54 protein-coding genes and 1 tRNA gene (1 of these 55 cut by a window edge) are annotated in these 56,683 nt (G+C 69.6%); 31 read left to right on the top strand and 24 right to left on the bottom strand.

What is annotated here, in order from left to right:
* Positions 1-210: the end of a transglycosylase domain-containing protein gene (locus VKV26_24795; protein HLZ73135.1), read on the top strand. Its footprint begins 2,331 nt before the window's first position; only the last 210 of its 2,541 coding nucleotides appear in the window; its start codon lies off the left edge, out of view; it ends in the stop codon at positions 208-210.
* 130 nt (positions 211-340) lie between these two features.
* On the opposite strand, the gene VKV26_24790 is transcribed toward VKV26_24795, so the two are convergent.
* The gene (locus VKV26_24790; protein HLZ73134.1) at positions 341-1,618 is read right to left on the bottom strand and encodes a hypothetical protein; all 1,278 of its coding nucleotides are present in this window, start codon (positions 1,616-1,618) and stop codon (positions 341-343) included.
* On the opposite strand from VKV26_24790, the gene VKV26_24785 reads away from it, so the two are divergent.
* The 5 genes from VKV26_24785 (at position 1,617) to VKV26_24765 (ending at position 9,596) form a co-directional block, all read left to right on the top strand.
* Positions 1,617-3,380 carry a hypothetical protein gene (locus VKV26_24785; protein ID HLZ73133.1) on the top strand — a complete coding sequence of 588 codons (1,764 nt, stop codon included), beginning with the start codon at positions 1,617-1,619 and terminating at the stop codon, positions 3,378-3,380. The two genes, VKV26_24790 and VKV26_24785, sit on opposite strands and share 2 nt — an antisense overlap.
* Before the next feature lie 70 nt (positions 3,381-3,450).
* Positions 3,451-4,065 carry an RDD family protein gene (locus VKV26_24780; GenBank protein HLZ73132.1) on the top strand — a complete coding sequence of 205 codons (615 nt, stop codon included), beginning with the start codon at positions 3,451-3,453 and terminating at the stop codon, positions 4,063-4,065.
* Between the two features lie 5 nt (positions 4,066-4,070).
* Entirely contained in the window at positions 4,071-5,021 is a 951-nt protein-coding gene (locus tag VKV26_24775) for a hypothetical protein (GenBank protein ID HLZ73131.1), read from the top strand.
* A gap of 152 nt (positions 5,022-5,173) precedes the next feature.
* A complete protein-coding gene (locus VKV26_24770; GenBank protein HLZ73130.1) occupies positions 5,174-6,352 on the top strand; it encodes an LLM class flavin-dependent oxidoreductase in 1,179 nt (392 codons plus the stop codon).
* Between the two features lie 349 nt (positions 6,353-6,701).
* A complete protein-coding gene (locus tag VKV26_24765) occupies positions 6,702-9,596 on the top strand; it encodes a protease pro-enzyme activation domain-containing protein (protein ID HLZ73129.1) in 2,895 nt (964 codons plus the stop codon).
* Between the two features lie 15 nt (positions 9,597-9,611).
* Here VKV26_24765 and speA read toward each other — a convergent pair whose 3' ends face one another.
* Positions 9,612-11,564 carry a biosynthetic arginine decarboxylase gene (gene speA, locus VKV26_24760; GenBank protein HLZ73128.1) on the bottom strand — a complete coding sequence of 651 codons (1,953 nt, stop codon included), beginning with the start codon at positions 11,562-11,564 and terminating at the stop codon, positions 9,612-9,614.
* Between the two features lie 240 nt (positions 11,565-11,804).
* A complete protein-coding gene (locus VKV26_24755) occupies positions 11,805-12,209 on the bottom strand; it encodes a MarR family transcriptional regulator (protein HLZ73127.1) in 405 nt (134 codons plus the stop codon).
* A 437-nt stretch (positions 12,210-12,646) separates the two neighbouring features.
* Between VKV26_24755 and VKV26_24750 the strand changes: the two genes are divergently transcribed.
* The gene (locus tag VKV26_24750; protein HLZ73126.1) at positions 12,647-13,162 is read left to right on the top strand and encodes a 6-carboxytetrahydropterin synthase; all 516 of its coding nucleotides are present in this window, start codon (positions 12,647-12,649) and stop codon (positions 13,160-13,162) included.
* Positions 13,163-13,224: 62 nt separating this feature from the next.
* A complete protein-coding gene (locus VKV26_24745; protein HLZ73125.1) occupies positions 13,225-14,016 on the top strand; it encodes an enoyl-CoA hydratase-related protein in 792 nt (263 codons plus the stop codon).
* Here VKV26_24745 and VKV26_24740 read toward each other — a convergent pair.
* Both VKV26_24740 and VKV26_24735 read right to left on the bottom strand, forming a co-directional pair.
* Positions 14,013-14,243, bottom strand: coding sequence for a hypothetical protein (locus VKV26_24740; protein HLZ73124.1), 231 nt, complete (start codon positions 14,241-14,243; stop codon positions 14,013-14,015). The two genes, VKV26_24745 and VKV26_24740, sit on opposite strands and share 4 nt — an antisense overlap.
* Before the next feature lie 259 nt (positions 14,244-14,502).
* Positions 14,503-15,447, bottom strand: coding sequence for an NAD-dependent epimerase/dehydratase family protein (locus tag VKV26_24735; protein ID HLZ73123.1), 945 nt, complete (start codon positions 15,445-15,447; stop codon positions 14,503-14,505).
* 296 nt (positions 15,448-15,743) lie between these two features.
* On the opposite strand from VKV26_24735, the gene VKV26_24730 reads away from it, so the two are divergent.
* From VKV26_24730 to trxB, 4 genes are all read left to right on the top strand, one after another.
* A tRNA-Leu gene (locus VKV26_24730) sits at positions 15,744-15,825 on the top strand.
* A gap of 106 nt (positions 15,826-15,931) precedes the next feature.
* Complete coding sequence (locus tag VKV26_24725) at positions 15,932-17,011, top strand: ABC transporter ATP-binding protein (GenBank protein ID HLZ73122.1); 1,080 nt, start codon at positions 15,932-15,934, stop codon at positions 17,009-17,011.
* Positions 17,012-17,014: 3 nt separating this feature from the next.
* Positions 17,015-18,031 (top strand): dipeptide ABC transporter ATP-binding protein, encoded by a 1,017-nt coding sequence (locus VKV26_24720; protein HLZ73121.1) that lies wholly within the window; start codon positions 17,015-17,017, stop codon positions 18,029-18,031.
* 150 nt (positions 18,032-18,181) lie between these two features.
* Positions 18,182-19,150, top strand: a complete 969-nt coding sequence (trxB, locus tag VKV26_24715) for a thioredoxin-disulfide reductase (protein HLZ73120.1) — start codon at positions 18,182-18,184, stop codon at positions 19,148-19,150.
* A 209-nt stretch (positions 19,151-19,359) separates the two neighbouring features.
* On the opposite strand, the gene VKV26_24710 is transcribed toward trxB, so the two are convergent.
* Positions 19,360-19,953 carry a pyridoxamine 5'-phosphate oxidase family protein gene (locus tag VKV26_24710; GenBank protein HLZ73119.1) on the bottom strand — a complete coding sequence of 198 codons (594 nt, stop codon included), beginning with the start codon at positions 19,951-19,953 and terminating at the stop codon, positions 19,360-19,362.
* Positions 19,954-20,061: 108 nt separating this feature from the next.
* Between VKV26_24710 and lepA the strand changes: the two genes are divergently transcribed.
* The gene (gene lepA, locus VKV26_24705; GenBank protein ID HLZ73118.1) at positions 20,062-21,894 is read left to right on the top strand and encodes a translation elongation factor 4; all 1,833 of its coding nucleotides are present in this window, start codon (positions 20,062-20,064) and stop codon (positions 21,892-21,894) included.
* A gap of 139 nt (positions 21,895-22,033) precedes the next feature.
* Positions 22,034-22,366: an antibiotic biosynthesis monooxygenase family protein gene (locus tag VKV26_24700; GenBank protein HLZ73117.1), complete on the top strand. Its 333-nt coding sequence runs from the start codon at positions 22,034-22,036 to the stop codon at positions 22,364-22,366.
* On the opposite strand, the gene VKV26_24695 is transcribed toward VKV26_24700, so the two are convergent.
* From VKV26_24695 to cmk, 5 genes are all read right to left on the bottom strand, one after another.
* Complete coding sequence (locus VKV26_24695; protein HLZ73116.1) at positions 22,338-23,681, bottom strand: hypothetical protein; 1,344 nt, start codon at positions 23,679-23,681, stop codon at positions 22,338-22,340. The genes VKV26_24700 and VKV26_24695 overlap by 29 nt on opposite strands.
* Positions 23,682-23,800: 119 nt before the next feature.
* A complete protein-coding gene (gene glmS, locus VKV26_24690; GenBank protein HLZ73115.1) occupies positions 23,801-25,654 on the bottom strand; it encodes a glutamine--fructose-6-phosphate transaminase (isomerizing) in 1,854 nt (617 codons plus the stop codon).
* A 149-nt stretch (positions 25,655-25,803) separates the two neighbouring features.
* Entirely contained in the window at positions 25,804-27,270 is a 1,467-nt protein-coding gene (locus tag VKV26_24685; GenBank protein HLZ73114.1) for a DUF512 domain-containing protein, read from the bottom strand.
* A gap of 8 nt (positions 27,271-27,278) precedes the next feature.
* Entirely contained in the window at positions 27,279-28,037 is a 759-nt protein-coding gene (locus VKV26_24680) for a lysophospholipid acyltransferase family protein (GenBank protein ID HLZ73113.1), read from the bottom strand.
* Positions 28,034-28,774: a (d)CMP kinase gene (gene cmk, locus VKV26_24675; GenBank protein ID HLZ73112.1), complete on the bottom strand. Its 741-nt coding sequence runs from the start codon at positions 28,772-28,774 to the stop codon at positions 28,034-28,036. Before cmk ends, VKV26_24680 begins: the two co-directional genes overlap by 4 nt.
* A gap of 155 nt (positions 28,775-28,929) precedes the next feature.
* On the opposite strand from cmk, the gene VKV26_24670 reads away from it, so the two are divergent.
* Positions 28,930-31,821, top strand: a complete 2,892-nt coding sequence (locus VKV26_24670) for a copper resistance protein CopC (protein ID HLZ73111.1) — start codon at positions 28,930-28,932, stop codon at positions 31,819-31,821.
* A gap of 36 nt (positions 31,822-31,857) precedes the next feature.
* Here the strand turns inward: VKV26_24670 and VKV26_24665 are convergent, their stop codons facing one another.
* The 6 genes from VKV26_24665 to VKV26_24640 form a co-directional block, all read right to left on the bottom strand.
* Positions 31,858-32,235 (bottom strand): hypothetical protein, encoded by a 378-nt coding sequence (locus VKV26_24665; GenBank protein ID HLZ73110.1) that lies wholly within the window; start codon positions 32,233-32,235, stop codon positions 31,858-31,860.
* Positions 32,236-32,242: 7 nt separating this feature from the next.
* Entirely contained in the window at positions 32,243-32,695 is a 453-nt protein-coding gene (locus tag VKV26_24660; protein HLZ73109.1) for a VOC family protein, read from the bottom strand.
* A gap of 100 nt (positions 32,696-32,795) precedes the next feature.
* Positions 32,796-33,995: a CoA transferase gene (locus VKV26_24655; protein HLZ73108.1), complete on the bottom strand. Its 1,200-nt coding sequence runs from the start codon at positions 33,993-33,995 to the stop codon at positions 32,796-32,798.
* Positions 33,996-34,099: 104 nt separating this feature from the next.
* On the bottom strand, positions 34,100-35,926 hold the full coding sequence (locus VKV26_24650) for a CapA family protein (GenBank protein ID HLZ73107.1): 1,827 nt from the start codon (positions 35,924-35,926) through the stop codon (positions 34,100-34,102).
* 309 nt (positions 35,927-36,235) lie between these two features.
* Positions 36,236-38,785, bottom strand: coding sequence for an endopeptidase La (lon, locus tag VKV26_24645; GenBank protein HLZ73106.1), 2,550 nt, complete (start codon positions 38,783-38,785; stop codon positions 36,236-36,238).
* A gap of 41 nt (positions 38,786-38,826) precedes the next feature.
* Positions 38,827-39,282 (bottom strand): Hsp20/alpha crystallin family protein, encoded by a 456-nt coding sequence (locus tag VKV26_24640; protein HLZ73105.1) that lies wholly within the window; start codon positions 39,280-39,282, stop codon positions 38,827-38,829.
* A 275-nt stretch (positions 39,283-39,557) separates the two neighbouring features.
* Here VKV26_24640 and VKV26_24635 point away from each other — a divergent pair, with 275 nt between their 5' ends.
* Positions 39,558-39,851 carry a hypothetical protein gene (locus VKV26_24635; protein HLZ73104.1) on the top strand — a complete coding sequence of 98 codons (294 nt, stop codon included), beginning with the start codon at positions 39,558-39,560 and terminating at the stop codon, positions 39,849-39,851.
* Positions 39,852-39,935: 84 nt separating this feature from the next.
* Here VKV26_24635 and VKV26_24630 read toward each other — a convergent pair whose 3' ends face one another.
* Positions 39,936-40,067 carry a hypothetical protein gene (locus VKV26_24630; GenBank protein ID HLZ73103.1) on the bottom strand — a complete coding sequence of 44 codons (132 nt, stop codon included), beginning with the start codon at positions 40,065-40,067 and terminating at the stop codon, positions 39,936-39,938.
* A gap of 361 nt (positions 40,068-40,428) precedes the next feature.
* Here VKV26_24630 and VKV26_24625 point away from each other — a divergent pair, with 361 nt between their 5' ends.
* Complete coding sequence (locus tag VKV26_24625; protein HLZ73102.1) at positions 40,429-41,487, top strand: zinc-binding dehydrogenase; 1,059 nt, start codon at positions 40,429-40,431, stop codon at positions 41,485-41,487.
* 21 nt (positions 41,488-41,508) lie between these two features.
* Here the strand turns inward: VKV26_24625 and VKV26_24620 are convergent, their stop codons facing one another.
* Positions 41,509-41,847: a hypothetical protein gene (locus tag VKV26_24620; protein HLZ73101.1), complete on the bottom strand. Its 339-nt coding sequence runs from the start codon at positions 41,845-41,847 to the stop codon at positions 41,509-41,511.
* Positions 41,848-41,912: 65 nt separating this feature from the next.
* Positions 41,913-42,371 (bottom strand): redoxin domain-containing protein, encoded by a 459-nt coding sequence (locus tag VKV26_24615; GenBank protein ID HLZ73100.1) that lies wholly within the window; start codon positions 42,369-42,371, stop codon positions 41,913-41,915.
* A gap of 113 nt (positions 42,372-42,484) precedes the next feature.
* On the opposite strand from VKV26_24615, the gene VKV26_24610 reads away from it, so the two are divergent.
* Positions 42,485-43,354, top strand: a complete 870-nt coding sequence (locus tag VKV26_24610; GenBank protein HLZ73099.1) for a transglutaminase-like domain-containing protein — start codon at positions 42,485-42,487, stop codon at positions 43,352-43,354.
* Between the two features lie 82 nt (positions 43,355-43,436).
* Complete coding sequence (locus tag VKV26_24605) at positions 43,437-44,156, top strand: glycerophosphodiester phosphodiesterase (protein ID HLZ73098.1); 720 nt, start codon at positions 43,437-43,439, stop codon at positions 44,154-44,156.
* Here the strand turns inward: VKV26_24605 and VKV26_24600 are convergent.
* Positions 44,085-44,510 carry a LysR family transcriptional regulator gene (locus VKV26_24600; protein ID HLZ73097.1) on the bottom strand — a complete coding sequence of 142 codons (426 nt, stop codon included), beginning with the start codon at positions 44,508-44,510 and terminating at the stop codon, positions 44,085-44,087. The genes VKV26_24605 and VKV26_24600 overlap by 72 nt on opposite strands.
* A 90-nt stretch (positions 44,511-44,600) precedes the next feature.
* Complete coding sequence (locus VKV26_24595) at positions 44,601-45,065, bottom strand: MarR family transcriptional regulator (protein HLZ73096.1); 465 nt, start codon at positions 45,063-45,065, stop codon at positions 44,601-44,603.
* 140 nt (positions 45,066-45,205) lie between these two features.
* On the opposite strand from VKV26_24595, the gene VKV26_24590 reads away from it, so the two are divergent.
* The 4 genes from VKV26_24590 to VKV26_24575 are packed head-to-tail and all read left to right on the top strand — an operon-like array spanning position 45,206 to position 47,880.
* The gene (locus VKV26_24590) at positions 45,206-46,402 is read left to right on the top strand and encodes an SAM-dependent methyltransferase (protein HLZ73095.1); all 1,197 of its coding nucleotides are present in this window, start codon (positions 45,206-45,208) and stop codon (positions 46,400-46,402) included.
* Complete coding sequence (locus tag VKV26_24585) at positions 46,390-46,851, top strand: redoxin domain-containing protein (GenBank protein HLZ73094.1); 462 nt, start codon at positions 46,390-46,392, stop codon at positions 46,849-46,851. Before VKV26_24590 ends, VKV26_24585 begins: the two co-directional genes overlap by 13 nt.
* A gap of 13 nt (positions 46,852-46,864) precedes the next feature.
* Positions 46,865-47,248 (top strand): iron-sulfur cluster assembly scaffold protein, encoded by a 384-nt coding sequence (locus VKV26_24580; GenBank protein HLZ73093.1) that lies wholly within the window; start codon positions 46,865-46,867, stop codon positions 47,246-47,248.
* Entirely contained in the window at positions 47,245-47,880 is a 636-nt protein-coding gene (locus VKV26_24575; GenBank protein HLZ73092.1) for a nucleotidyltransferase family protein, read from the top strand. Before VKV26_24580 ends, VKV26_24575 begins: the two co-directional genes overlap by 4 nt.
* On the opposite strand, the gene VKV26_24570 is transcribed toward VKV26_24575, so the two are convergent.
* A complete protein-coding gene (locus VKV26_24570; protein ID HLZ73091.1) occupies positions 47,847-48,374 on the bottom strand; it encodes a MarR family transcriptional regulator in 528 nt (175 codons plus the stop codon). The two genes, VKV26_24575 and VKV26_24570, sit on opposite strands and share 34 nt — an antisense overlap.
* A 246-nt stretch (positions 48,375-48,620) precedes the next feature.
* On the opposite strand from VKV26_24570, the gene lpdA reads away from it, so the two are divergent.
* The 8 genes from lpdA (at position 48,621) to VKV26_24530 (ending at position 56,548) form a co-directional block, all read left to right on the top strand.
* Complete coding sequence (gene lpdA, locus VKV26_24565; GenBank protein ID HLZ73090.1) at positions 48,621-50,024, top strand: dihydrolipoyl dehydrogenase; 1,404 nt, start codon at positions 48,621-48,623, stop codon at positions 50,022-50,024.
* A 37-nt stretch (positions 50,025-50,061) separates the two neighbouring features.
* Positions 50,062-51,120 carry a thiamine pyrophosphate-dependent dehydrogenase E1 component subunit alpha gene (locus VKV26_24560; protein HLZ73089.1) on the top strand — a complete coding sequence of 353 codons (1,059 nt, stop codon included), beginning with the start codon at positions 50,062-50,064 and terminating at the stop codon, positions 51,118-51,120.
* On the top strand, positions 51,120-52,103 hold the full coding sequence (locus VKV26_24555) for an alpha-ketoacid dehydrogenase subunit beta (GenBank protein HLZ73088.1): 984 nt from the start codon (positions 51,120-51,122) through the stop codon (positions 52,101-52,103). The genes VKV26_24560 and VKV26_24555 overlap by 1 nt, the downstream gene beginning before the upstream one ends.
* An 88-nt stretch (positions 52,104-52,191) precedes the next feature.
* A complete protein-coding gene (locus VKV26_24550; protein HLZ73087.1) occupies positions 52,192-53,772 on the top strand; it encodes a dihydrolipoamide acetyltransferase family protein in 1,581 nt (526 codons plus the stop codon).
* 214 nt (positions 53,773-53,986) lie between these two features.
* Complete coding sequence (locus VKV26_24545; GenBank protein ID HLZ73086.1) at positions 53,987-54,496, top strand: hypothetical protein; 510 nt, start codon at positions 53,987-53,989, stop codon at positions 54,494-54,496.
* Entirely contained in the window at positions 54,496-55,647 is a 1,152-nt protein-coding gene (locus VKV26_24540) for an acyl-CoA dehydrogenase family protein (protein ID HLZ73085.1), read from the top strand. The genes VKV26_24545 and VKV26_24540 overlap by 1 nt, the downstream gene beginning before the upstream one ends.
* Positions 55,648-55,816: 169 nt before the next feature.
* Positions 55,817-56,149, top strand: a complete 333-nt coding sequence (locus VKV26_24535) for a hypothetical protein (protein HLZ73084.1) — start codon at positions 55,817-55,819, stop codon at positions 56,147-56,149.
* Positions 56,150-56,152: 3 nt separating this feature from the next.
* Complete coding sequence (locus VKV26_24530; protein ID HLZ73083.1) at positions 56,153-56,548, top strand: DUF5615 family PIN-like protein; 396 nt, start codon at positions 56,153-56,155, stop codon at positions 56,546-56,548.
* A gap of 15 nt (positions 56,549-56,563) precedes the next feature.
* Here VKV26_24530 and VKV26_24525 read toward each other — a convergent pair.
* On the bottom strand, positions 56,564-56,683 hold a 120-nt coding region (locus VKV26_24525), incomplete at its 5' end, for an IS5/IS1182 family transposase (GenBank protein ID HLZ73082.1).

The following is a 56,683-nucleotide window of genomic DNA, read 5'->3' as shown; positions in this document are numbered from 1 at the left end:
CAGCCGCAGCCGCCCTCGGGGAATCCGTCACCCGTCGAGCAACCGCAGCAACCGCCGCCGCCTGCGCAGCCGCCCCAACCGGCGCAGCCGCCGGCACCGCCGCCATCACAGCCCGCGCCGGCTCCTGCCCCGCCGCAGCAGTTGCGCTGCCCGCCGGGCCTGGTCGTGCCCACGGCGGTGCGCAACCAGGTCTGCGGGCCGGGCGGGTAGGCGGCGCGGACGCCCTCACGTGCGCTTCAGCTCAACGGCCCCGCTCCCTTTCTCCAGAATTGGCGGGGGGAACGGGGCTTCCAGGTAGGGAGTATGAAGGAGGAAGCAGGAAAACGTGGTTGAACGGCGGTCAGCGGGCCGCTCGCAGCAGCCGCTCCAGATCGGCGCGGCTGGCCACGTTTTGTACCCGGTGCACGAACGCGGCGAGGCTGGGGTTCGCCTTGCGCAAGGTCTCAATCTCGCCGCCAAGCGGGCTCGACGCCTGCGGGCTGTCGCCGTAGGAACCGTAGAAGGCGAAGTAGGCCTGGTTGATGCGGCGAATCGCGTAGCCGTTCGCGGCGAGCAGTTGCTGCGTCTCGTTCATCCGCTGTTCGGCCTCGTCGATCTTCCCCTGCGCCAGCAGAGCATCGACTTGCAGCCGCAGGTCGTGCATCGTCTGGGTGAAATCGACCGCCTTCGGGGAGGTGGTCGAGGCGTCCGGCGCCGGCGGCGGCAGACCAAGGCCGGCGTAGGCCGCACTGCCCAGCTCGCGGCCGACGAGGTTGGCCACGGTCTCGTTGATCAGCGTCAGGTCGCCGCTTCGTCCGTAGCGGGCGCCCAGCGGGTGGAAGACGAGATAGGCGTGCATCCACTCGTGCGCCATCGTCTGCAGCACGCCGAGCGGCGAGTCGTTCTGATCGACGATGCTTGGCCAGGCGCTGAGGCCGCCGATCTGGTCCACCAGGGCGCTGTCGTTGCCGTCCTGCTCGGCCATGCGCTCAATCTGCGCGGCCCGGGCGTCGCTCAGGGTGCTGCGCAGCAACTGCGTGCTCTCCAGCGCGATGTGATCGCGCGGTGAGATCACGAGAATGTGCGGCGGCGTGGTCAGGCCGGCGGCGGGCGGCGGCCAGACAAAGGAGATGCCGCCGAAGATCGGCAGGCGCTCCACCAGGCCGGCGTCGCGCGCCGCGCCCGCCACCGCGTCCTCGAAGCGGGTCTCGACTCGCGGCCGCAGGCGCTCGGCCTGCGCCTGCCTGTCGGCGGCTCGGCCCGTTGCCGAGGCATCGCCGGCAAGCGCGGCTCGCCGCGCGAGGCGCGCCTGGCGCAGCAGATCAAAGTAGCGCAGCACCTCGGCATTCGTGGCCGAGCGTCCTGCCACGCTCGCCGAGAGCCGGTTCAACGCGAAGCCCGCGAGCCGCGTCACCTCCCAGTGCACGAGGTTGAACTCGTCGTCCGCGCCGGCGAGTCCGGCCACGGCGCCCAGCGTCAGCAAAGGCGCAACCCAGAGGGCGAGCAGCAGCAGCGCCAGCGCCAGCACGGTCTGGCGGCGCGATCGAGGGGGCGAGCCCGGCCCGCTCCCTTCGGGCGAGGGCAGGTGGGCGCCGCTGTGGTACCATCCCCGAAGTCGCCGGTGGTCGGAGCCCTGCATGTCAGCGCTGGTACGTCCTTCGGCGCCGCGAGTGGTGGTGCCCGTCCTGCCCGACGCCGACTCGGCAGGCGTGTTGCCGCTGGCGTGCGACCTGGCCGGCACGGCCGGCTCCGTCGTGCTGCTGGCGGTGGTACCCGTGCCGCGCGGCCACGACCTGGCGGGTCCCACCACCGCGGCACGTTCTGCCCGCCGCCAACTGCGGGCGCTGGCCCGCGAACAGCTCGGCGCCGTTGCCAATGAAACCGTCGTGCGCGCGGCCGACTCGTTGCTGGCGGGCATTCACGAGGCAGCCGGCGGCGACAACGACGTGCTGATCATAGCCCTCCCACCGCACGCCGACGAAATCCGTGCCGTACTGGCGGAAGAACCGTATCGCGGTCTGGTCGCAGCGCCACTCTGCGACACGATCTTTGCGCGGCCTGGCACTGCCGGCGAGCCTCGCCACGTGCTCGTCTCGGCGCGTGGCGGGCCGCATGCCGAGGCGGCGCTCGACGTGGCCCTGCGGGTCGCGCGAACGCATGGCGCTGCCGTCACCGTGATGCACGTCGACGTGCCGGGCGGCGAGCCGGCGCTGCGCCAGCAGGAACAGCGCCTGTTCCAATCGCTCGTGGCACGCTCGGCCGATGCCCCGCGGCTGCGCACATTCAGCGTCGCTGCCGCTTCCGCCGAGGAGGCGGTGCTGTCCGAGGCCGCGCGGCACGATCTGCTGGTGCTGGGGGCGCGCGTCGGCAGCTCGAGGCGCGAGTCCGATCTCGGCGCGCTGCCGCTGGCCGCCCTGGCCCGCAGCGACGCCACGGTGCTGGTGGTGAAGTCGCGCCGGCCGGTGCATCCGGCGCTGTTCCGCCCTCGCCGCTTTCCCGTGGAAGAGGTGGTCAACGCCTGGTTCGTGGAGAACACCAGCCACTGCCGCGAGTACGCCAACCTGGCCGAGCTGGTGGCGCAGAAGCAGGCGCGCGGCCTCACGCTCGGCGTGGCGCTCCTGGCGGGAGAAAGCTCCGACACGCTGCCCGCGCACGCGCGCGTGCTGCACGACGAGCTTTCCACCGTGAAGCTCGTCGACGAGGCCGCCTTCTTTGCGGGCGAGTCGCCGGAGTTGCTGGAGGCGGCGCAGGCCACCGGGTTGCAGGCTGTCGGCGTGCGTGGCGCCGCGCCCGGACAGCGCGGCCGGCTGATCCACGCCAGCCTCGAATGCATGAAGTCGGACATTATCGTCTGGATCGACGCCGACATCCGCAACCCGCACGCCAAGCTCGTCTACGGGCCGGCCGGGCCGCTGCTCGCCAACGAGCGCCTCAATTACGTCAAGGGCTTCTTTGGCACCCCGGCCGACGGCGCCGAAACCGATCTGGAGGCGCTCGTCGGCGAACTGGCCGTGCGGCCGCTGCTGAACCTGTTCTTCGCCGAGCTTTCGGGCGTGATCGATCCGCTCGGCGTCGAGCAGGCGGTGCGCCGCAGCGCCGCCCGGCAGCTACCCGTCTTCAGCGGCGACGCCGCGCCGTTGGGCCTGCTGATCGACATGCTCGATCGCTACGGGCTGAAGGCGATCGCTCAGGTGGCGCTGGAAGAGCGGATCGCGCGGCCGCTTGGCCTGGCGGAGGCGAATCGCCGTTCGTTCTCCGCGGCGCAGGTGCTCACCAGCCGGCTGGGCCTCAGCGGCGAGGCCGCCGTGCACGAGCGCGCCACGCCGACGATCAAGATCATCCACCAGACCGACGAGCGCTTCGAAGTCACGTCACTGGATGCGCGCGAAAGCGAGCTGTGAGCGCCTCGGCCACGCGCGGGCCGGATGCTATACTTGCCGCGGCCCCGGCGATCCGGGCAATGGAGGAGCGGTGCAGCGCCAGGCAGAGGCAGGTTCGGGCGTGCCGGCGCCGGCCGCGGCGCGCCTTGCCGCCTACCTGATCGATCTGCTGATGGCAGCCGGCGTGGCGCTGGGCTGCCTGCTGGCCGCCTGGCTGTGGCTGCTGGCGACGAGCGACGGCGGCACGCGGCAGCCTTCCGACGGCGCGATCTACGTGGCGCTGGCCCTGTTCGCCGCCTGGCTGCCCCTCTGGGGCGCCATTATGCTGCTCTGCTGGAGCCGGCGCGGCCAGTCGCCGGGGCTGGCGGCAATGACGCTGCGCCTGGTCGGCAGGGGCGATACGCCGCCGTCACCGCTGCGCGCCCTGCTGCGACTGATCGTCGTTGGCGCGGCCACCGGCATCGGCCTGATCACCGTCCTCCTGCTGCTTGGCGCGTTCGCCGCGGCCGCACAGCAGACGTTGCCCACGGTGCTCGCCCTTGCCTTGCTGCTGCCGCTGGCGCTCGCCGTGGCCGATCCGCTCGTCTGGCTCCTGACGCCGGAACGGCGAGCGCTGCACGATCTGCTTGCTGGCACGCGCGTGGTGCGCGCCGCCGGCGCCGCGCGCGATCTCGCGCGCCCCGGCGCTCCCGGCGTTCTTCGATGAGTCGCATGAGCCAGAGGAGCGGACCGATCGACTCGCCGCGCGTCTACCAGCCGGAGTTCGACGGCCTCGATCGGCGGGAGATCGCGCGTCGCTACGGGCGTGCAGCAGCCTACCGCGAAGATGCGGAGTCGAACGTCGCCTTCTGGCTGCGCCTGTTCGCGCTGCTGCTGGTGCTTTCCCTCGTCGCGATGCTGGCGGCGTACACGCTCTCGCGCGTCACCGCCCGCGACTCGGCGCGGCGCATCCTGGGGCGCGCCATTCCCGAGATCACCGACTTCGACAGCACGCTCAGCGCCCACTATGACGAGCTGCAGAGCGCCGCCGCCTCGCCGGCCGGCGCCAACGGCTTCACGCTCACCGGCTTCCCGATCAAGGCCGTACTCTACCCGAAAGACGTGCTCAACCGCTCGCCCAGCGAGGTCCGCCAGACGCTGCTGACCCGCGCCGCGGACGCGGTCTACGAGCGTGGCACCGGCGCCTTCACCGCCAACGGCCGGCCCGTGAAGCTCGGCAGCTTCTCCCAGCTCTCCGCGCCCTGGGCCTTCAACACCGCGCTCAACGTGCTCGATCCCGGCTTTCACGCGCACGCGCTCTCCATCGCCAAGGCGGCGCTGATCGCGGTCGCGGTGCTCGGCATTCTGCTGCTGCCGCTCAGCCGCGGCTACAACCAGTTGGTGATGTATGGGGCAGCCCTGCTGATCGCCGCGCTGCCCCTGCTCGTGCTCAGCGGCATCGCCTGGCTGATCGTGCAACTGGCGTACGGCACCTCGCTCGACCCGTTGGTCGCCGGCACCTCCGACCTCGCCCGCGACGTCTGCTGGTTCCTCCTCCTCAGCTATCTCATCTACGTGTTGCTGGCGCTGGCGATCGTGCTTCTCGGCCTGCTCTTCGAACGGCTCAGCGACCTCTTCGCCACGCCCGCGGACCCGGCCAGGGCACGCGGCTACCGCGGCTAGACCGTCTCCCGTTCCGCCGCGAACGCCGGCGCAGGTGTGTACCGGCTTGCCCGCGGCCGCCGGCACATGCTACGAATCGTGCGAGCAGCGATCGCCCGCGCCGCGTCTGCGGAGCCTTGGGCGGGCGCGGCGCATGGGGGAGAGCTGGGACGATGGCAGGTCAGCGGATGAAGTTCGGCATATTCATGGCCCCGTTCCACCGCGTGGGAGACAATCCGACACTGGCGATGCAACGCGACCTCGAGCTGATCGAGTGGCTCGACTACCTGGACTTCGATGAGGCCTGGATCGGCGAGCATCACAGCGCCGGCTGGGAGATCATCGCCTCGCCGGAGCTGATGATCGCCGCCGCGGCCGAGCGCACGAAGCACATTATGCTCGGCACCGGCGTCACCAGCCTGCCGTACCACCATCCGCTGATGGTGGCCGACCGCATGGTGCAGCTCGACCACATGACGCGCGGCCGCTCGATGCTCGGCGTCGGCCCGGGCGCCCTCACGTCGGACGCCTGGATGATGGGCATTGACCCCGCGACCCAGCGGCCGCGCATGGAAGAGTCGCTCGACGCGATCGTCGCCCTGCTCCACGGCGAAACCGTGGACATGAAGACCGACTGGTTCGAGCTGCGCGACGCCAGCCTGCAACTGCTGCCCTACACGCGGCCCTGCTTCCCCATCGCCGTCGCCAGCGTGCTCTCGCCCGCGGGCATGCTGGCCGCAGGCAAGCACGGCCTGGGCGTGCTTTCGATCGGCGCGAGCGTCACCGGCGAGGTGGACGGCATCCGCAAGCACTGGTCGTTGGCCGAGGAGGCGGCGGCGCAGCACGGTAAGACGATGGACCGCGCCGAGTGGCGCCTGGTGAAGAGCGTGCACCTGGCGGAAACGCGCGAACAGGCCTATCGCGATGTCGAAGTTGGTGAGCGGCGCGAAACCGTCAGCTACTTCCAGCAAACTCTGGGACAGCCGGAGGGTCCGAACAACCTGGAAGAGCTGGTGCGGCTGGGCGTCAACATCGTCGGCACGCCGGAGGATGCGATCGAGGCGCTGGAGAAGCTGCAAACCGACAGCGGCGGCTTCGGCGGCCTGCTGATTCGCGCCACGGAATGGGCGAACCGCGAGGCGACGATGCGCAGCTTCGAGCTGCTCGCCCGCTACGTGATGCCGCACTTCCAGGATTCCGTCCGCACGACGATCGGCTCGCGCGAGTACGTCTCCTCGCACCGCCGCACGATCTTCGCCCCAAGCCAGCAGGCGCTGGCGAAGGCGTTCACCGACGCCGGCAAAGAGGTGCCCGAGGTGCTGAAGCAGCGCGTAGCCCAACTGCGGCCGTAGCCTCTCCGAACAGCCGCGATCCCGTCCGCGCCGCGGCGTCGCCGCGTCCCCTGGCGCCGGTCTCCCTCGCGGCGCTAGAGGCTGCCCCGTGCCGTGCGCTCACCGGCCGAACAACGCGCCGCTGCGTCCTGAGAGCACGGGCCAATACATCCCCTTCGTCTGATTCGCTGCATCACGGTGTCTCACGATCTCGATCTGACAAAATCATGGCGATACGGTAGACTGGATGGGCGCTGGCGGTCGGGGCCGAATCCCCCGACGGGCAGCGCCGCGTAGGCTCAGACCGGCGGCGGGCCGATGCACACGCGACCTTCAGGCCCACCGCAAGCTCCGAAGGACGCCCCCTGCAATGCTCCGATCCCTGCGCAGCCTCGGTGCGGCTTTCCTGCTCCTCGCGACCGTGATCGGTCTGGCAGGCGCCGGCGGTGGCCGCGGCAGCGCCACGGCCGCGACGCCGTCTCCCAGCCCCAGCGCGACGGCCACGCCCGCCCCAACGCCCTCCCCGGCGCCGGGGCCTGCCCAGGTCGGCCCGCTCGTGCGGCTGCCGGGACACACGTTGCAGGCGCTGGGGCGCGCCCAGGCGCTGGCGCGGCTGCCTCAGGTTGCGGATCAGCCGATCACGGTCACCGTCGTGCTCAACCGCACGGACGAATCGGGCTTCGAGAGCTTCCTTGAGGCCGTCCAGGATCCGCGATCGCCGTCCTACCGCCGGTTCCTGAGCCAGAGCCAGCTCGCCGACCGCTTCGGACCGACCGCGCAGGCGTCCGCGGCCGTGCGGTCGTACATGGAGGCGCAGGGCTTCGCGCTTGTCCAGGACTCGGCCAACCGCCTGACGTTGACGTTCCAGGGCACGCGCGCCCAGGCCGAGCAAGCCTTCGCGGTGCAGATCAACGATTTTCAGCTTAGCTCGCGCAGCTTTTTCGCCAACACCAGCGATCCCGCCGTACCCGCCAACCTCTCGACGATCGTGCGCACGGTAGCCGGCCTCAACAACCTGGCGCGGCCGCATCGCGCCGCCCCGGCGCAGGCGCTCGCACCGGCCCTGGCCGGCGGGCTGCCGACGCCGATGGACATCGCGCAGTTCTACAACTTCCCGGGCATCGGCAGCGCCAACGGCGCGGGCCAGCGCGTCGGCCTGGTCGAGTTCTCAACCTACAACCGCAGCGACGTGAGCGCCTGGCTGAATCTTGTCGGCCTGCCGTCCTCACTGCTCAATAACGTCGGCGACAAGACGGTCAACGGCGGCACGAGCGACACCTCCGGCCAGATCGAGGACGTGCTGGACATCGATGTCATCCTGGGCATGGCGCCGGGCGCCGCGGTGATCGACTACCAGGCGCCGAACAACGCGACGAGTTGGTCACAAATGTTCAACACGATGCTCAACGACGGCGACACGGTGATCAGCAACAGTTGGACGAACTGCGAGGCGGACGACACGCTGGCCAACGTCCAGGGGATCGATTCGATCTTCGCCTCGGCAGCGGCCGGCGGCGTCGCCATCTTTTCCGCCAGCGCCGACAATCTGAGCACGTGCTTCGGCGGTTCAACCGGAACGACCGCCTACCCAAATACGATCAGCGTCCCCAGCGACATACCGCACGGCATCGCGATCGGCGGCACCAGCTTCAGCCTGGGACCGGGAGCCAGCTACGGCAGCGAACAGTTCTGGAATGCGGGTGGGAGTCCGCCTCTTGGCAGCGGCTTCGGCGTCAGCCAGTTCTTCCCGCTGCCGAGCTTCCAGAGCGGCTTGACCACCGCCACGATGCGCTCGATCCCCGATGTGGCGGCCGCCGCCAGCCCTGGCATCCTCGTCTGCCAGGCCGGCTGCCAGTGGCAGGTGCGGGGAACGAGCCTCGCGACGCCGATCTGGGCCGCGGGCGCGGCGCGGCTCAATCAGCAGTTGGGCGGCGGCCTCGGCGGGCCGCAGGTGCTCTACAACGCCGGCGGCTCCGCGTACCACAGCGCCAGCAGTATGGGCAGCGATTTTGCCCACCTCGGCCTGGGCTCGCCCAACATGGGCGGCGTGTATCAGGCCGTGGCGCCCACCCGCACCCCCGGCGCGCCCGGGCTGCAGAGCCCCCGCGAGGGCGCCACCAACGTCACGTTGAACCCGGAGATCACGTGGAGCGCGCCGACGGCCGCCGTCCCCGGGACGACGATCTACACGGCCTACGTCTGGGATCCCGGTGCGCGGGTCATGCGGTTCCAGCAGGCAACGACGAGCACGAGCGTCGTGGTCAGTCCGTCGCTTGCCAACGGCACCTTCTACTACTACACGGTGCAGGCCTGCAACGGCTCGAGCTGCGGTGCATTGGCGCGCTGGGAAGGCTTTACCACGATCGGCACGCCGGGCATGCCGGGCTTGACGGCGCCCGTAGAGGGCTCAAGCGGCGTCAGCGTGAATCCCACCTTCCAGTGGACGGCGCCCGCCAACAGCCTCGACGGCACCACGCTCTACACCCTCTCCGTCTGGGATCCGGGCGCGGGCAGGATGGCGCTTCAGCTCTCGACCTACGCGCTCAGCCAGCAGCTCGCGCCGAACGCGGGCCTGCAGTACGGAACGTTTTACTACTTCACGGTGCAGGCCTGTAACGGCGGCGCCTGCGGGCCGGCCGCTCGCTGGGAGGGGTTCACCACGATCGGCACGCCGGGCGCGCCGCGGTTGAGCAGCCCTGCCGAAGGATCGAGCGGCAACAGCCTCACGCCGACGCTGCAATGGAACGCCCCGGCCGGCTCCGCCGCTGGTACAACGCAGTACACGGCGTTCATCTGGGATCCGTCCGGCGGCGTGATGGCCTTCCAGGCCGCAACCACGGCGCTGGCGATCGCGGTGCCACAGGGCTCGGCTCTGCAACCGGGCCACTTCTACTACTACACGGCGCAGGCCTGCAACGGTCCGCTCTGCGGTCCGATCGCCCGCTGGGAGGGCTTCACCACGATCGGGGCGCCGGGAACGCCGACGCTGCTCAATCCGCTGGAAGGCTCGACCGGCAACGGGGTGACGCCGACCATCCGCTGGTCGGCGCCGGCCGGTTCGCTCTCCGGCACCACGCAGTACACGGTCTACGTCTGGGATCCGGCGGCCGGTGTGATGAAGTTCCAGCAGACCACGACCGCGTTGCAGGACACCGTGACGTCGGTCGGCGGTCTGCAAGCCGGGCACTTTTACTACTACACGGTGCAGGCCTGTAACGGCAGCGCCTGCGGCCCGCTGGCCCGCTGGGAGGGCTTCACGAGCTGATGGCCGGCCGCGGACTCAGCTCACCACGCCGGTGAGATAGGTCGAGGCGCGCAGGCTGCTCTCAAACGTCTGCAAGAGCAGGCGCGACTGCTCCAGCGTGAGCTGGCCGCGCTGTAACGCCTGCTCGGCCTGGCGGCGCACGCCCTCCAGCAACGCCTCGCCGTCGTACTGCACGTAGTTCAGCACCTCGGCCATCGTGTCGCCCTTGATCACCTGCTCCAGCCGGTAGCCTCCCTCGGTCGCGTGGACGTGCACCACGTTCGTATCGCCGAAGAGGTTGTGCAGGTCGCCCAGGATCTCCTGGTAGGCGCCGGCCAGAAAGACGCCGAGGTAGTAGGGCCGGCCGTCCGGCGCATGCAGCTCGAGCACGCGCTTCACGTCCTGCAAATCGATGAACTGGTCGATGCGGCCGTCGCTGTCGCAGGTGAGGTCCGCGAGCGTGGCGCGGCGGTCGGGCTCCTCGTCCAGGCGGTGGATCGGCATGATCGGGAAGAGCTGGTCGATCGCCCAGCTATCGGGGATCGACTGGAAGACGGAGAAGTTGCAGTAGTAGGTGTCCGCGAGGATCTCCTCGAGGTCTTCCAGCTCCTCCGGCACGTGCTCGGCGCCGCGCAGGAAGTGCAAGATGCGCTCGCAGCAGGCCCAGAACAGCCGCTCTGCCCGCGCCCGGCCCTCCAAACCGACGTAGCCGAGCGAGAACAACGTCTGCGTCTGGTCGCGCGCCTCGACCGCGTCGTGATACGCCTCCTGCAGGTTGTCCGCCTCCACCGAGCGATACGTCTCGTAGAGGTCGTGCACCTGCTGGTGGTCTTCGCGGCGCGGCGGTTCCGGCTCGCCGGCAAAGACGCGGTTGACGCCCAGCACGTCAAAGACCAGTACCGACTGGTGCGAGACCATCGCGCGGCCGCTCTCCGTCACGATCGTCGGCATCGGCAGGCCGTGCCGCTCGCAGGCCGTCTGTGCCGCGGCTATCACGTCGTAGGCGTACTCCTGCACGTTGTAGTTCTTGGAGGCGGGGAAGTCGGTCTTGGAGCCGTCATAGTCGATCGCCAGGCCGCCGCCCACGTCGAGATAGCCCATCGGCGCGCCCATCGCCGCCAGCTCGCAATAGAACTGCGTCGCTTCGCGCAGGGCCGACTTGATCACGCCGATCTGCGTGATCTGCGAGCCCATGTGAAAGTGCAGCAGCTTCAGCGTGTGGAGCAGGCCGGCCGCGCGCAGCTGTTCCACGACGCGCACGATCTCGGACGAGGTCAGCCCGAACTTCGAGCCGTCGCCGGTGGAGATGCCCCAGCGGCCGCTGCCGCGCGCCGTCAGCTTGGCTCGCACACCGACCACCGGCTCGATGCCCAGCTTCTCGTGCGCTCGCAGCACAAGGTCCAACTCGGCCAGCCGCTCGATCACGACCACGGGATTTTTGCCCAGCTTGCGCGCCAGCAGCGCCGTTTCGATGTACTCCTGGTCTTTGAAGCCGTTGCAGACGATCAAGGTGTCCGGCGTGTCCAGCAGAGCGACGGCGATCAGCAGCTCCGGCTTCGAGCCGGCTTCCAGGCCCAGGTGATACGGCCGGCCGTGCACGATCACCTCCTCGACCAGGTGGCGCTGCTGATTGACCTTCACCGGGTAGACGCCGCGGTACTTGCCGGCGAATTCGTACTCGCGGATTGCCCGGCCGAAGGACTCGTTCAGGCGGCGGATGCGGTCGCCGAGGATGTCGGAGAAGCGGATGAGATAGGGCAGGCTCAGGTTGCGGCTCTGCAGCTCCCGCACCAGGCGGAAGAGGTCAATCACGGGCGGCGCGGCGCCCGTGGGCGAGACAATGAGATGCCCTTCGGCGTTGATGTCGAAGTACGGCTCGCCCCAGCCGCGCAGACGGTACAGCTCCGCGCTGCGTTCGATCGACCACTCCCCCACGGGCACACTCCCCCGAACGCGGCGCGGGCACAGCGCCCGCCGGCCGGCACCCATGCCGCGCGCGTCCTGCTGTGCCAATGCCGAAGGGCATGGTATCGCCCCCGCGACGCAGACGCCAATCGTGCGACCTGGCGAAGCAGGCGAGGCGCCTCTTCCCCGGAGCCGGCGCAGACGAATGCTGCCCCTTCCCGAAACGAGCGAGGGGGTTGCGGCGCGTTGAAGACGCCGGGCGCGGGGAGCGAAGGCAGGATCGCTGGTTTGGCGGGCGCGGCGGTGTGAGGCGCCCGGGCAGACTCAGGCGATGGCCGCGCCCGCCGCGGCGTGCGGCTCGCGATCGAAGACCGACGGCAGATCCATACCCGGCTGCGCGGCCGCGGCGTCGTAGACCGCTTCAAAGGTACGCGCCATATTCAGCAATTCACCCTCGCCGAAGCGGTTAAAGATCTGGATCACCGCGTGATAGGTGATCGGCAGAATTTCGTCGAGCTTCTTGCGGCCGCTGTCGGTCAGCTCAAGGCGGATTGCGCGGCGATCCGGCAGGTCGCGCACACGCATCAGCCAGGACTTTACCTCCATGCGGTCGATCAGCCCGGTCATGCTCTGGCGCTCCTGGCCCATGTAGCCGGCGAGTTGCGTGGCCGTTACGGGTCCGGTCGCGGTGCCAATCACCTGCAGCGCGATCGCCTGCGGCAGGCTCACGCCGACCCGGATCAGGTCGCGCTCAATCGCTCGTGCAACCGCGGTGTGCGCAACATACAGCCGTCGGTAGGCATCGACGGCGGGATGTGGGGGATTCTGCATAGCTGTTCCTGCCTTCATGTCCGCGGCGACCTGGGCCGAACTGGCCAATCGGCCGCACCAATCTCAACGGCCGTGCGCCGGGCCGGGGCTGCACTACCACACGCCGGTAATCTTATGTAGGCTGATATCTGCGTAAGCCTAGCACCTCCAAGGAGCTGATGCTAAAAATTTATGTTAGAACTTGTCCCTACGCGGTTGAACCACAGTCTCAATGTCCGTGACTTGACCCCGATACCAAACCGTAACGCGATCGATGCCGGTAGTGCAATGGTGTCGAAAAAAAATGCCAGACACCGCCGTGGCACGGCGCGGTGGCGGCGCGCGGGCGGTCTGCGATGACGCCCGATCAGCGGCCCTACCGCGCGGCCAGGGTGCAGGCGCAACGCCTCAAGTTCGCCGCCGCGCACATGGCAACCTTCGGCGGCAGCATCGAGCCGCTGCACGGCCACAATTACGCTGTCACGATCGAGGCCGAGGGCGAGTTGAGCGCGATCGGCTGGGTGGCCGACTTCGGTCTGCTGAAGCACAGTGGCCGCAAGATCTGCGAGCGGCTGGATCACCATTTCCTCTTGCAGGGCGCGAGCCGCGAGATCGAGATCGCGCGCCAGGAGCGCACGATTGCGCTGCGCTTCGGCGAGAAGGGCTACGTGTTCCCCGCCGAGGATGTGCTCGAGCTGCCGATCGCCAACACGACCGCCGAGCTGATCGCCGAGTGGTTCTGGTGGCAGGTGGTGGAGGCGCTGCACGCTGCTGCTGGCGACAATATCCGCCGCATCACGGTCGGCGTCGAGGAGGCGCCCGGCCAGGCGGGCTGGTTCGCCGACGACCTGCCGCCGGCCCTCCCGGCATAGGCAGGCGCCACAGGCCACGACGCCTTATGGGCGCACGCGGCCGCGAAGCGAAGGAGTCCACGATGGCGGTGATCTACGAGAAGAAGGGGCGCAAGGCATACATCACGCTCAACCGCCCGGAGTCGCTCAACGCCTTCAACGGCGAGATGGGGCGTGAGCTGCGCGAAGCCTGGCTCGACTTCCGCCAGGATCCCGACGTCTGGGTTGCAATCGTGACGGGCAACGGCCGCGCCTTCTCGTCCGGCGCCGACGTGAAGGAACTGGCGGCGGGCAACCGTGCCGGCGCCGGCCAGCCGGTCAACTACAGCGGCTTTTGGTCCTCGATGTACGGGCTGGACAGCTTCGAGTCCGGCCTCGAGGTCTGGAAGCCGACGATCGCCGCGATCAACGGCCACTGCCTCGGCATCGGCTGCACCCTGGCGATCACCTGCGACTTCCGCCTGGCCTCGGACCGCGCCATGTTCGGCTTCCCGGAGGTCAAGATCGGCGTGCCCACGATCATGGCCGCGATCCGCCTGCCACGGCTGGTGGGCATGGGGCCCTCACTGGAACTGCTGCTGATGGGCGACTCGATCAACGCCAACGAAGCCCATCGCGTGGGGCTGGTGCACCGGGTGATTCCGCACGACGATCTGCTGGCCGAAGCCGAGCGCTGGGCCGACCGGCTGCTTCAGCGCGGTCCGACGGCCGTGGCCGCTACCAAAGAAGTCTGCGTGCGCTGCTCCACCCTGCCGCTGCCCGACGCCGTGCGCATGGGCGAAGCGATCCGCCGCCTGGCACGAACGGCCGAGGATGCGAAGGAAGGGCCCCGTGCCTTCGCCGAGAAGCGCGACCCCGTCTGGACAGGGCGTTAGGCCGAGCGTCGCACCGGCAGCGTCACAGGTATGGCCGCCAGCGCCGACAGCGGCTGCGGGCGGCGCTGCACGGGCACCAGGCGGCTGAACAGGCTCTGCTGTTCGTCGGGGCGCAGGTGGTAGCCGCACTGGATGCAGGTGACGTCGTCGTCCGCTTCCATGCGGCGGCGGCTGCTTTCCGCCGCCAGGTCGCCCTTGCACTTCGGGCAGCCCTTGAGGATAAACATCGCCGGCGCTCCTCGCCCGGATTGCCTGCGGCGGCGCGGTGTTGCCGCGTCCGGGCGCCGCTGTACTGGTTATCGGGCCTGCTGGTGCGGAACTTTAGGGTTTTGTCACACCGCACGAGCCGTGCGTTACATAGCCTCAGCGTGACAGACCCGAGGCCGCGCGCGTCAGATCCGAAGGCGCTATCCATGCGGTCCTGGCCCTACACATTGCGGCGCCCTCCGGCGCAAGCGTGCCGGCCGGCGGCCGAGCAAGGGCCCCTCAGCCTCCGGCGGAGGCGAGCCGCGTCCGCACCAGGTGTGCGATGCCCTCCGCTACCGGAATCTGCGGCGTCAGCCCCAGCCGCGTGCCCAGGGCATCGATACGGGCGCGCGAGTGGCGCACATCGCCGGCCCGCGCCGGAGCGAAGCGCGGCGCATCGGCGGCGCCGACCGCGGCGGCGATCAGGCGGTAGAGATCGCGGATGCTGACCGATTCGCCGCGGCCGACGTTGATCGGCTCCGGGCCGGGGTCGGGGCCGGCCAACGCCGCCTCGATCGCTCGCGTCACGTCGCCCACGTCGATGAAGTCGCGCGTCTGCTCGCCGTCACCCATGATCGTGGCTACACCGCCGCCGGACATCGCCTCGATAAACAAAGAGATCACGCCCGAGTAGGGGCTGTCGGGGTTCTGCCGGGCGCCGAAGACGTTGAAGAAACGCAGCGACACGGTTTCCAGGCCAAACGCCGCCCGGTAGGAGCGGCAGAGCAGTTCGCCGGCCGCCTTGTGCGCCGCATAGGGCGCAACCGGGCGCAGCGGATCGTCCTCCGCCGAGGGCAGCGCCGGGTCGCCCCCATACACGGCGGCGGAGCTGGCAAAGACGAAGCGTGTGGCGCCGGCCGCGCGCGCCGCTTCCAGCGCGTGCAGCGTGCCGGTCAGGTTCACGGCGTAGCTGTCACGCGGCTGCTCGACGCTGTACAGCACCGAGGCGATCGCCGCGAGATGCAGCACCGCCGCGGGGCGAAAGGCCGTAAGCGCGCCGGCCAGCGCCGCGCCGTCGCGCACATCCAGGCGCTGGAAGCGGGTACGCGGCCCCGCCTGCGCCAGGTTCTCCAGCGAGCCCGAGGAGAGGTCGTCCAGCGCCAGCAGATCGTGACCGGCGCCGGCGAGCCGGTCCACGCTGTGCGAGCCGATGAACCCGGCGCCACCCGTGATCGCGATGCGCATGGGCAGCGTCACTCCCGCGCGATTGAGCGCAATATTGGGGCTACAAAGCCGCGTCGTTGCCGCGAGCCAGCCGGCCATCGATCCGGCGAGAAAACGTTTGCGGGGCCATACGCCCTATGCTATACTCCGGCCACTTCGCTCGCGCCAGAAAAGTGAAATGTGCGGAGCGACGTGCGGATGGTATAACCACCTTGATCGTAATAGCGCGGAGTGGTGCTGTCTCCTGCAGGGGGCAGCACGTTCGCTATCACGCGGCGATGCTCGAACCGGTGCAGGGTAGGGACTCGGGACGTTCGGGGGAAGTGTCGGAACTGGCAGACGAGCATGACTTAGGATCATGTGCCGCAAGGCGTGGGAGTTCGAGTCTCCTCTTCCCCACCGCGGGCGGCCCGGCCCGCGCATTCGGCAATCGCCTGGCCCCGCACGGCCGGGCGATCGGGAGACGGTGGGCTGGTCGCACTCCTGGTGAGGCGAAGGAGGACCAATGGGAGCGTTGCTGAGCGTCAAAGACCTCCAGACGCATTTTTTCACCGAAGAGGGCGTCGTCCGAGCCGTCGATGGCGTGAGCTATGAGATCGAAGAAGGCGAGACGCTCGGCCTGGTGGGCGAATCGGGCTGCGGCAAGAGCGTCAGCGCCCTCTCGATCCTGCGCCTCATCCCCAATCCCCCCGGCAAGATCGTGGGCGGCCAGATCCTGTTCGAAGACCAGGATCTGCTGAAGATGGATGAGGACGAGATCCGCCACATCCGCGGCAACCGCATCGCCATGGTCTTCCAGGAGCCGATGACCTCGCTCAACCCCGTGTTAACCATCGGCCGGCAGCTCACCGAAGCGCTCGAGCTGCACCTGAAGATGGACCGCAATGCGGCCAACCGCCGAGCCATAGAGCTGCTGGAGATGGTCGGCATTCCCGAAGCCGGCGGCCGCTTGAACGACTATCCGCACCAGTTCTCCGGCGGCATGCGCCAGCGCGTGATGATCGCCATGGCGCTCTCCTGCAACCCCAAGCTGCTGCTGGCCGACGAGCCGACGACCGCGCTCGACGTGACGATCCAGGCGCAGATCCTCGAGATCATGGCGCGGCTCTCCAAGGAGCTGGGCACGGCCGTGATCATCATCACGCACAACCTGGGCGTGGTGGCCCGCTACGCCGACCGCGTCAACGTCATGTACGCCGGCCGCGTGGTGGAAACGGCCTCGGCCAAAGAGCTGTACGGCAACCCGCGCCATCCCTACACGCTCGGCCTGCTGCGCTCGGTGCCACGCCTCGACGAGACGCGCAAGGAGAAGCTGGAGCCGATCGAGGGCCTGCCGCCGGACCTGGCGCACATGCCGCCGGGCTGCGCCTTCTACGCCCGCTGCCGCTTCCACGTCGATCGGTGCCTCAACGAGCGCCCCGACCTGATGCTGGTCGGCGAGCGTCACCTGGCGGCCTGCTGGGAGTGGGAGCGGCTCGGGCCGGAGGCGCTGAAGGCGTCGTATGCGGCCGAGCCGGCGGTGGAGCTGCCGGCGGCGGTCGCCAGCGAGGCGCCGGCGGTGGGCGCTATGCAGGAAGGTGTGTAGCCGATGGTTCAGCAGGTAAGCCACGTCACTGCAAGCACGGCCGCCGTCGGCGATGTGCTCGTCAACGTCTCGGATCTGCGCGTCTACTTTCCGGTGACCGCCGGCCTGATCTTCCAGCGCAAGGTCGCCGACGTGAAGGCCGTGGACGGCATCAACTTCGCGATCAAGAAGGGCGAGACGCTAGGCCTGGTGGGCGAGTCCGGCTGCGGCAAGTCCACCACCGGCCGCGCCATCCTGCAGCTCTACCGGCCGACGACCGGCTCGATCAACTTCGACGGCCGCGAGCTGACGAAGATGAAATCCGGTGAGCTGCGCCGCTTCCGCCGCCGCATGCAGATGATCTTCCAGGACCCGTACGCCTCCCTCAACCCGCGTATGTCGGTCGGCAGCATCATCTCGGAGCCGCTGGCGATTCATAACCTGGCGAAGGGCAGGGCCCGCAAGGACCGCGTTCAAGAACTGCTGCGCGTCGTCGGCCTCAACCCCTACTACGCCAACCGCTACCCGCACGAGTTCTCCGGCGGCCAGCGGCAGCGCATCGGCATCGCGCGGGCGCTGGCCGTCGAGCCGCAGTTCATCGTGGCCGACGAGCCGGTCTCGGCGCTGGACGTCTCGATTCAGGCGCAGATCATCAACCTGATGGAAGACCTCCAGAACGAGTACAACCTGACCTACCTGTTCATCGCGCACGACCTGTCAGTCGTCCGCCACATCTCCGACCGCGTGGCCGTGATGTACCTCGGCCGCATCGCCGAGTTGGCCGATCGCAACGAGCTGTACGAGAACCCGCTGCATCCGTACACGAAGGCGCTGCTCTCGGCCGTGCCGGTGCCGGATCCGTCGGTGGAGGCCAAGCGCGAGCGCATCATCCTCACCGGCGACGTGCCCAGCCCGCTGCGCCCGCCGCCGGGCTGCAACTTTCATACGCGCTGCCCGATCGCGATCGAGGAGTGCCGCGAGCGCATCCCCGAGTTCCGCGAGATCGTGCCCAACCACTTTGTCGCCTGCCACCGCGTGTAGCCGGCCGCCCGGCGCAGCAGCGAACTGCCCCCGCTTCGGATTCGAAGCGGGGCGTTGCTGTGCGGCTCAGCGCAGGCCAGGCGCCTCCAGGTGCGGCCATTTCGCCGCATCCTCGCCCGACCGTTAAGATCGGTGCGAAGAGACGATCCGATGAGCGACCCCGAGCCAGCAACACCACCCGCGCCTCTCTACGACGTGGTGATCATCGGCGGCGGACCGGCGGGACTGACCGCCGCGCTCTACGCCGCCCGCGCCCGTCGCCGCACGCTGGTGCTGGAGAAGGGCGTGACCGGCGGCCAGATCGCCCTGACCAGCCTGGTGGAGAACTTCCCCGGTTTCGTTGAAGGCACCAGCGGCTTCGCCCTGGCCGAAGCGATCCAGACGCAGGCCCAGCGCTACGGCGCCGAGTTCCGCTTCGAGGCCGTGGACGCGGTCGCGCGCGACGGCGACCTGTTCCAGATCACGGTCGACGGCGGCGCGCTGCGGGCGCGGGCGCTGCTCATCACGACCGGCGCCGAATACCGCCGGCTCGGCGTGCCCGGCGAGGAGCGCCTGACCGGCCGCGGCGTCTCGTACTGCGCCACCTGCGACGCCGCCTTCTTCCGCGATGTCGAGGTCGCCGTGGTCGGCGGCGGCGATGCGGCGGTGGACGAGGCGCTGTTCATCACGCGCTTCGCTTCGCGCGTACATCTCATTCATCGTCGCGCCGAGCTGCGCGCCAGCCGCATCCTGCAAGAGCGCGCCTTCGCCAATCCGCAGATCACACCGGTCTGGAACACCGTCGTCGAGGAAATCGTCGGTGTAGACGAGGTGGAGGCAGCCTTGCTGCGCAACGTCGAGACCGGCGAGCACAGCCGGCTCAACGTCGCGGCGGTGTTCATCTTCATCGGCCAGACGCCCGCGACCGGCTTCCTGCGCGGCCTCGCCCCGACCGACCCGGGCGGTCATCTGCTCGTAGGTCTGATGATGAACACGCCGGTAGACGGCGTCTTCGCGGCGGGCGACGTGCGCACGCACTCGTCGCGCCAGGCGATCAGCGCCGCCGGCGACGGCGCCACGGCGGCCATCGCCGCCGAGCAGTATCTGTCCGAGCGCTTCGGCCCGCCGGCGCTGGAGTAAGGTATGTGCAAGCAGTTCCTGCGAGCCTACCAGTAGCCGAAGTCGCACCGCCTGAGCCGGCCACGGAGGATCGCCGCTGTCCTCGGCAATGGGAAAGTCCTCGCTGTGCCACGGCTGTAGTCTGGAAACACCACGCGGCCGCGGCTGCGGCATCGGCCCGGCAACAAACTCGGCTTCGTCGAACAGAAACTGCATGATCGGCCGGCGTGTTACTGCCGCGCACGGTCGTTGGCCGGCAGCGCGTTCTTGTAGTCGGGGCTGCGCTTCCAGTCGGGGATCGGCGTCTCGCAGGCTTCACGCGGCACGAACTTCGAGCGCTCCACGAGCTGCAGCTTGTGGATGTAGCGCGGGCAGTTGGGGAAAACCTCGCCCGCCCGCACCCGCACGATGCACAGCGCCTCCGGGTACTCGGCAAGCAGCGGGTCGTTCGCGTCGATGCTGGCGACGCCGTTGAGGCGCATGCGCCGCTGCCGCTCGAAGTCGATGAACAGCATCCCCACCCGCGGGTTCACCAGCACATTGCCGGCGGAGAGGAACATGCCATTCCCGTCGTAGATGGGAAAAGCGATCGTGTGCTCGTCCACCACGCGCACGAAACCGGGGTCGCCGCCCTTGTACGAGCAGTTCGGCTGGCCGTGCTCGTCCGCCGTAGCGAGGAAGAACATGTCGGCCCGCTCGACGAAGGCGCGGTCCGGCTCGCTGATGAAGTCGTGCACCCACTTCTCCGCGCCTAGGTCGGCCAGGCGGCGGGTGTCGAACTGGTCCTGCATGCGGCGGCTGCCCTCGTGATACGTGTACGCCATGCTGTGCTCCCTTCGCGCGCCGCGTGCTCAGCCGCGCGTACGGGCAGTGTACCGAATCAACAAGGCGCCAGGCGGCGGCGAACAGCCCCTGTGCTACGATATTCCGGCATGGATCAGAGTCGTATTCGCAACTTCTGCATAATCGCCCACATCGATCACGGCAAATCCACGCTCGCCGACCGTCTGCTGGAAGCGACGGGCACGCTCTCCTCGCGCGAGATGGAGGAGCAGGTGCTCGACACGATGGAGCTTGAGCGCGAGAAGGGGATCACGATCAAGGCGCAGGCCGTGCGCATGTTCCACACCGCCGCCGACGGCCGCGAGTACGAGCTGAACCTGATCGACACGCCCGGACACGTCGACTTCACCTACGAGGTCTCGCGCAGCCTCGCCGCCGCCGAGGGCGCGGTCCTCGTCGTGGACGCGGTGCAGGGCATTCAGGCGCAGACGTTGGCCAACGTCTACCTGGCGCTCGACCACAACCTGATCCTGATCCCGGTGATCAACAAGATCGACCTGCCCAACGCCGAGCCCGAGCGCGTCAGCCAGGAGTTGCAGGACGTGATCGGCTTCGACCGCGAGGAGATGGTGCTCGCCTCGGCCAAAGAGGGCACCGGTGTGCAGGATCTGCTCGAAGCGATCGTGCGCCGCATCCCGCCGCCGAAGGGCGACCCGGCGAAACCGCTGCGGGCGCTGATCTTCGACTCGAAGTACGACCAGTACAAGGGCGTGGTCGCCTACGTGCGCGTGGTGGATGGCCACGCCTCGGTGCGGCGCGAGCTGGCGCTGATGTCAACCGGACTTGAGCTGCAACCGGTTGAGATCGGCACCTTCCGCCCCGCCCTGCTGCCCGGCGCCGAGCTGCAAACCGGCGAGGTCGGCTACATCGCTACCGGCCTCAAGAACGTGAAGGACTGCCAGGTCGGCGACACCTTCACCGAGGCGGCGCGGCCGGCCGCGGTGCCGCTCAAGGGCTACCAGCCCGCCAAGCCGATGGTCTTCGCCGGCATCTACCCGCAGCAGGCGAACAACTACCCGCTGCTGCGCGACGCGCTCGACAAGCTCAAGCTGAACGACGCCGCGCTCATCTATGAGCCGGAGAACAGCGCCGCGCTCGGTTTCGGCTTCCGCTGTGGCTTTCTGGGTGTGCTGCACATGGAGATCGTGCAGGAGCGGCTGGAGCGCGAGTATCAGCTCGAGCTGATCGCCACGGCGCCGAGTGTCGAGTACCAGGTCACGCGCACGGACGGCGGCGAGGTGGTGATAGACAACCCGGCCGAGCTGCCGCCGCCGGAGAAGATCGCCGAGATCCGCGAGCCGTGGATGAACATCTCGATCATCACGCCCAGCCGCTACATCGGCCCCGTGATGGAGCTGGTGACGAACCGCCGCGGCGCCTTCAAGAAGATGGAGTATTTAGAGCACGGCAACGAGGGCTCGGCCACGGCGGCGGGCGAGGCGCGCGTGCTGCTGGAATACACGATCCCGCTCTCCGAGATCCTGGTGGACTTCTACGACCAGCTCAAGTCCGGCACGCAGGGCTACGCCTCGCTCGACTACACCTTCTCGCACTACGAAGCCGCGAAGCTGGTGAAGCTCGACGTGCTGGTCAACGGCGTGCCCGTCGATGCGCTCTCCTTGATCACCCATTCCGACCGGGCCCAGTATCAGGGACGGCGGCTGGTCGAGAAGCTGCGCTCGTTGATCCCGCGCCAGTTGTTTGACGTGCCCGTGCAGGCGGCGATCGGCGGGCACATCGTCGCGCGGGAGACCGTTCGGGCGATGCGCAAGAACGTCCTCGCAAAGTGTTATGGCGGCGACGTGACGCGCAAGCGAAAATTGCTGGAAAAGCAAGCCGAGGGTAAGAAGCGGATGAAGCGCGTGGGCAGCGTTGAGATTCCACAGGAGGCGTTCCTCGCCGTGCTCAGCCTGGAGGACTGACGCACGCGTGAGTCCTGAGGGTTGATCGTAATGCGCTCCCGCCCGCGCTGCCGGCATCGGCGAGGCCGCTGGTGCGAAGCCGGCCCGTCCTGAAGGCAACATTCTGCGCCGCTCACCCCAGGCGCGCCGGAGGTGTACCGTGCAGCATTTGGTCACCAACTGGCACGTCGACCGCCACAGCGCGGGCGAATGGGAGACGATCTGGCAGGAGATGCACGAGCTGGCGCGCCAGACACCAGGCTTCCTGCAGGCCCGTTTGCTGCGCTCGGTCGAACATCCGGGCAAATTCGTTGTCTACGCGCTGTGGGCCTCCCGTGAGGCATGGGACGTCTACTACGGGCTGCCGCGCATGCACGAATTGACTCACGCCAGCTTCCGCCTGCTGAAGGGGCCACCGATCCAGGAATGGTTCGACGTCGTCGCCGACGTCGCGGCCGAGGGTGTTACGCCAGCTCTGCCGCAGTCGGGATGACCTCCGGCCCGACCTCGCCCGTGGCCTTCAGCAGCCGTTCGCGCAGCATCGAGCGGCGCACGGCGTCAAGCGGCTCATCCAGCACACAGCGCACCATCTCCAGCAGCCGCTCTGTAGTCAGCAGGGCATACCGGTAGTTCTCACAGGCGATGCGCAGCGTCTCGCTCGCCTGCGCCTCGCGCATCTCCGGCCGCTGCTCGCGGAAGCCGTTAATCACGATCAGGCCGCGCTTTGGCTCGCGTGTGTCGAGCAGGTCCTTCTCCAGCCGTTTCTGCAAACGGAAGTAGGGATACTCCGGCGCCGGCCCGCTCGAGCCCTGCACCTCGAAGAACGCCTTCAGCGACCCGTCCGCGATCCAGCCCGGCTTGTCCGGGTCGTCTTCCACCTCGAAGCCCAGCGTGCGGAAGGCGTCGCGCACAACCGGCTCCAGGCCGAGCGCTCCCTCCTGCCAGAGCAGCGCCCGGTACTTCGCGACCTTCTCCAGTTCGACCATCGCCTCGCCGAGCGAGCCTTCGGCCGCATGCAGCGCAGCGCTGGCCGCCTGCGCCTTTGTCTCCAGCTCCTCAACGCCGGGCAGCGGGATCTCGCGCGCCCAGCCCGGCTCTTCCTGCGCCCCGTCCTTGAGCGAGGCGCGGCGCAGCGCCTCCAGCATCTGCGTCGCCATCTCGAAGCGCGGGTCGCCGTAGGCGATACTGCCGAGTGCCGGCAGGAAGACGACCTTGCCGTTGCCGACGCGCAACTCGACGCCCACGGCCGCGCCGCCGGCGCTGCGGGCGAAGACGTGGCCGAAGCTGGGAAAGCCGGGGGTGTTTTCATCGAAGCGGGCGTGGTAGGCGATCCAGCGCGCGTTCGCTTCGACGAAGCGGGCGAACGGGTGCAGCGGATCGGTGATGTGCACGTCGCTGCCTTCGGCGCGCAGCAGGAAGGGCGGCTCCCAGGCGACAGCGGCCGGCGCCGGCAGCCAGGCGTAACGATCGCAGCCGGCAAAGCCGGCTACACCCTCGTGCAACACGTTCGGCCGGGCGAAGACGGCGATCACGCCGCCGTTCTGCAGCAAGAACTGCGCCTCGGCGCGGCGTCGCTTGATCATCTCCGCCAGGCTCACGGCCAGCGGCCCGGTCGGGCGGTTGACGATCGGCTCCTCCGCGCGGGTCTGGTGCTCCTCGCGCTGCTCCAGCACGTCCTCAATCACCTGCGAGACGGAGAGCGGCTCGACCAGCACGCCGTCATAGTCAAACCACGACGGCGCCGTGAGCAGGTTGTAGTTGTCGATCTGCGGACTCGGCAGCGGAAAGCCGATCACCAGGGCGCGCATGAACCATCCTTCGGGCACGCCGCCAGGCGGCGGCACACGCATGGCGTTTGCGGCGCCGCCGGGGCGACGGGCGCACAGGCATGGTACACGGAGCGCGAGTTTTGGCGGGAGTCGGCGCCCTACTCCACCGTCACGGTCTTCGCCAGGTTGCGCGGCTGGTCCACGTCGTTGCCGCGCCAGACGGCGATCTCGTAGGCCAGAAGCTGGACGTGAATGGCCGTGAGCAGCGGCAGCAGCAGCTCGGGCGCCTCCGGAAGCCAGAGCACATCGTCCGCGAGCGCGGCCAGCTCGGTATCGCCCCGCGTGCCGATGGCGATGCAGCGGCCCTCGCGCGCCTGGATCTGCTGAATGTTGGAGACGATCTTCTCGAACAGGCGGTCGCGCGGCGCCAGCATGATCACCGGCATCTCCCGATCGATCAGGGCGATCGGGCCGTGCTTCATCTCGCCGGCGGCGTAGCCCTCGGCGTGGATGTAGGCGATCTCCTTCAGCTTGAGCGCGCCTTCCATCGCCAGCGGGAACTGCAGGCCGCGGCCCAGCAGCAGCATATTGCGCGACTCACCGTACTTGCGTGCCAGCGCGGGGTAGGGGCTGTCCTCCGCCTGCGCCGCCTCGCAAAGATCGCCGACCAGCTTGACCAGCTTCGCCAGATCGTCGAGCAGGGCGCCGAGCGCCGTGCTGTTCAGCGTCTCCTGCTGGTAGCCAAGCCAGGCCGCGAGCATATACAGCGCCGCGATCGAGGCGGTGAACGTCTTCGTGCTGGCGACACAGATCTCCGGGCCGCAGCGTGTCAGCACCGTGCCGCCGGCCACGCGCGTTGTTTGCGCCCCCTCGACGTTGCAGATCGTGATCTGCGGGCAGCGATGGCGGTCGGCCTCCTCCATCGCCGCCAGTGTGTCCACCGTCTCGCCCGATTGCGAGAGCGAGACGATGAGCGTATCGGGGCCGATCACCGGCGCCCGGTAGCGGAACTCGCTGGCGTTGTCGACCTCTGTGGGCAGACGCGCGATGCGCTCGAAGTAGCTGCGGCCGATCATCGCCGTGTGCAGGCTGGTGCCCATGCCGATCAGCACGACGCGGCGGATGGCGGCGATCTGCGCCGCGGTGAGCTTGACGCCCTCGAAGTGGATCGTGCCTTCTTCGAGGTTGGCGTACTGGCGAATCGTGTTCAGCAAGGCGGCCGGCTGCTCGAAGATCTCCTTCTGCATGAAGTGCCGGTACTGGCCCTTCTCCGCTGCCGCGTAGTCGTAGGCGATGGTGATCGGCCGCTTGGTCAGCGGCCGCCCGGCCGCGTCGCTGTACTCGGCGCCTTCGCGAGTGACGCAGACGATCTCGCCGTGCGAGAGGTACGCCACCCGCCGCGTGCGCTTCAGCAGCGCCGGCAGATCGGAGGCGAGCAGCATCTCGCCGTCGCCGTAGCCGACGACGACGGCGCCGGCGTTGGCCACGCGGGCGCCGACGATCTTGTCCGGCTCGCTGCGGGCGATCACCACCAGCGCCGCCGCTCCTTCCAGCCGGTTGATCGTCTGGCGCACCGCCTCGACAAGGGGCAGTCCCTGCTTCATGCACGCTTCGATAAGGTGGGGAATGACCTCGGTGTCGGTCTCGGAGACGAGCTTGTGGCCGGCCGCCTTCAGCTCGGCGCGCAGCGCGGCGAAGTTCTCCACGATGCCGTTGTGGATCACGACCACGTTGCGCTCGCAGTCCAGGTGGGGATGAGCGTTCTGGTCGGTGACGCCGCCGTGCGTGGCCCAGCGCGTGTGGCCCATGCCCAGCCTGCCGGCCGGCAGCCGGCCGTCGACGGCCGTGGCGAGGATGCCGAGCTTGCCGGCGCGCTTCTCGATGCTGAGCTGGTCGCCGTCAAGCACGGCGATGCCCGCCGAATCGTAGCCGCGGTACTCCAGACGTGCCAGCCCCTCCAGCAGGATCGGCGCCGCTTCGTCGCCGCCCACGTAGCCGATGATTCCGCACATGCGCTTCGCTCCCCAGTGGCGCCGCTCTACCGGCGCCCCGCTGCGGGTTCAAGATCGAAAGCTTCCGCCGCCCTCTTTAGCGAATCTTCCCGGATCGGAACCACGATTGCGTCGCCGCTCACTGTCTGATGGACGTCGGCGATTCACGCTCATGACGCCCAGAACTTGCCGTTTGTTGAGCGGCCCGGCCCCGGCGCCGCCACGGCGCCGCGCTCCTGGAAGTCGAGCAGCTGGTCGAGCAATTCGCTCCACAGCGAGGCGAAGGCGACCGGACGTCCGATGGCGTGGGCAATGTCCGCAGGCGTGCCGTCATCCAGTTGGTGACGGCCGAAGTAGTCGAGCGCGGTGCGCGGCAGAAAGACCAGCTCGCCGAGCGACTCGGCGCGCAGTGCCCCGATCGTGTCGCCCGCGCCCAGCAGGCCGGAGACGTTGATGCGCGGGCCGAACAGCGTATTCTCGATCGGCACGACGTTGAAACGCAGGCCCGTGGCCGCGCCCACTTCCTCGGCCAGGTACGCCAGCGTCGGCGCGATCAGCGTGCCGCAGCCCAGCGTTACGTCGAGCGGCCGGAAGGCGATGCCGCGCCGCCCCAGCCAGCGCAGCGCCCGCCGGCAGTCGTCGATCAGCCGGCGCGTCATGCCGATGCCGTTCTCGTACTGTTCGAAGCCGTCGTAGAGCGACGCGCCGGGCACGGGCACGCCCGCGCTCAGGTAATACTCGTCCGCGAGGTAGACGATGCCCGCGCCCGTCGCCTTACGGAAGGCGCGCTGCCACGGCCGCACAGCGGCGATCAACTCGCGCGCGAACGCGGGCTCGCAGGCGTCAAGATCGTCTTTGCCCCGTGCGGCGGCGCGCTCTTCGTACTGCATCGTCGCGCCCACCGGCACAACGGAGACGGACTGCACGACCGGGTAGAGCGCGGCCAGCTCGTGCACGCTGCGTTCGAGCTGGGCGCCGTCGTTGACGCCGGGACAGAGCACGATCTGCGTGTGGCAGCGGATGCCGAACGAGCCCAGGCGGCGGATCTGGTCGAGAATGTCGTCCGCCGCCAGGTAGCCGAGCATTGCACGGCGCAGCGCCGTGTCGGTGGCGTGCACGCTGACGTTGAGCGGGCTGAGCCGCTGCTCGGCGAGCCGCCGCCAGTCGGCCTCGCCCAGATTGGTCAGCGTGACGAAGTTGCCGTGCAGGAAGCTGAGGCGGTAGTCATCGTCCTTCACGTACAACGTGCGGCGCATGCCCTTGGGCAAGCCCTTCAGGAAGCAGAAGAAGCACTTGTTGGCGCAGATGCGCGTGCCATCGAAGGTCGCGGCATCGAAGGCGAGGCCGATCGCCTCGTCCGGATGTTTCTCGATCACGACGCGGCGCAGCGTTGCGCCGTCGTCCAGCGCCAGCTCGACGCGCGGCTCCGCGGCGTGGAACTGATAATCGACCACGTCACGCAGGGCATGGCCGTTGACGGCCAGCAGGCGCATGCCGGCACGGACGCCGGCCTCTTCGGCCAGGCTGCCGGGCTCGACGGCGTCGATCAGGCCGCCCACCCCGCTGCCCTGGTGCGCGCGCGGCGCAGAGACCGGGGCAGCGTCCACCTCAAGCAATTGCAATCGTTCGCCTGCCATAGCAGCCTTTAGTCTACCCCGCGGCGAGCTTCCGGCGGCCGAGCCGGTGGAGCTGGTGCCGGCGCCTCCGCCTGAGCAGCAGGTTCGTCGCTCCAGGCGCCGCGGTAATCCGGCGGCAGCAGCGTGGCGATGCTGCGCATGATTGTCCGCGTGCCGGCTTCCACAGCGGCGCGGTCGATCTTGTCAGCTCGCGCCAGCACGAACGGTTCGCCGATCGTGACGGTGATGCGCGGCCGGCGCAGCAGAATGCCAGGACCGTGAATCCGCTCCGTGCCCGTGATCGCCACGGGCAGGACGGGAGCGCCGCTGCGCAGTGCGATCAGTGCGGCGCCGGGATACGCCTGCTGCATACCGGTGCCCGTGCGGTTGCGGTGCCCCTCCGGCAGGATCGCCACGGCTTCGCCCGCCTTCAGCAGCTCTTGCGCCCTGCGCAGCGCCGCCAGGTCTGCCTCGAAGCGCCGCACGGGAAAGGCTCCGAACAGGCGGATCGGCAACCCCTTCACGCCGCCGCGGAACAGCTCGATTTTGGCCATGAAGCGGATGCGCCGGGTGCGCAGCGTGGCGCCGATCAGCGGCGGATCCGCGTTGTTCAGGTGGTTGGCGACGATCAGCAACGCGCCGCGTCGCGGAACGTGCTCGCGCCCGCGCACGCGCCAGCGGCCGAAGCACCAGACCACCGCCGCCATCAGCCGCGTGGTAGCCCAGTAGAACAGGGCCACCACCCGGGCAGGCAGGGGACGCGGTGCGGCGTCGCTGCGGTTGCTCATCGCGCCGGTTGCGCCTGCGGACCGAAGCTGCGCTGCGCCAGTTCCAGCACGCGCGCCACGACATCGTCTTCGCCGAGGCCATCTGTGTGCAGCACGATCGCATCGGCGGCCGCCGCCAGTGGCGAATCGGCCCGCTCGCTGTCCAGCCGGTCGCGCGCCAGCGTTTCGGCGAGCACCGCCGCGGGCGCGGACGGCCGCCCGCGCCGCGCCAGCTCGGCGGCGCGGCGCCCGGCGCGGGTCTCGGCGGAGGCGTCCAAGAAGACTTTCAAGCGAGCGTCGGGCAGCACCACGGTGCCGATGTCGCGGCCGGCCATCACCACCGGATGTTCGGCAGCCAGCTCGCGCTGCAGGGCAACCATGCGCCGCCGCACGCGCGGCACGGCCGAGACGATCGAGACGGCCCGTTCCACCGCCGGCGTGCGCAGCATAGGCGTCGCGTCTTCGCCGTCCACGATCACGATCGCGTACTCGGCGCTGCCCGCTGCGGGCGGCCGCACGCACATCGTCGCAGCCTCGGCCAGCGCACTCACCCGTTCCGCATCCCCGGGATCGATACCGCGCTGCAACGCCAGCCAGGTGATGGCACGGTACATCGTGCCGGTATCGACAAATGGCCAGCCCAGCGCGCCCGCTACGCGGCTGCCCACGCTGCTCTTACCCGAGGCGACCGGGCCGTCGATGGCGATTGCACTGCTCGCGTCGCGCCTCCCCGCGGCGATCGATCCGCTGATCGCCACGACCCCCGCCAGTATATGAGAGGCGCCGAACCCGGCCAACGGCCCGCGGCGCCGCGTACGCCAAGTCCTTCAAGGCGCCAATCCCGCCGCGGCGGCTTCGGCCCGGCCGCAGCCCGTTGCTAGACTGCAGATGAAGGGTCCGAAGCACGGCCGCGATGACGAATTGCTCCAGGTCTCCGACCGCACGACAAGGCCACCTGCCTGCGGGTCGCGCCGCCGCGCTCGTCCTCGGGCTGCTGTTCGTCCTGACGGCGCTGCTTCAGCCGGCTCGGCCCGCGCAGGCGCACGCGATCTTTGAATCGGCCACGCCCGCGCCGGGCGCCCGCCTCAGTGCCGCGCCGGCGCAGATCCGCATCGTCTTCAGCGAACCCCTGAACGCCGGCGAGAGCGGCATTGAGCTGCTCGCCTCGTCGGGTAGCCGCGTGCCAGCGCGCAGCGCCGGCGCGGACCCGGCCGACAACCGCGCCTACACGGTGATGCTGCCGCCGCTCGCTCCCGACGTGTACACCGTCGCCTGGCACACCGTCTCGCTGGTCGACGGTCACGAACGGCGCGGCGCCTACAGCTTCACCGTGCTTGAGCCGGATGGCGCCGCCCCGGCGGCGCAGCGGCCCGCGGCGGCACCGGGCGAGCCGCTGCAACTGCCGGGCGCCGCCAGCGCCGCCACGCACTGGCTCGCGCTGCTCGGGTACTTCCTGCTGGCGGGCACGGCGCTGTTCATGCTCATTGACGGCGCCTCGGCGGCGGCCACTTCGGAACGCCGCCGGACCATCATGCTCGGCGTCGGCTTGCTCTTGCTCGGTGGCGCGGGGGAACTGTTCGCGCAGTGGCTGCCGCACGGCAGCCTCAGCGGGGCCGGCGCCGTCGCAGGCAGCCGCAGCGGCGAATGGTGGTTGCTGCGCATGGCCGTGGCCCTGGCGCTGCTCCCGATCTGCGCCGGGCGCCCGCCGCGCCGGCTCACGCGCATCGCTCGCTGGCTGGCGGCCGGCGCTGTGCTCTCGATCGGCGCCGGGTTCGCCGCCACCAGCCACGGCGCCGCCTCCGCCGATCCGTGGTGGGGTGCGGCTTTCGACTTCGTACACCTGATCGCGGCTGCGATCTGGATCGGCGGCGCGATCGTGCTGGCACCGGCGCTACGCCGCGCCCACCGCGCCGGCGAACCCGGGCGGGTTGCTTGCCTGGTGAAGCGCTTTTCGCTGGCGGCAGGCGCCGCCGTGCCGGTCGTGCTGCTGAGCGGCCTGGCCAGCGCGGCGGTTGAGCTGCATGATCCGGGCGACCTGTTGCGAGGCGGCTACGGCCGAGCCCTGCTGATCAAGGTGCTGCTTGCCGGCGCCGTGCTCGCCCTCGCCGCGGCGAACGCCCTTGTGCTGCGACGCGCCTTCCTTGCGCGGACGGCCACGGGGCGGCTCTTCCCCCCCGGGGTGATCGCCGAGGGCAGCGCGGGCCTGCTCGTCCTGGTCGCGGCTGCCGCGATGACGCTATACGCGCCCTCTCGCGCGGTCGACGCAGCCCATGCAGCCGCCGGGCGCTTCGCCGCCGATCCGAATCCCGCCGCCAGCTTCACGGCGAACCTCCGGCTCGGCGGCCACCCGGCGACGCTCAGCCTCACGCCGGCCACGCTCGGCGCGAACGCGGCGCGTCTCGAGGTCGAGGGCGGCTCTGACGGCCGGGGTGCCACGCTGACCCTCACCTCTCCGTCGGGCCAGAGCTCGACGGCCTTCCTGCCCAGCACGGGAACCGAGCCCGGTGGGAACGCTATCTATCAAGGGCCGCTCAATTTGCGCGGCGTGGCGGGTGAGTGGCATGCCACGATCGCACTGCAACGGGGGAGCAACAGCGCGGCCGTGGCCGTCAGCATCGCCCCGGCGGCCACCGACCATGCCATCGCTGGGCCCGCTCCCAGCTGGCTGCTGGCGCTCGCGCTGCTCAGCGGCGCCGCCGCGCTGCTGGCGCTGACGCGGGCGCCGCTGACTCGGGCCGTGCGCGGCGGCGCCCTTGGGCTGTGCGGCGGCGTGTTGACGGCAGCGGTGGTCGTCAGCGCCGTCACGGCGATGCGTGCGCCGTCGGCCAGTCCCTCCGGGGCGTGGGGCCGGACGGCGCGGGTCCAGGCGACCATCCAGGCCGGCCTGCAGAGCTGGGCGATTCCCACGGCGCACGCCGGCCTGATGATACCCGCGGTCGGGCCGGACGGCGCCGTCTGGATCGGCGAGATGGACACGAACAAGCTGGCCCGCCTCGATCCGACCACCGGTGCGGTGCAAGAGTTCAGCTTCGGCGGCGTCTATCAGGGCACGATGGGCGTCGCCGTGGATGCGGGCAACCACGTCTGGCTGGCGCAGCAGTCGGCCGGCGTGCTCGGCCTGTTCGATCCGGCTACCGGCGCCTACCAGGCGTTCACGCCGCCGACCGCGCGCCCCGCGCCTTCGGGCATCGCGCTTGCGCCGGACGGCGCCGTCTGGCTCACGGAGATGACGGCCGATCAGATCGTGCGCTTCGATCCAGGGACACGCCTCTTCCGAGAGTTTCGCCTGCCGACCGCGGACGCCGCTCCCTACTGGCTCACCGTCGCGGCAGACGGCCGCGTCTGGTTCAGCGAGCTGTCTGGCCTGCGCATCGGTGTGCTCGATCCGGCAAGCGGCCGGGTGACGGAGTACACGACGCCGAACGCCGAACATCCCGTGGGCATCGCGGCCGGTGCGAACGGCCTCGTCTGGTTCGTCACGACCGAAGGCAGCGTCGTGCGCGTCGAACCGGCCAGCGGCGCGATGACCGCGACGCGGGCGCCGGAAGCCGGTCTGTACGGCGTCGCGATCGGCGCGGACGGCACGGTCTGGATCGGCTCCGCCAACGGCAACGCCGTGCTCGCCTACGGCCCGGCTACGGGGCGCTTCGTTATGCACGCGGTTCCCGCGGGCAGCGGGCCATGGTGGCCCGCGGTGGGCGAGGACGGCAGCGTCTGGGTGGCGCTCGCGGGTCAGCCCACCGGCGCGCTGGCTCGCCTCCAGGCGCCGCCGGCGGCCGCACCGGCGCTGAATCGTCTGCGCTGACGCTCGCTTCGGCGCCTTGTGGTGCCCGCGGCGCGGCTACCTGACCGCGAGCAACTCGCGCAGGCCGTCACAGACCAGGCGGACTTGCGCCGCATCCCCCAGGTCGATGCCGATCGAAGGGCCGGCCTTCGAGCCGAGGTTGAGCCCGGCTTCGTCCAGCACGTGGTAGAAGCGTGCGGCGCGACCACGCGGCCCGCCCAGCGCGTCGGGGTAGAGATACAGCGTTGCCGTGTGCCGGCCCCCGCTCAGGGTGGCGAATTGCCGCGCAGCGCCGGCTTCGGCCACTGAGTAAAGCAGAACTGCCGCCAGCTCACGCTCGACACAGCCGCCGGCGACCAGGGCGCCCCGGATTCGGTCAAACGGCGCCGTGCGCTCAACCTCAGACGGCGTTGGTGAGCGGAAAACGCGATGCATCTCCCGATCAGGCCAGCGCGGCCGCGGGCGTGTCGAGATCAAGCGGCGTCATGCGGCCCATTCCGTCGGCGTGGTAGTCATCTTCCGGCACTTCGCAGTAGATCTCGACCATATTTCCTTCCGGGTCGCGACAGTAGATGCTCTTGGTGAAGGCATGGTCGGTCGTGTGATCCACATCTACTCCGTGCTCTTTGAGCCTGCGGTACATGCGCACCAGGCTGTCGAAGCTGTCTATCACCAGCGCCATGTGTGCCAGCCCGACCTGATCCGCCTTGGGCAGCTCGGCATTCTCGCTGACTTTGAACACGGCGATATCGTGGTGATACTCATCGAAGCGGAAGAAGACGCCGCGCTCGCTCTCGGTCGCAATCTTCATCCCAAGGATGTCGCGGTAAAACCCCTTCGCCGCCTCCAAATCGCGCATCTTGATCACAATGTGGCCCACACGCTGGATCGCCATCGCCGTCCTCCACGTCTTCCGCCGGCGGCTGCTTCCGCGCCGCAGCGTTCGCGTTGGCATGGATGATAGCAGAGCCGTCAACGCGCCGGCGCAGCCGCAACTACGGGATCACACCCGCCTCCTTCAGCGTGACGAGGCGGTTCCAGTCCAACCCCAGTTCCAGCAACACCTCTTCCGTGTGCTGGCCCAGCTCGGGCGCCGGGCCGCGCGGTTGCCAGGGCGTGCCGTAGAAGTCGGCGGGCGTCGCCACCATCTGCGCCGGTCCATCGGGCAGCGGCACCTCCACAAAGGCGCCGGCAGCGGCCATCACCGGGTCGGCGATCACCTCGGCCGGCGTCTGCACCGGCGCAAACCAGACGTTCTCGCGGTCGAAGATCGCGCTCCACTCGGCTGCGCTCCTCTCCGCCATCACCGCCTCGATCGCTCGCACCAGCGGGTCGGCGTTCGCGGCGCGGTCTACGATCGTCAGGAAGCGCGGATCCTGCATCCACTCCTCGTGGGCGATGGCGCGGCAGAAGTCGGGCCAGTGCCGGTCGCCCTGCAGCATCAGCAGCCAGAGCGTGTGCCCGTCTCCGCAGCGATAGGGCAAAATCAGGGGATTGGGGAAGGCGTAGCGTTGCGCGGGCTCGATCGGGACGCCGAGCCGCAGCGCCATGTTCAGGTCCCAGCCGATCGTATAGGCGCCCGTGCGCGCCAGCGAGACGGCGACCATCTGCCCCTCGCCGCTCCTCTCGCGGCGGAAGAGGGCGGCCGCGATTGCGCCGGCGGCCTGGGCGGCGGCGTTGTGGTCGCCCATGCCGCCGCGCTGCAGCGGATACTCCTGGCCGGGCGCGGTGAGCAGGCTGGCGATGCCGGCGCGCGACCAGAAAGCGCCGACATCATAGGCAGCGCGGTCCCGCTCCTCGCCGTCGGGGCCGTAGCCGGTCACCTGGCAGTAAACCAGGCGCGGATTGCGCTCCCGCAGGCAAGCGTAGTCCATGCCCAGCCGCGAAAGGGCGCCGGGGCGGTAGTTACTGACGAAGACGTCGGCCTGTTCGACAATCTGCAGCGCCAGCTCGCGGCCCTCCTCCGAACGCAGATCGAGGCAGACGCTGCGCTTACCGCGGTTGTCCAGCTCGAAGATTGGGTTGATCGACACGGCACCGCCGAGCAGCGAAAGGATGCCGCGCATCGGATCGCCCTCGGCCGGCTCGATCTTGACCACATCGGCGCCCCAGTCACAGAGCATGCCTGACGCGGCCGGCCCCGCAACCCAGACGGCCATCTCGACAACCTTCACGCCCTCCATCGGTCCAGCCATGCCCAAAGCCTCCGTCGCAGTGCAGGTTGCCCGCAGTATGGCAAGTAGGCCGGCGGCGTGCGAGCCGCGCGCCTTGTTGCCCGGGTCCGCCACCAGGCGCCGTTTCAGCGCTTCGCCAGCGCGTCGGTGAGCGTATAGAGGCGGTCGTAAACCGGGCGGGCTGCGGCGCCGAAAACGGGTTCGGGACGGAAGTCGGTGCGGTTGATGATCGCGGGGTAGACCTCGATCCCGGTCACGCCCGAGGCGTTCAGCCGCACGCGCAGGATCACCGAGAGCACGCTGGGCAAGCCGTACTGCGCCAGGTCGGCGTCGTCCAGGTCGAAGACGAAGTTGCCCAGGCTGTAGGCGATCAGGCCGCCGTGATAGAACTCCAGCCCCTGCAGCACGTGCGGATGGGCGCCCAGCACCAGCGCGGCGCCGGCGTCGATCGCGGCGTGCGCCAGGTCGCTCTGCGTGCGGTTCGGCTGCGAGGTGTACTCGAAGCCGGAGTGCAGCGCCACGACCACCAGGTCGGCCTGCTTGCGCGCCGAGGCCACGTCGCGGGCGATGCCCTCCGCCGTGCCCCAGGCGATTCCCGGGCTGCCCGGACCGGCTTCGAGGCTCTGCGCCTTGAAGCCGGTGATCGTGTCGTCCGGCACGTTGGCGTAGGCCAGCCAGGCGACGCGCAGGCCGTTCACCTGCACCACGAGCGGCGTGCGCGCCGTTTCACCATCCGGACCGGCGCCGATGTGGGCGATGCCTGCGCTGTCGATCGCCGCGATCGTGTCCGTCAAGCCCTGCGCGCCGTAGTCGAGCACATGGTTGTTGGCGAGATCGACCACGTTGACGCCGGCGCTCGTCAGGCAGGCGACCTCCGACGGCGGCGCACGGAACGTGTAGTCCTTGTGCGCCGGCGTGCCGCGATCGGTGAGCGAGAACTCGAGGTTGGCATAGCGCAGATCCGCCGAACGCAGGCGGTCGCTCACCGCGCCCAGCGGCCAGCCCGGCCCGTACTGCTGCACCTTCGCCACCACGCCGCGCGCCAGCATCAGGTCGCCCATGGCATCGATCGTCACGCTGCCTGCGCGGGAGGGCGCCAGCCGCGCCGCCAGCACGCCGCCGAGCTGCGCGCTGAGCTGGGTCGCCTCGCGGTGCAGCGGCACGGCCACCGTTTGCACGGCCAGCGGGTACTGCGGATCGTCCGGGAAGCGGCCGTCGATGCGCAGCGGCTTGCTGTGCAGCCAGGGGCCGCTCCATGGCACGACGATCGCCTCGTCCTCGCCGCGATCCGTCTCGGCCAGGAGCGTGGCGGCGTCGGCCACCCGCCCGGCCGTGAGCGGCGCATCCGCTTTGCCGGCAAGGCCGCCGACATGCGCCAGCTCCTGCGCATCGGCGAAGGCGAGCCGCACCGGGCGGGCTGCGCCGCCGAGACTGCTCCAGTCGCCGACGGCGCCCGTCAGCAGGTTGACCGCGTCGCTCAGCGTCAGGTCGTTGGGAGTGAGTGTGAGCGGCAGGGCGATGGCGAGCGGCTGGGTCTGCACCAACGTGCCGCCTGGGGGCGCGGCTTCCCCGGGCTGCACGCTGACCAGGGCGAGGTCGGCGCCGGTACGATCGGCCGCCTGACCCTCCTGCAGCGGCGTGAGCGACAACTTGAGCTTCGGGAAGTCGGCGCCAACCTGCTTCAAGGCAGGACCGACGGCGGTAGCCACGGTGGCCGTGGCGGCAATCTTGAACGTGCCGCTGACGGTGATCGTTGGCGCGGCGCCCGGCGTCGACTCTACCGAGAACGGCGCCGTTGCGGCGGACGGGTTTGCCGCAGCCGGCGTGGGCGTGGCGCTGCCGAGCACGATGATCCGCACCTGCGGCTCACCGCCGCGCCCGGCGCAGGCGAGCAGAGCGGCGCTGAAGAACACGACGGCAAGCAGGAACCAGCCCGGCCGCAGACGCCGCAACGCCCAGCCCCTCCGCCGCTCCGCCCCGCCGCGCGGCATTCGAGGCGGAGTGTAGCACAGGCCGCGGGCCTAACCCCGCCGCGGCTGAAGGCGCGTCCGCATGGGAAGTCTCGGTCTGACATGGGCGCCCAGCGCCCATCGAGCACCGTTGCGCTGCGCTCTGGCCCGACAGGGGAAGGGTAGGTTCGAGAGCTACCGAGAGTGCTCGACCCGCGCCCTCTCCTCGGAGGAAAGGGCCAGCCGAGCCCGAGCGAGGCTGGGAGAGGCGCCGCCGGGCGCTTCGCCGGCGGATGCAGCCGGCCACCCAGCTTATGCCGCGCTGACGCGTGGCTGCTCTTCGCGCGTCTCCGCGTAGAGCGCGAGGCCGAGCACGTCGTCAACGTGTTCGGCGAAGTGCACGTCGAGCGCGCTGCGCACCTCTTCCGGCACCTCCTTGTAGTCCGGCTCGTTATCCTTGGGCAGACAGACCGTCTTGCAGCCGGCACGATGCGCCGCCAACACCTTCTGCTTGATCGCGCCCACGGGCATCACACGGCCGCGCAGGGTGATCTCACCCGTCATCGCCACCTCTTTGTGCACCGGCCGGCGTGTGATCGCGGAGACGATCGCCGTCGCCATCGTCACGCCGGCCGAGGGGCCGTCCTTCGGCGTGGCGCCGGCGGGCACGTGGATGTGCAGATCGTGCTTCTCGAAGAAGTCGTCGGCTACGCCCAGCGCCGCGGCGCGCGAGCGGGCGTAGGTCAGGGCCGCCCGCGCCGACTCCTGCATCACGTCGCCCAGCTTGCCGGTGAGCGTGAGGTTGCCCTTGCCGGGGATCGCCGAGGCCTCGATGAACAGCACGTCGCCGCCGGCGCCGGTCGCAGCCAGGCCGGTGACCACGCCGATCTCGTCGGGCTCGTTCGCCATCTCCTCGAAGAAGCGCGGCCGTCCCATGATCTCCGGCAGCTGCGCGGGCGTGATCACCTCGCGGGCCTCGCTGCCCGCGGCGACTTTGCGGGCGACGTGACGGCAGATCGTGCCCAGCAGCCGCTCCAGGTTGCGCACGCCGGCCTCGCGAGTGAAGCCGTCGATCAGCTCCTCCAGGGTGTCGTCGGACACCTCGATCTGCCCGGGCTGCAGGCCGTTCTCCGCGATCTGGCGCGGCAGCAGATAGCGCCGGGCGATCTCGCGCTTCTCATTGTCGGTATAGCCGGGCAGCTCGATCACCTCCATGCGGTCGAGCAGCGGGCCGGGAATCGTGTCCAGCATGTTCGCCGTGGTGATGAACATGACGTGGGACAGGTCGAAGGGCACGTCGAGATAGTGGTCGGTGAAGGTGTTGTTCTGCGCCGGGTCGAGCACCTCAAGCAGCGCCGACGACGGATCGCCGCGGTAGTCGCTGCCGAGCTTGTCCACCTCGTCCAGCACCATCAGCGGGTTGTTCACCCCGGCGCGGCGCATCTCCTGGATGATGCGGCCGGGCAGCGCGCCGACGTACGTTCGGCGGTGGCCGCGAATCTCGGCTTCGTCGCGTACGCCGCCCAGTGAAAGGCGCACGAACTTGCGCCCAGTCGCCCGCGCGATCGAATGGCCCAGGCTGGTCTTGCCCACGCCCGGCGGGCCGACGAAGCAGAGGATCGGGCCGCGCGTGTCCTGCCGCAGCTTCAATACGGCCAGGTAGTCGAGGATGCGCTGCTTCACCTTCTCCAGCCCATAGTGATCGGCGTCGAGAATGCGCTGCGCCTCGTTGATATCGAGCTGGTCTTCGCTGCGCCTGTCCCAGGGCAGATCGGCCAGCCATTCGAGATAGGTCCGCGCCACGTTGTAGTCGGCGGCGGCGGGCGTCATCGAGGCCAGCCGTTCCAGCTCGCGGTCGGCCTGCTTGCGCACCTCTTCCGGCAGATGCGCGGCGTCGAGCTTCTGGCGCAGCTCGCCGATCTCGGGGTGCGACTCGTCGTCGCCCAGCTCCTTCTGGATGGCGCGCATCTGCTCGCGCAGGATGAACTCGCGCTGGCGCTTGTCCATGTCGCCGCGCACCTGCGTCTGGATCTGGCTGCTGACTTCCAGGATCTCCAGCTCGCGGTTCAGCGCGGCGCTGAGCACACGCAGCCGCTCGGTCACGTTCGCTTCGGCCAGCACCGCCTGGCGGTCTTCCGGCTTGAGGCCGGCATTGGCGGCGATGAAGTCGGCCAGGTTGCCCGGATGCGTGATCTGGCTGACGGCGCCGCCCAGCTCGCCGGGGATCTGGTCGCTGAGCGCCACGATCTTCTGGAAGAGGGAGACGGCGCTGCGCGTCATCGCTTCCAGCTCGGTGCTCGGCTCCAGCGTCTCGCCGATGCGCTCGACGCGGGCGCGCAGCCACGGCTCGCGCTGCTCAATCGCGACGATGCGCACGCGCGCCACGCCCTGGATCAGCGCCTGCAAGGTGCCGTTGGGCGCTTTCGCCATGCGCACGATCTGCGCCGCCGTGCCGATCGGCTGGATCTCGGCGTCGTAGACGCCCTCTTCTCCCTGCTGCTGCGCCACCACGGCCACCAGCCGTTCCGGCGTGGTCACGGCCTCGTCAACGGCGCGCACGTCGGCCTCGTCCGAGGTCACAAGCGGCACGACGATGGCGGGATAGAGCACGCTGGCGCCCGTGCGCAGCACGGGAAGAACGTCGGGGATACGAAGCTGGCCATCGCCGCCGGCCTCGGCCTGCGGTGACTGCGGCGCGCCCGGCTGCGGCACGGCGGCCTCGGCCCGTGCCTCCGCCGTGGCCGGCGCGGTGCTGCGCGCCCGCCGGCGCAGCGCGACGGCCGGCGCGGCTTCGGTCTCGTTCGCCTCGCTTGAGGGTGCGGCCGGCTCGGCCGGTTCGTCGCCGGGCTTCTTCCTGGGCATAGCTTCCGATCCCGATGAAGTCTCGCGCGCCGCTGAATCGTTCAGTGCACGGTGATACGCACGCGGCGCTCGGGCTGCACCGCCCGCTTGGGCAGCGTGATCTGCAACAGACCGTCGTCGTACTGCACGGTTACGCTTTCGGTATCGACATCCGCCGGCAACTGGACCACGCGCTGAAAGGAGCCGTACTGGATCTCGACCGTGTTGTAGACGCGGCCGGCGTGGTGGCTGCGGCGGTCACGCTTCTCGCCGCGCACGGTCATACGCCGACCGTCGAGCTGGATCTCGACCTCCTGATCGCGCATCCCCGCGACTTCCATCAGCACAACGATCTCGCCGTCGGTCTGGTAGACATCGGTGGGCGGCTCGATCACGGCAGGCACGAAGCGCGGACCGCCCGGCAGGCCTGGCCCGCGGCTGACCAACTGATCCCACATCTGCTCCAGGTGCTCGGCGACGTGTTCGAGATCGGATGACAGGCGCGCACGCTGAGCCATGGCGCTGGACTCCTCCGCAGGCAGCTCGGCCGCTCCCACACTGTATCATGGAAGCCCGCACGCGGCCCGACGGCCGCGATCCGGCGCCGCCGCGCCTGCTGCTGCCCTGCGCCGACCGCCGCGATGCACGCATGCAATTGGTCTCGAACCGCAGCGCTTCACAGCCAGCGCCGCGCCGCGTATCATACTTGCACGATCACTGCAACAAGCCGGCACAGCAGTTCGCGCCGCGTGCCCGGACGGTCGCGGCATCAGCCCGGCGGAGGAAGCTAGCGATGGCAGACAGCGCCCAGGAAGGTCTGATTATCGGCACGGCGGACGGCACGTACTACGCGATTCCGCGCTCCGTGCTCGAGCAGCATCGGTGCACACAAGAGCAGGTCGAAGCGCTGAAGAAGGCGCCGGTCGCCAATGCGGCGGACGTATCGGGGTACTCGGCGCCGCAGGGCTTCGATGGGTCGTTCGGCGGCGGGATTCTCTTTCAGCAGGGCGGCAACCTGTTGATCGCCACCAGTGCTCTGGACCAGAGCAATCCGTTCGTGCAGTTCAGCGGCGTGCTCTTCCAGTAGGGGAAGCGCCAGCCCGAGCAGGAGGCGCGCGGCGAGAGTGTGCGGAGCGAATCCGCACACCCTCGCCGCGTGCCTCGACCGCGGTTAGCGATCAGCGTCCGCCTTCTGCTGCTGGCGATCGAACAGGTAGGCAGCCTGCTGCGCGAAGCGCTGCGAGCGGAACTGGCTCTCCTTCTCGCTGACGAAGGCGGCGACGTAGTATTCGGCGATGAACATGGCGGTCCTTCCGGCGCGGCCACGGGACGCGCGGCCACTCTTTGTGTCTTCCGTCACAATTATACCACAGGTAAAGCGGATTCGGACGTCGGGGAAAGCCCTAAAAGTGCGCCGGCACACATAAGACTGGCGACGCCGGCCCGCGCCCGACCGCGCTTTGATTCAACCTCGCCGCCCCGCGGCGATCTGAAGCAGGCGGCGTCTGCCCGCGTCGGGCCAGAGCGCAGCGCAACCGTCGGAGACCTGCAGTGCGCAGCCGAGCCCGGGATAGGCGCCGCGCGGACCAGCACGAACTGGCCGCGATGTGGTATAGCGTACGTCGGCAGACAGCAGCAGATGGGCAACAGCACGGAGGAACGTCATGCGATCGCGCGCCGCGGTGCTGGCCGAGCACGGCAAGCCGCTCCTGGTCGAAGAGGTCGAATACCCCGCGCCCGGGCCGAGGCAGGTGCTGGTGCGGCTCTACGCCAGCGGCATCTGCCACTCACAGCTGCACCAGATTCACAACGCCGAGCAGCCGCGCCCCGCCCTGCTCGGCCATGAGGCGACGGGCCACGTCGAGGCGAAAGGCTCGGCGGTCCGTCATGTCAAGGAGGGCGACCGCGTGATGGTCACCTGGGTGCCGCGCCACCCGCGCGGCGCCCAGCCCGAGCCCGCCCAGGTGCTCTGGCGAGGGCAAAATATCGGCTCACGCAACGTCTTCACCTGGTCCGAGCATGCCTTCTGCGACGAGGCGTTCGTCGTGCCGCTGGCCGATGGTGTGCCAATGGACGTCACGGCGCCGATCGGCTGCGCCGTCATCACCGGCTGCGGCGCCGTCACCAACACGGCGAACGTGCAACGCGGCGAGAGTGTGGCCGTGTTCGGCGCCGGCGGCGTCGGCCTCTGCGCCATCCAGGCGGCCGCAAACGTGGGCGCCGGCATGGTGATCGCCGTCGATCTTGATGCGAAGAAGCTCGACTTCGCCCGTGCCTTCGGCGCCACGCACGTCGTCAACGCCCGCGAGGGCGACGCCGTGGCGGCAGTGAAGCAGCTCTCCGGCGGCGGCGTGGATTACGCCTTCGACGCGATCGGCGTGCCGGAGACGATGAGCCAGATCCTGCTGGCGACGCGGCCGAACGAGTGGGGAGTGCGCCCGGGCGGCACCGCCGTGCTCGTGGGCGTGCCGCAGACGCCGGCTACCCTCGACGCCCGCCAGATGCTGATGGGCGAGCGCATCTACCGCGCCTCGCTGGGCGGCTCCGGCGTGCCCGACCGCGACTTTCCCCAGTACATCGAGTGGTTCAAGGCGGGCAAGCTGCCGCTGGACAAGCTGGTGACGCAGCGCTACACGCTCGACCAGATCAACGAAGGCGTGCGCGCCCTCGAGCGCGGGGAGATCGCGGGCCGCAGCATCATGGTCTACGGCGATAGCAAGTAGGACGCGGCCCGACGCACGCGCTCAGAGATAAAAGATCGTGGGGCTTTTCGGCTCGGCCGGCAGCAGCCGGGCGAGCCGCTGGCCCGGCCGCGTCAGCCGGAAGGTGCGCTCTTCCAGCATCAGGCCGCGCGCTTCCACGCGCTGCACCAGGCCGATCTCCTGCAGTTTGAGCAGCGCCGCCACCACCTCGGCGGGCGTCGCGGCGCGGATGGCGCGCAGCTCGGCGTCGATGCGGCGGTAGGTGCAGTCGCCGAAACGGGCGAGAGTGGCGACCAGCCACTGATCGAGCACGTCGAGATCAAACAACCGCCTGCCGGCACGGCGCGGCAGATGCTGCAAGGCACGGGCGATCCACGTCATCGTTCAGCGCTGCGGCCGGCGAGCGGCACGGCACGGCCGCTCGCCGGCTGCCGCTTCGCGGCCACTCAGGCCAGCGCTTTCACTGCGTCGAGCATCTTCTGCTGGTCGCGCGCCGTGGGAATCGCGGGGCTGCGGTCGGTGAAGGCGACCTTGCCGTTCTTGTCGATCACCACCGTGAGCCGCTCGGCAAGCCCGAACTGCTCGTTCCAGGTGCCGTACTCGCGGGCCACGGCGCCGTTCATGTCGGCGAGCAGCGAGATCGTCAGTCCTTCCTTTTCCTTGAAGGCCTTGTGCGTGTAACGGCTGTCGCGGGAGATGCCGAAGACCTTCGCACCCGTCGGCTGGATGTCGAGCGAGCGGTCACGGATTTCGCACATCTCGCCGGTGCAGACGGGGGAGAAATCGAGCGGAAAGAAGACGAGCACGACCGGCTGCCCGCGCAGCTCCGCGAGGTGAACCTTCTCGCCGTTCTCGTCCACAAGCGTAAAGTCCGGAGCTTCCTTGCCGACCTGGATCTCTGCCATGTTCACTGCCCTCCCCAGCGTCTGCGCGCCGCACGGTACAGTATGCCCGAGCAGCGCGCCCAGCGCAGCGCCCGGCAGGTGCGCTCGTGCTCGCGACGTGTCAGGATCGGAGAATGAGCGAGCATTTGCCGGCCCCCTCGCTCGCGGCCACCGCTTTCCGCGCCGCGATCGAACGCGAAGGCGGGCTGGATCTGTTCGATGCCGCCCTGACGATAGGGCGCATCGCGGACCCGGCGCTGGACCTCGGCGTCGCCCGCGTCGCGCTCGATGCGCTGGCCGGCGCCGTGGCAGACGAGCTTTCGCATGACGGCGACCTCGATCGCCTCGCCGCGCTGAACCGCGCCCTCTTCGAGCACCGCGGCTTTCGCGGCAACCACGAGCAGTACGGCGACCCACGCAACGGCTTCCTGCACGAAACACTGGCCCGCCGCACCGGCCTCCCAATCACGATCTCGCTGGTCTACCTTGCCGCGGGGCGGCGCGCCGGCCTCACGCTTGAAGGTGTGGGCTTTCCCGGCCACTTCCTCGTCCGCGCCGGCGAGCCGCCCGACCGGCACGTGTATCTCGACCCGTTCAACGGTGGGCGCGAGATCGCACGCGAGGCGCTGGCCGCGCTGCTGCGCCGGCAGGGCGGCGATCCCGATCGCCAGCTCGACCTGTTCCTCGCGGCGGTGACGCCGCGGCAGATCCTCGCCCGGATGCTGTTGAACGTAAAGAGTATGTACCGCGACCGCCGCGAGCTGGCCCGCTGCCGGGACGCGGTCGAGCTGCTGCTGGTCCTTACTCCGTGGGCGGCAGCCGAGTGGCGCGACTACGGCCTGCTGAGCGTTTACCTCGACGCCCCGGCCCCGGCTCGGACCGCGCTGGCGCACTACCTGGAACTTGCGCCGGACGCCGCCGACGCGGACCGAATCCGCGTCCGGCTGGAGACGCTGCGCCACGAGGGCAATGACGGCGAGCGGCCGCGCTCGCGTGAAGACTGAACCGGAGGCAGCCAGCGGGCGTGACCGGAGCGTGCGACGTGCTACCATACCCGTGCAGGGCTTGCAGGATGAGCCGTGCAGCGTGGAGCGCGTTCCTCTCTTGATCACCGGCGCCGAATCCACCTCACCCGAACCCACGGCCCTCGTCCGACCACCGCAGCATATCGCCCGAATTGCCCACCGCGCGGGAAACGACCGCGACGCCCTGAGCAAGGCGATCGAGGCGCGCGTGGACTGGATCGAGGTCGATCTCTGGTACGCCTGGGGCCGTCTGGTCGCCCGCCACGAGCGCGGCGTCTGGCGGCTGCCGGTGGTCTACGACAAGTGGCACGTGCGCCTGCTGCACGAACGCCTGCTGGACCTGGACGCGTTGATCGAGCGCACGGCAGGTGGCCCCAACCTGTTTCTCGATCTCAAGGGCACCAGCTCTCGCCTGCCCGACGCGATCGTGCGCACGCTGCAGCGGCACGGCGCCTGCGAGCGCGCCGCGGTCTGCGGACAGTACTGGCCACCGCTCGATGCGGTTGTCGCCGCCGAGCCACGGATTCGTGTCTTCCATTCGCTGGGGCGGCCCGAGCACGTCGTGCAGCATCTGCGACGCCTGGAACGGGACACCGTCTCGCATGGCGTCTCGGCAGCGCACTGGTTGCTGACGCCGGAGATCGTCGGCCGGCTGCGCCAGGATGGGCGCCAGCTCTTCGCCTGGACGGTGAACGACGAGAGCAGGGCCTCAACGCTGGTCGAGTGGGGCGCGGACGGCGTGATCAGCGATCGGCTCGACCTGCTCGCCGGCCTGCCCTGAGCCAGAGGCGCCTGCCTCAGGGAAGTGCCGCTCATACAATGCATCGGCGGCCTCGGCAACGGCCGCGGCGAAGCGCTCGTAGCGTGCCAGCAGATCGGCGCCGGCCGGCGTTAGCCGCGAACGGCCGCCGCCCACGCCGCCCACATCGCTCTCCAGCACGGCAACACCGAGGTTCTCCTCCAGCTCGCGCACCTTGCCCCAGGCGCGGCGGTAGGAGAGGCTCGTCGCGGCGGCGGCCTGCGCCAGCGAGCCGCTCTCCTGCACGCGCCGCAGCAGGCGGGCGCGATAGTCGCTGAAGGCGACGCGACCGTCACACTCGAGCCAGAGCTTGAGCCGGGGTTCCAGGCCAGACATGGTTTCAATACCCGTGGCTCGGCAGTCCGTTGCGAGCGTCACCGGGCCAGCGAGCACGATTTGCAGCCATCGCTGCGTCGTCCTGGTCGCTCACACCGTGGCCGCGGCCGGCGTGGGCGCCGACTGCCGCCGGGCCACGGCGATTACATCGTCCAACCCGTCCACGAGACGCGCGAGCTGAGTGTCGGTCAGCTCGGCAAGCAAGACGCTGATCGCCTCGCGCGCCTGGCGTTCGAGGTCGCCGACCGTGCGTTCGCCCGCCTCGGTCAGGAAGTTGCGCACCAGCCGGCGGTCGCGCGGATCTTCCTCGCGTCGCACCAGCCCCTGATGCACCAGCCGGTCCACCAGGCCGGTTACGGTGGAAGGGGTGACGCCGAGCCGGCTGGCGATCACGCCGGACGGCGCGCCGGGCTCGGCGCGGATCAACACGATTACCTTCAGCGTCGGCAGGGTGAGGCCCAGGTCCGCCCACGCGTGCAGGCGCAGCGGATCGAAGAGCGTTACGGCGTACGAGAACAGAGCGATTGCGCGTTCGGTTAGTTGCTCCCGGTCCACGGTCGCGCCTCCGTTCGTCGCTCATCGGCGGGCGCCGCTGAGAGTGCGGCAACGATACGTGATGCCCGCCAGCAGGTCAATGCGCCGCCGCTCGACCCATGCCTGCACCGGGCGATATTCTGAGATTGATGAGGTTTCCGGTGTCTGCTGAATATCATTCGGCTGAAGGTGAGCCGGATTTCGCCTTCGGCAACGCCGCGGAGAACGCGCTTCTCAGACGATATGTTACGGCACAGTTGCGGGCGAACGGCCCGATCAGCTTCCGCCGCTTCATGCAGTTCGTGCTCTACGACCCCGACGAGGGCTACTATTCGCGCCGCGACCCGATCGGCGCCCGCGGCGACTACCTGACCAGCCCGGAGCTGCACCCACTCTTCGGCGCTCTGCTTTGCCGCCAGCTTGCCGAGCTGTGGCGGGCGCTTGAACGCCCCGCCGTGTTCACGGTTGCGGAAGTGGGCGCGGGTTCAGGCGCCCTGGCGCGGGCGATCCTCGCCGCCGCCGATTCGGAGTTCGGCGCGGCGCTGCGCTACGCCATCGTCGAGCCGCACCGTCGTCTGCGCGACATGCAGGTGCGGACGCTCGGCTCACTGGCGCAGGCGGTCACCTGGCACGAGACGCTGACCTCGCTTGCGCCGATCGCGGCCGGCTGCCTGCTCAGCAACGAGCTGATCGACAGCTTTCCTGTACACCGCGTGATGGTGCGCAACGGCCGCCTGCGCGAGCTGTTGGTCGGTCTTGCCGGCGACGAGTTCATCGATGTCGAGGGCGATCCTTCGACGCCGGCGCTTGCGGAGTATTTTGTGCGGATCGGCCTGCTGCCGGGCGAGGGCTGCGCCGCCGAGGTCAACCTCGACGCCCCGGCCTGGCTGCGCGAGGCGGCCGCGGCCCTCGAACGCGGCTTCATGCTGACGCTCGACTACGGCTACCCGGCGCGCCAGCTCTACGCGGGCTGGCGCCGGAAGGGCACGCTGCTCTGTTACTACCAGCACACCGCCCACACGAATCCGTACGTCCGCCTCGGCCATCAGGATTTGACCGCGCACGTCGACTTCACCTCGCTGGCCCGCGCCGGTGAAGAAGCGGGCTTGCAAACCCTGGGCTTCACCAGCCAGCAGCGCTTCCTCGCGTCGCTGGGCATCGAGGAGGCGCTGGCCGGCGGGCCGGGTGGTGCTGTGCCGCTCGAAGAGTTCTTGGCGCGGCGCCGCGCCGTCGGCGATCTGCTGAATCCGGAGGGACTGGGCCGGGTGCGCGTGCTGCTCCAGGGCAAAGATGTTGGAACCCCTCGGCTGCGCGGCTTTGCGCATGGCAACGAGGTCGAGACGCTGTGGATGCGCTGACCGCGGGACAGCCGGCGCCGCCGTTCACGCTGCCGGCGCTCTCCGGTAGCGCCGGCGTGCCCGACCCGGGTGGACGGCGGCAGGTGCTGATGTTCTTCCAGGAGGCCGGCACGCCCACCTGCACCATGCAGGTGCGCTCGCTTGCGGACGAGGCTGCGCTGCTGGGCGAGCTGGGCGCGGCGGCGCTGTTCGTCAGCACCGATTCACTCGAGCGACTGCAAGCCTTCGCCGCCGAACTGCCGGCCGGCGTGGCGCTGGTCAGCGACGCCGACGCTGCGGTGGCGAAGGCCTACGGGGTGTACGATGAGGTCAGCCGCAGGGCGCGCCGCGCGGCCTTCGTCGTCGAGCCGGACGGCGTGATCAGCCTCGCCCTGACCTGGTACAACCCGCTGAACAGCGAACAACTCGCGCAGATCTTCGCGGCGCTCGGCCTGGACCCGAGCGCCTGATGGGAACCCGACGATGGCCGAAGAAGCCTACAGCGAAATCGTTCTCGACCACTTTCAGCACCCGCGCAACGCCGGCGTGCTCGCCGATCCCGACGCGGTGGGCGTCACCACCAACCCCGTGTGCGGCGACACGATGAAGCTCATGCTGCGCATCGACGGCGACACAATCCGTGCGGCGCGTTGGCAGACCGTCGGTTGTCCCGCGGCGATCGCCACCAGCTCGATCGCGACCGAGATGATCACCGGCAAGGACCTGGGCGACGTGGAGAGCCTGACGCGCGAGCAGATCGCCGAGGCCGCCGGCGGCCTGCCGCCCAGCAAGCTGCACTGCTCTGTACTGGCGCAGGATGCGCTGCGCAGGGCGATCCGCGCCTACCGCGCGAAGGCGAGCGCGTGAGCCACACCGGGGCCGAAACGGTGGAGGCGCGCCCGCCTCACACGATTGCCGGCGTGCTGCTCGCCGCCGGCCTCTCCACGCGCATGGGCACACCAAAGGCACTGCTCGACTGGGGCGGCCGGCCGCTCGTGGTCTACCAGCTTGAACAGTTGCGCCTGGCCGGCTGCGATCCGCTGCTGCTCGTCACCGGCCACGCGGCGGAAGATGTCGAAGCCGCCGCGTCCGGCAGCGGCGCGACGATCGTGCGCAATCCGGCGTACCGCGAGGGCCGCGCCACCTCCGTTCGCGCGGCAGCCATGGCGCTGCCCACCGGGCTCGACGCGATCCTGCTGCTCAACGTAGACCAGCCGCGCCGGGCCGAAACCCTGGCATCGCTGATGGCGGCGCACCGACACGGCCACGGCCCGATCAGCGTGCCGGTGTTTGAAGGCCGGCGCGGGCATCCGGCGATCTTCGCCAGTACGCTGCTGGATGAGTTGCGCGCCGTCGACGAGGCGAGCGAGGGGCTGCGCGCCGTCTCGCGCCGGCACACGGCGGCCCGCACTGAGGTCGACTTTCCCAGCGCCGAGGTGCTGCTCGACTGCAACGATCCGGCGGCCTACGAGCGGGCGCTGGCCTTCTGGGCCCGCTGAGGTAGCTGGCCGCGTTGCTCTTCCGGGACCTGCGCTCCGCCGGTGTCCCCGCCGGCGACCACCCCGTTGCCGAGCGCGGCGGCGAGGCGATCGAGCGCGTGAATCAGCTCGCGCCGGCTGCCTGCGGAGAGCCGGCGCAGGCGTGGCTCGCAGCGCGCGGCCGAGGCGGCGCACAGCTCAGCGATCACCTGATGCCCGGCATCGCTGAGCACCACACGCACGACGCGCCGGTCGACGCGATCGGCCGTGCGCGTAATCCAGCCACGCCGCTCCAGACGGTCGAGAATGCCGGTAATATTTGGCGCCGACACCGCCATCTGCTCGGCCAGCCAGCTTACGCGGGCGCCGCCGCGCTCGCCCAGGATCAGCAAGACCTTGAGCTGCGGCATCGTCAGGGTCATCCCTGCCCAATGCTCGGCGCCGGCGACCAGCAGCGCATGGAGCACTCCGGCCAACCGCTCGATCAGTTCCCGATCGACCTCGCCTTCGCTCATCTCCGCCGCTTTCGCTCCGACCGCGGGCGCTGCCCGCGACTGCTTTCGCGGAGCTTCGTAGTTCGTGCGGGGATAATGGATCGTTCCAGTATATGCGGAGCCTCATCCCGTCCCGCCATGCATCGATAGGGCTATTCGGCGCGTTGCCGCCTCTCGACGGCGCCCCTGGGCGCGTACAGCAGGTGTAGACTGAAGGCAGCAGCGCGGCCGTCCGGCCAGACGGCGTCGCACCTCGCTGGTGAGGGCGTGGATCCAACGGGTCCGTTCGATGTCGTGGTGATCGGCGGCGGCTGGGGCGGCTACACCGCCGCTGTTCGGGCGCGGCAGCTTGGCCTCTCGGCCGCGTTGGTCGAGCGCGACAAGCTGGGCGGCACCTGCCTGCATCGCGGCTGCATTCCTACCAAAGTCCTGCTGCAGTCCGCCGAGCACCTCGATCTCGCTCGCCGGCTGTCCGAATTCGGCGTGCGTGTGGGTGAGCCGGCGCTTGACTACGAAACCGTCCGCGCTCGTAAGGACCAGGTCGTCGACCAGCTCTTCGGCGGCCTGCGGCAACTCGTCAAGGCGAACGGCGTTGAGATCATTGCCGGCCACGGCTCGCTGGCAGGCGCCAACGCCGTTCGCGTGCGGCAGGACGGCCGGGAACAGGAGTTGCCCGCCGGCAACGTGATCATCGCCACCGGCTCGCGGCCGAAGCGACTGCCGGGCATCGAGACGGACGGACGCTGGATCATCGACAGCGACCAGGCGCTCGAGCTCGAGCACGTGCCGGCCTCGGTCATGATCCTCGGCGCGGGCGCGGTGGGGGTTGAGTTCGCCTCCTTCTATCACGACGCTGGCGCCGAGGTGACGCTGATCGAGATGCTGCCCGCGGTGCTGCCGCTGGAAGACAAGGACATCTCGGCCTTGCTGGGCAGGCTGTTCGTCAAGCGCGGCATTCGCGTGCTGACGGGCGCAGCGGTGGCGCTGGATACGGTTCGCCTGGCCGAGGGCGGCGTCGAGCTGGACGTACGGGCCGGCGAGCAGACGGAACACCTGCGCGCCGAGTGTCTGCTCGTAGCCACGGGGCGCGAGCCGCTGACCGCCGGCATCGGCCTGGAAGAGGCCGGCGTGCAGCTCGATCGCGGCTTCGCGGCGGTCGATGCGGCGCTGCACACGAACGTACCGGGCGTGTTCGCCGTGGGCGACATCACGGGCAGCCTCTTGCTCGCGCACGTCGCCGCGGCGCAAGGCATCCTGGCCGCCGAGACGATCGCCGGCGTTGCCGGTGCGCCCGTAGATTACCCGCGCCTGCCCCGCGCCACCTACTGCCGCCCGCAGGTGGCCAGCGTCGGCCTCACCGAGCAGCAGGCAAGCGAGTCCGGCCGCCGGCTCAAGACGGGCCGCGCTCACCTGCGCGCGAACGGCAAGGCGCTGATCCTGGGCGAGCCGGACGGCATGGTCAAGGTGATCGCGGACGCCGAGAGCGACGACCTGCTGGGCCTGCACCTGATCGGCGCCGGCGTAACCGAGATGGTCGCGGAGGGTGCCCTGGCGACCTTCCTCGACGCCAGTCTCTGGGAGCTGGCGCATAGCGTGCACCCGCACCCCACGCTATCCGAAGCGATCGGTGAGGCCGCGCAGGCCGCCGGCCGGCCGCCGCGGAAGCTCTGATGGGGACGAAGCGCCGCAGCCGCGTCGGAGGACGCAGATGACCACCGCAGAAGAGACGGGTAAATCGGCTGCAACGGGTTCAACCCGTGTTCAGGCGCGGGGCGCCGCGGCGCACTTCGGCATTGCCGATGCGCAGCTGGTGTTGATGTACACCCAGTTGGTGCAGGCGCGGCGCATCGCCGACCGCATGGTGGTCTTGCAGCGGCAGGGGCGGGCTCCGTTCGTGATCTCCGGCCAGGGCCAGGAGGCGTGCCAGATCGGCGCGGCCAACGCGCTCAAGCGCGGCACCGACTGGCTCTTTCCCTACTACCGCGACCTCGGCATGTGCCTCGCCTTCGGCATGACGCCCGTCGAGCTGTTTATGAACTTCTTCGCCAAGCAGGACGATCCGAACAGCCACGGCGTGCAGATGGCCGCCCACTGGAGCCGCAGGGCCTCGCGCATCGTCTCAGGCTCCAGCCCGGTGGCCACGCAGTTGCTGCACGCCACCGGCTGCGCCCTGGCCGCGAAGCTGCGCAAGAAGAAAGAGGTCTGCCTGACCAGCCTGGGTGAAGGCTCCACGGCGCAGGGCGACTTCCACGAGGCGCTGAACTTCGCCGCCATTCACAAGCTGCCGGTGATCTTTTACGTCGAGAACAACGGCTACGCCATCTCCGAGCCGATCTGGAAGCAGATGGCCGTACCGAACGTCGCCGACCGCGCCCCCGCCTACGGCATGCGCGGCCAGGTGGTGGACGGCAACGACCTGCTGGCCGTCTACCAGACGGTGAAGTGGGCGGTGGGCGAGGCGCGGCGCGGCCACGGCCCGGCGCTGATCGAGGCGAAGACCTACCGCATCGTGCCGCACTCCAGCGACGACGACGACCGCCGCTACCGCACGCGCGAAGAGCTGCAGAGCTGGATGAAGCGCGATCCGATCGACCGCTTCCGCAAGTACCTGCTGGACGAGGCCGTGCTCTCCGAGGCGAAGGTGCAGGAGATTCAGGAGACGGTGGACGCGCAGATCGCCGCCGCGATCCGCGAGGCGGAAGCGGCGCCCGACCCGGCGCCAGAAGCGGCGCTGCGCCATGTGTACGCCGAGCCGGGGGCGCGCTGATGGCCGTGAAATCAAATCTCGAAGCCGTGCGCGACACGATCGACCAGCTCATGGCCGAAGACGCGAGCATCATGCTCATGGGCGAGGACGTAGAGGAGGGCGGCGTCTTCCGGGCGACGGAGGGCCTGCTGAAGAAGTACGGCCGGAACCGCATCATGGACACGCCGCTGGCCGAGTCGAGCATCGTCGGCGTCTCGATCGGCGCCTCGCTCAACGGGCTGCGGCCGATCGCCGAGATCCAGTTCGCCGACTTCATCCTGCCGGCGGTGAACCAGATCATCAGCGAGGCGGCCAAGTTCCGCTACCGCTCGGCCGGCGACTGGTCCTGCCCGCTCGTGATCCGCGCCCCCTACGGCGGCGGCATCCACGGCGGCTTGTACCACTCGCAGTCGCTGGAGCAGCTCTTCACCCATCAGCCCGGCCTGAAAGTCGTGGCCCCCTGCACGCCGTACGACATGAAGGGCCTGCTGCGCGCCGCCGTGCGCGACCCCGATCCCGTGATTTACTTCGAGCACAAGCGGACGTATCGCCTGATTCGCGGCGAGGTGCCCGACGAGCCCTACGAAATCCCCATCGGCAAGGCCGAGGTGCGGCGCGAGGGCGGCGACCTCACCGTTTTCAGCTACGGTCTGGCGATGCATATGTGCCTCGAAGCCGCCGAAACCCTGGCCAGCGAGGACGGCGTGCAGGCGACGGTCGTCGATCTGCGCACGCTCTCGCCGCTCGATCGGGAGACGATCCTCGAGACGGCGAAGGCGACCGGCAAGATCCTGATCGTGCACGAGGACAATCTCACCGGCGGCCTCGGCGGCGAGATCGCGGCGCTGATCGCGGAGCACGCCTTCGACTACCTCGACGGTCCGATCATGCGCCTCGGCGGCCCGGACGTGCCCGCGGTGCCCTTCAATCACGTACTCGAAGCGTTCTATATGCCCAGCCCCGCGAAGATCGCCGCGGCCATGCGTACGCTGGCCGCCTATTGATCGAATGAGCGAAGGGTTCAACGAGGGGAATGGGGAGCCATACGCTACCTCCCAATCCCGGAACCCCAACCGCTTGAAGGAGCGCCCCGTGGCTGCCGAAGTCCGCATGCCGCAGCTTGGCGAAAGCGTCACGGAGGGCACGGTCGTGCGCTGGCTGAAGCACCCCGGTGACGCCGTGGCGCTCGACGAGTCGCTGGCCGAGATCGAGACAGAGAAGGTAAACGTCGAGATCCCTTCGCCTTTCGCCGGCACGCTTGCGCAATTGCTCGTGCCCGAGGGCGAAACGGTGCAGGTCGGCACCCTGATCGCCACGATCGAGGAGGCGGGCGCGCCGATCGCCGCCGCATCCGCGCCCTCACAAGCCGCCGTTCCGGCCCCGGCAGCTGCCGCTTCCGCCCCGTCGCCGCGCCCCGTTGCGGCGGCGCCCGCGGCAGCCGGCGCCTCCTCGCCGCGCCAGCCGGCGCCGGCCTTCAGCGCCACCGGCCCGCTCGGCCCGGCCAGTACCGCGCACGGCATGTTCTCCACGGGCGAGAGCGCGCCGCCCGCCGGCGCGGAGCCTTCCGGCACGCCCGCGGGCGCACCGCAACCCGCGCCAGACGGGCGTCGCAACGGCCACGGCGATGAGCAAGGCATGGCGGGGCGCTACTCGCCGGCCGTGCTGCGCCTGGCGCGCGAGCACAACGTCGATCTCGGCACGCTGCGCGGCAGCGGTGCCGGCGGCCGCGTCACACGCAAGGACGTGCAGGCGTTTGTTGAGGGAACAGGGAACAGGGAACAGGGAATAGTGGCTGCTTTGCCCGGCAATCTGGGCGAGGAGCGGGCGGTGTTTGCGCCGCCGATGGCGCAGCCGGTAGAGCCGGCGCGCGCCCCGGAGGGACGCGAACCGGCACCGGCGTTTCAGCCCCCCGCTGCCGCGACGCCGGCTCAGCCGGCCGTGCTACCATCACCCGCGGCGGCAGCGGCGCTCGCCCCGGATGAGGAGCTGGAGCCGCTGACACCCACGCGCCGCGCGATCGCCGAGCACATGGCCCGCAGCGTGCGCACATCGCCGCACGCCTGGATGATGGTCGAGGTCGACGTCACGCGGCTCGTCGCCTATCGCGCCGCGCTCAAGGCCGAGTTCGCCGCGCATGAGGGCGTGGACCTGACCTACATGCCCTTCATGATCAAGGCGCTCGTCGCGGCGCTGAAACGGCATCCGCGCCTCAACTCATCCTGGTCGGACGCGGGCGTGATTCTCAAGCGGCGCATCAACATCGGCATTGCCGTCGATACGCCGCAGGGGCTGCTCGTGCCGGTGATCCACGACGCGGACGACCTCAGTATCGCCGGCCTCGCCAAGCGCTCGCAGGACCTGGCGGCGCGGGCGCGCACGCGGCGGCTGCGGCTCGAAGAGGTGCAGGGCGGCACGTTTACCCTAGACAACGTCGGCCCGATCGGCTCGATCATCAGCCAGCCGATCATCAATCAGCCGCAGTGCGCGATCCTCACGATGGAGAGCATCGTCAAACGCCCCGTGGTGATCGATGACGCGATCGCCGTGCGCTCGCTGATGAACTGCTGCATCAGCTTCGACCATCGCATTGTGGACGGCGGCGACATCGGTCCCTTCATGAAGACGCTGAAGGCCACGCTCGAAGCGATGGGACCGGAGACGCCGCTCTACTGAACCTCTCGGCTGTCGCCGCGTCGCTCAGGCTCGGCTGTCCTTTCTTCACGGAGAAAGATTGTCCCAGCTCATCGAACTTCCTCTAGCCCACCCTTCCCACGTGGGGCTGGGGCGCTGCGCAACCGTCGCAGACTGCCCGTGCACACGCGGCTTGCCGCGGCGGCGTCGGACCCGGCGCTGCTACACTGAAAGCAGCAACCCCGCAGGAGCTTGCATGGGAACGGATACCAGCAAAGGCTACCGCGAGCGGGTCGGCATGCCGCGCTGGGCGCGGCCGGCGCTCGGCGCCGTCGGCGCCCTCTGGGTGCTGCGCCGCACGCGCAAGCAGGCGCGCGAGCGTTCGCTCTGGCGCGCCGGCGTTACCCTGGTCGGCAGCACGATGACGCTGCTCACCGCCTTCCGCTTCCTGCGCAGCTTCGGCAAGGTGGCGGTCGAGGTGCGCGGCGCGGATGTTCGCGTCGGGCTTGGCCCCTTCGAGCGGCGCATCCCGGCCGAGAGCGTGCGCGACGTGCGCGTGGTCGGCTACAACCCGCTCGTCTACCTCGGCTGGGGCTACCGGGTGGGACTCGGCGGCCGCCGCGCCTTCAGTCAGCTCGGCGTGCGCCGCGGCGTCGAGATCACCAGCGTGGAGGACGGCAAGCAGCACCGCACCTTCGTCTCCTCCAACGACCCCGAGGCGCTGGCGGGCGCAATCAGCGCCGCCGCCGGTGTGGAGAGCGCCTGATGGAGCTGGGCTTCAGCGCCGAGCAGGAGCAGTTGCGCCGCACCGTGCGCGACTTCGCCCTGCGCGAGCTGCTGCCGCGCTACACGTCGTGGGACCGCAACGGCGCCTTCCCGCGCGACCTGTGGCGGCGCATGGGCGAGCTCGGCCTCACCGGCGCACGCGTACCCGCCGCCTACGACGGACAGGAGATGCCGGCCGTCAGCACGGGCATCGTGGCGGAGGAGGTCGCACGGGGTGACTTCAACCTCTCCTACGGCGTGCTGATGCCGGCGCTCTGCGGCGAGGTGCTGCGCGAGCACGCGGCCGAACGCGTCAAGCGCGAGTGGATGGCGCCGATGGCGCGCGGCGAAGCGGTGGTCGGCCTGGCGCTGACCGAGCCCGGCTCCGGCTCCGACGCTAAGGAGATGCGCTCGACGGCGCGGCGCGACGGCGACGAATGGGTGCTGAACGGCGAGAAGACCGGCGTCTCGCTGATGATGGCGGCCGACGCGCTCGTGCTCTTCGCCAAGACCGACCCCGCCGCCGGCGCCCGCGGCGTCTCCGCCTTTCTCGTGCCGACCGCCTTGCCCGGCGTCTCGCGTACGCCGCTGGTGGACATGGGCAGCCGCGGCATTCAGCGCGGCAGCATCTTCATGGACGAGGTGCGCCTGCCCGCCGATTACCTGCTGGGCGAGCTGAACAAGGGCTTCTACCAGGTGATGCAGGGCTTCGACTTCAGCCGCAGCATCATTGGCCTGATGTGCCTCGGCGCGGCCGCGATCACGCTCGACGAGACGATGGCCTACGTCAAGCAGCGGCAGGCGTTCGGCCGGCCGCTGGCACAGTTCGAAGGTGTCTCCTTCCCGATCGCCGAGCACGCCGCGCACATCGAAGCGGCGAAGTGGCTCTGCTACCGCGGTCTCTGGCTCAAAGACGCCGGCCTGCCGCACACCAAAGAGGCGGCGATGGCGAAGTACCTGGCGCCGAAGACCGCCGTGGACGCCATCCACGAGTGCCTGCTGCTGCACGGCCACTACGGCTACACGCAGGAGCTGCCGATCGAGCAACGGCTGCGCGACGTGATCGGCTTGGAGATCGGCGACGGCACGGCGCAGGTTTCGAAGATCATCATCGCCCGCGAGCTGATGGGCCGCGAATCGCTGCCGTACTGACCGGCGCAGCCGCGTCGCACGATCCGGCAAGAGGCGCTTAGAGGCTTCCCATTCGCGAGGGAGATTCGTTACGCAATGCCCGCAGGGTGCGGCGCCGTTCGGCGGCATGCGATACTCGACTTGCGAAGGGCACTAACTTCTGGCAGCCCGTGAGGAACCAATAGCTATCGTGAGCGCGCGAACGGCAGCAGCTACCCGACTGATCGGCCGCTGGCTGGAGCCAAACCCGCACAAACCTGGAGCGGCGGAGTGGCGTATCAGATTCACCGGCCTGCCGGTTTGGCGGATCGTGGGCCAGCTTGCGGTCGAGGCCTGCGGCGATGACCCGGCGGCTTACCGTGCCATCATCGACGGTGATGTCTCCCGCGAATTGATTGAACGTGTTGCCACGTATTACGATGTCGCGGCCGAGGCGATCGAGGCGGCGCTCGCCTATGCCGGGCGCCATCCTGATGCGGTCATCTCGCGCCTGGTGCTGGACCGCGCGGCGCTGCCAGGCTAATGCGTGGCAGCATTCCTGATCGATGAACACGTCACGCCTCGCCTGCGCGAGCCGCTCTCCCAGCGCGGCCATTCGGCGTTCCACGTGCGAGCGCTCGGATTGGCGGGTGTGCGCGACGCCTCAATCCTGCTCATCGCCGCCGGGCGCGGCCTGATCCTGGTCACCGAGAACCACCAGGACTTCCTCACCCTGCATGAGGCATGGCAGGCGTGGACCCGCGCCTGGCGGCTTTCGCCGGCGCCGGTTCACTCGGGGATTCTGACGATCCCGCAGCTCCCGGTTGCGCGGCTCGATGAAACGGCGGCGGCTATCGCGCAGCTTGTCGGCTCAGGCAGACCATTTGCAAACGCACTGCACCGCTGGAGTATCAGCCGCGGCTGGCAGCTTCACCCGGTCTAGGGCGTGTCTGGTGAATCACTTGGGGAGCCACAGCAGTAATGCGGCAATCACCACCATGGCGCGGTAGTTCCAGCCTCGCTTGTCGTAGCGGGTGGCCAGGGCGCGGAACTGCTTCAGCCGGTTGTGGCAGCACTC

The organism is Dehalococcoidia bacterium (assembly GCA_035310145.1).
GTDB lineage: Bacteria > Chloroflexota > Dehalococcoidia > CAUJGQ01 > CAUJGQ01 > CALFMN01.
This window is presented reverse-complemented; position numbering and strand designations above follow the sequence as displayed.

Excerpts from the sequence above, each read along its gene's own strand:
- VKV26_24785 (HLZ73133.1), top strand. The coding sequence starts at position 1,617 with ATGTCAGCGCTGGTACGTCCTTCGGCGCCGCGAGTGGTGGTGCCCGTC.
- VKV26_24790 (HLZ73134.1), bottom strand. The coding sequence starts at position 1,618 with ATGCAGGGCTCCGACCACCGGCGACTTCGGGGATGGTACCACAGCGGC.
- VKV26_24775 (HLZ73131.1), top strand. The coding sequence starts at position 4,071 with ATGAGCCAGAGGAGCGGACCGATCGACTCGCCGCGCGTCTACCAGCCG.
- VKV26_24770 (HLZ73130.1), top strand. The coding sequence starts at position 5,174 with ATGGCAGGTCAGCGGATGAAGTTCGGCATATTCATGGCCCCGTTCCAC.
- VKV26_24765 (HLZ73129.1), top strand. The coding sequence starts at position 6,702 with ATGCTCCGATCCCTGCGCAGCCTCGGTGCGGCTTTCCTGCTCCTCGCG.
- speA (HLZ73128.1), bottom strand. The coding sequence starts at position 11,564 with ATGGGTGCCGGCCGGCGGGCGCTGTGCCCGCGCCGCGTTCGGGGGAGT.
- VKV26_24750 (HLZ73126.1), top strand. The coding sequence starts at position 12,647 with ATGACGCCCGATCAGCGGCCCTACCGCGCGGCCAGGGTGCAGGCGCAA.
- VKV26_24745 (HLZ73125.1), top strand. The coding sequence starts at position 13,225 with ATGGCGGTGATCTACGAGAAGAAGGGGCGCAAGGCATACATCACGCTC.
- VKV26_24740 (HLZ73124.1), bottom strand. The coding sequence starts at position 14,243 with ATGTTTATCCTCAAGGGCTGCCCGAAGTGCAAGGGCGACCTGGCGGCG.
- VKV26_24735 (HLZ73123.1), bottom strand. The coding sequence starts at position 15,447 with ATGCGCATCGCGATCACGGGTGGCGCCGGGTTCATCGGCTCGCACAGC.
- VKV26_24725 (HLZ73122.1), top strand. The coding sequence starts at position 15,932 with ATGGGAGCGTTGCTGAGCGTCAAAGACCTCCAGACGCATTTTTTCACC.
- VKV26_24720 (HLZ73121.1), top strand. The coding sequence starts at position 17,015 with ATGGTTCAGCAGGTAAGCCACGTCACTGCAAGCACGGCCGCCGTCGGC.
- trxB (HLZ73120.1), top strand. The coding sequence starts at position 18,182 with ATGAGCGACCCCGAGCCAGCAACACCACCCGCGCCTCTCTACGACGTG.
- VKV26_24710 (HLZ73119.1), bottom strand. The coding sequence starts at position 19,953 with ATGGCGTACACGTATCACGAGGGCAGCCGCCGCATGCAGGACCAGTTC.
- lepA (HLZ73118.1), top strand. The coding sequence starts at position 20,062 with ATGGATCAGAGTCGTATTCGCAACTTCTGCATAATCGCCCACATCGAT.
- VKV26_24695 (HLZ73116.1), bottom strand. The coding sequence starts at position 23,681 with ATGCGCGCCCTGGTGATCGGCTTTCCGCTGCCGAGTCCGCAGATCGAC.
- glmS (HLZ73115.1), bottom strand. The coding sequence starts at position 25,654 with ATGTGCGGAATCATCGGCTACGTGGGCGGCGACGAAGCGGCGCCGATC.
- VKV26_24685 (HLZ73114.1), bottom strand. The coding sequence starts at position 27,270 with ATGGCAGGCGAACGATTGCAATTGCTTGAGGTGGACGCTGCCCCGGTC.
- VKV26_24680 (HLZ73113.1), bottom strand. The coding sequence starts at position 28,037 with ATGAGCAACCGCAGCGACGCCGCACCGCGTCCCCTGCCTGCCCGGGTG.
- VKV26_24670 (HLZ73111.1), top strand. The coding sequence starts at position 28,930 with ATGACGAATTGCTCCAGGTCTCCGACCGCACGACAAGGCCACCTGCCT.
- VKV26_24665 (HLZ73110.1), bottom strand. The coding sequence starts at position 32,235 with ATGCATCGCGTTTTCCGCTCACCAACGCCGTCTGAGGTTGAGCGCACG.
- VKV26_24660 (HLZ73109.1), bottom strand. The coding sequence starts at position 32,695 with ATGGCGATCCAGCGTGTGGGCCACATTGTGATCAAGATGCGCGATTTG.
- VKV26_24655 (HLZ73108.1), bottom strand. The coding sequence starts at position 33,995 with ATGGCTGGACCGATGGAGGGCGTGAAGGTTGTCGAGATGGCCGTCTGG.
- lon (HLZ73106.1), bottom strand. The coding sequence starts at position 38,785 with ATGCCCAGGAAGAAGCCCGGCGACGAACCGGCCGAGCCGGCCGCACCC.
- VKV26_24640 (HLZ73105.1), bottom strand. The coding sequence starts at position 39,282 with ATGGCTCAGCGTGCGCGCCTGTCATCCGATCTCGAACACGTCGCCGAG.
- VKV26_24635 (HLZ73104.1), top strand. The coding sequence starts at position 39,558 with ATGGCAGACAGCGCCCAGGAAGGTCTGATTATCGGCACGGCGGACGGC.
- VKV26_24630 (HLZ73103.1), bottom strand. The coding sequence starts at position 40,067 with ATGTTCATCGCCGAATACTACGTCGCCGCCTTCGTCAGCGAGAAGGAG.
- VKV26_24625 (HLZ73102.1), top strand. The coding sequence starts at position 40,429 with ATGCGATCGCGCGCCGCGGTGCTGGCCGAGCACGGCAAGCCGCTCCTG.
- VKV26_24620 (HLZ73101.1), bottom strand. The coding sequence starts at position 41,847 with ATGACGTGGATCGCCCGTGCCTTGCAGCATCTGCCGCGCCGTGCCGGC.
- VKV26_24615 (HLZ73100.1), bottom strand. The coding sequence starts at position 42,371 with ATGGCAGAGATCCAGGTCGGCAAGGAAGCTCCGGACTTTACGCTTGTG.
- VKV26_24610 (HLZ73099.1), top strand. The coding sequence starts at position 42,485 with ATGAGCGAGCATTTGCCGGCCCCCTCGCTCGCGGCCACCGCTTTCCGC.
- VKV26_24600 (HLZ73097.1), bottom strand. The coding sequence starts at position 44,510 with ATGTCTGGCCTGGAACCCCGGCTCAAGCTCTGGCTCGAGTGTGACGGT.
- VKV26_24580 (HLZ73093.1), top strand. The coding sequence starts at position 46,865 with ATGGCCGAAGAAGCCTACAGCGAAATCGTTCTCGACCACTTTCAGCAC.
- VKV26_24570 (HLZ73091.1), bottom strand. The coding sequence starts at position 48,374 with ATGAGCGAAGGCGAGGTCGATCGGGAACTGATCGAGCGGTTGGCCGGA.
- VKV26_24560 (HLZ73089.1), top strand. The coding sequence starts at position 50,062 with ATGACCACCGCAGAAGAGACGGGTAAATCGGCTGCAACGGGTTCAACC.
- VKV26_24555 (HLZ73088.1), top strand. The coding sequence starts at position 51,120 with ATGGCCGTGAAATCAAATCTCGAAGCCGTGCGCGACACGATCGACCAG.
- VKV26_24545 (HLZ73086.1), top strand. The coding sequence starts at position 53,987 with ATGGGAACGGATACCAGCAAAGGCTACCGCGAGCGGGTCGGCATGCCG.
- VKV26_24540 (HLZ73085.1), top strand. The coding sequence starts at position 54,496 with ATGGAGCTGGGCTTCAGCGCCGAGCAGGAGCAGTTGCGCCGCACCGTG.